Below are 57,671 nucleotides of genomic sequence, written 5' to 3'. Positions count from 1 at the left end.
GAACTCGGCTGGCTGGACACCGTCGGCACCGGACTGCTCGTCACCATCATCGCCACCCTCACCGTGGCCTTTGTGCTCTCCGCGATCTCCGGGGTCGAGAAGGGCATCCAGTGGCTCTCCAACACCAATATGGTGTTGGCGCTGGTGCTGGCCCTCTTTGTCTTCGTCGTGGGACCCACCATCCTCGTACTCGACCTCCTGCCCACCTCGATCGCCTCCTACTTCGGCGAACTACCCCGCCTCGCCGGGCGCACCGAGGCCGGTGGAGGCGAAGGAGTAGCGGGCTGGCTGGGCAACTGGACGGTCTTCTACTGGGCCTGGTGGATCTCCTGGACGCCGTTCGTCGGCATGTTCATCGCCAGGATCAGCCGGGGCCGCACGATCCGTCAGTTCGTCGGCGGCGTCATCCTGGTTCCGAGTTCCGTCAGCCTGGTCTGGTTCGCCGTCTTCGGCGGTACGGCCATGCAACTCCAGAAGGACAAGCAGCTGGGCGATGCGACCACTCCGGAGGGACAACTCTTCGCCGTGCTCCAGCAGTACCCGATCCCCACGGCCATGAGCCTGCTGGTGATGGTGCTGGTCGGCATCTTCTTCGTCTCGGGCGCGGACGCCGCGTCGGTGGTGATGGGCACCCTCTCGCAGAAGGGCACCTTCGAGCCGTCCAAGCTCGTCGTCGTCTTCTGGGGCGTGGTGACCGGGGCCGTGGCCGCGATCATGCTGCTCATCGGCAACGGGAAGGGGGACGCACTGGCCGGGCTGCAGAACCTGACCATCCTGGCGGCGGCGCCGTTCGTCCTCGTCATGCTGGGGATGTGCGTGGCACTGATGCGGGACCTACGGCATGACCCCTTGATCGTGCGCGGGGAAGTGGGGGCCGAGATGGTGGAGTCCGCGGTGATCGCGGGGCACGAGCAGTACGACGGGGACTTCGAGATCCGGATCGGGCCGGGGGGCGGACTGGGGGACGGGACCGAGAATCCTCCGGGGAAGGGCGCGGGTGGCTAAGGGATCGGGCTGGGCGCCCCTGCCCTCCGCTGTCCTCGCCGGAGGCGAGGCCTGGGGCGCCCAGGGCGGAAGCCCAAGCTGCTCCGGGCGCCCGCCCAGGGGCGGAGGGTTCCCGTCCGCAAGCGCCGGACCGGCAGGGGCGGCCCCTTCGGCAGGGGCCTTGTTGTGGCGGGGCCGCCCGCACCCCGGGTTCCGGGTCGATTCGTTTGGATCGTTGAGCGGGTCGAAGCGGAAGCCGCTGACGATGTTGAGTCCGGCCTGGTAGATGGTCGCGGGTCTCGTCGTCACGGGTGGCGCGGCCGCGACCCCGAGGGAGTAGCCGGACACCCCCTCACGAACTTGCCGGCCCCTTCTGGTGAGGTGGCCCAACAGCCCCGGCAGGCGGCCTCCTTCTTCATTTTCCCGCTCCCCACTTCTCTCATGGAGAGTTGGGGGGTGACCGTATGGAAACGACCGTAGGCGTAGCTCTCCGTACCGGATGCGTTGAGAGCCGTGACACGGAATGGCTGACCATTGGCATGCCAGACGTCTTCACCTACAGCCTGACGATCGGTCTCGATACGAGCATCGGCTACCGGCAGGTTGTCGTCGATGGCGGCGACCGGCCGCTGCTGGGCGCCGAGGATGGCGCGGGTATGGGCTATTGGCCGGCAATGTACACATGGACCATGACGCCCAAGCGCACGCTCAGGCAGTGCCAAGAGGAGAGGGACGTCCGCCCCGGCCAGGAGCCGAGGTGTTCCTGAACCCGGGCGCGGGCCGGGTCGCGGTGGCAACGGTCACCGGGCTGGGGCCGCTTCGGGGGCCTCACCGTGCCTGCCCGGTGCCCATGGCCCGGGAACAGGAGAAGGCTCCCGGTCCGAGGTGGACCGGGAGCCTCTGCCCCTGAGCGAGAGCTTGGCCCTCTCGCTCTCACGCCCCCAGGCGTGGCTCTACTTGGCGCTGCCGATGTCGGCGGCCCAAGGGTAGGTGAGCTGGACCGAGGAGATCGGCGCCCCGGTCAGGCCCTTCTTCAGGAAGACGGGGTTGAACGGTGTGTACAGCGGCATCCAGATGCCCTGGTCGACGGCTATCTGCTGGGCCTCGGCGATGAGCTTGGCGCGCTTTGAGGTGTCGGCGGCCGACTTGGCCTCATTGATCAGCCGGTCGAAGGTCCGGTCCGACCACTGGGCGAAGTTGAAGGTGTCGCCCGTCTGGAGGTACTGGTAGAGCGCGGTCGGGTCCGGGTAGTCCGCCTGCCACAGGGAGAAGAGCATGTCGATGCCCTCCCGTGCCTTGGCATCGCTGTAGAGGGCGTTGTAGTTGTCGGCCGGAAGGGTCTTGATGTTGACCTTGAGGCCGACCGACTCACCGGCGCGCTTGACCTCCGTACCGATGATCGGCATCTCGGACTGGGAGCCGGTGACCGCGATGGTGATGGGCTTGCTCGGTGCGCCGGCTTCCTTGACGAGCTTCTTCGCCTCGTCCAGCGAACCGTTGGGGTCGGGCAGCGCGTCGTAGGCGGCCTTCAGTTCCTTCTGGGCGTAGCCCCAGGTCCCCGGGGCGGTGGGTGCCTTGAGGGTTTCCGCCGCCCCGGAGACGGCCGCGGAGATGATGCCCTTGCGGTCGATGGCCATCGAGAGCGCCTTGCGGATCTTGACATCGGCGAGCGGGCCCTTGAGGTCCGTCACCATGCCGACATAGCTTCCCGACGTCCGACCGAAGTAGAGCGAGCCCTTGTCGGAGGTGAGCAGCTTCGCGTAGCCGGAGGCGGGGACGAACCAGGAGCCGTCGAGTTCACCGGAGAGCATCGCGGTGGTGCGTGCCGCGGGGTCGCGGATGAACTCGAACTCCACCGCGGACGCCTTGGCCTTGCGCGCCGTGTCCCAGTACGCGTCGAAGCGGTCGATGGTGATGGACTTACCGGCCGACCAGTCGGCCAGTTTGAACGGACCGGTGCAGTCGACCCCGCCGTCCGGGCGGCCGAGCGTCTTGCCGGCCTTCTGGGACGCCGCCTTGTTCAGGACCCGGCCGGCCGGTGTCGCCATCGCCTGGTTGAACTGGGCGTCCGGCTGCTTCAGCCGTACGGTGATCTCCCTCGTCCCGGTCGCCTTGATCGAGTCGACGTTCTTGTAGACGGCGTCGTGGTACGAGCCGAGGGACTTGTCGAGGTTGCGGCCGAGACTGTAGGCGACGTCCTCCGCGGTCATCTTGGCACCGCTGTGGAAGGTCACCCCGTCGCGCAGCTGGTACACCCAGGTCAGTGGGCTCGGATTGGTCCAGGACGCGGCCAGCGACGGCTGGAAGGAGAAGTCGGGGTTGATCTTCAGCAGGCTCTCGCAGACATTGGCGAGGACCTCCATGGGCGGGAAGTCATTGCTGTAGATCGGGTCCAGGGACGAGGGTTCGGCGTAGAGCGCCCATCTGAGGGCGCCGACATCGCCCTTCGCCGCCGGTAGTGACTCGGTGAGCTTGGGGGTGCTCGGACCCGTCTTGCCGGCGCCCTCCACTCCACCGCAGGCGGAGAGTCCAAGGGCCGTACAGGTGGTCAGCGCGACAAGGACCGTGGTGCGCTTGGTGATGCGGGGCATGGCTTTCCTCCACAAGGCGGGCCGGAGTCACTGGGTGGCGAGGAATTCGCGTCGCGCCTGCGACACTTGAGCGGGATCCCAGCCCAGCCGTGGCACGCTGGACAACAGGAGCCGGGTGTAGGGGTGTTCGGGGCGTTGGAGCACTTCGGCCGTTGGCCCGCTCTCGATGATCGAGCCGCGGAACATCACGACCACGTCGTCCGCGACCCAGCGGACGACCTCCAGATCGTGGCTGACGAAGACCAGCGCCACTCCGGTCTCCCGACGGATCTCGGAGAGCAGATTGAGGATCTGCGCCTGGATGGAGACATCGAGCGCGGCGACCGCCTCGTCCAACACCAGCAGCCGGGGGTTGGCCGCCAGGGCCCGGGCGATGGCGACCCGCTGCCGTTGCCCGCCGGAGAGCTCCCGAGGCAGGGCCGCCGCCTCCCGGACACCGAGTCCGACCTGTTCCAGCAGCTCTGCCCGCCGCTTGGCGAACGCCGAGGTGCTCAACTCGGTGTGCAGTCGCAGCACCTCGTCGATGGCGCCACCGACGGTCTGCCGTGGGTCAAGGCTCTGATAGGGGTCTTGGAAGACGAGCTGTACGGTTCGGGCGCGCTGGCGACGGAGTTTGCGGCTGCTTCCGGTGCCGATCTCCTGGCCGTCGAAGAAGATGCGGCCCGAGTCGGGCTCTTCCAGACCGACGATCAACTTGGCCGTTGTGGTCTTGCCGGAGCCGGACTCACCGACGATCCCGAGCGATCCGCCGACGGGTACCTCGAAGGAGATGTCATTGACGGCGACGACCTTGCCGTGGTCGTACGTCCTGCGCAGCTTCTCGACCCGGGTGACGGGGTGCTGGGCGGTCACGGCCGCTCTCCCTTCGTGAGCGGACCCACCGGTTGGACCGGCGGTTCCGAGGCGAGATGGCAGGCCACCTGGTGGCCGTCGACCAGCCGGGTTTCGGGCGCCGTTTCCTGGCAGAGGTCGATCGCCTTGGGGCACCTCGGAGCGAACGCGCAGCCGCCTTCGACCTCGTAGAGGCCAAGAGGCCGGCCCGACACCGCCTTGAGCTCGGTGCGATCGGGCGAGGGACGGGCGGCGAAGAGGGCCGCCGTGTAGGGGTGCTGGGGTGCCCGGGCCAGTTCGGCGGCGGACGCCACCTCGACGATGGAACCCGCGTACATCACATGGATGCGGTCACAGGCGGAGACCGCGAGGTCGAGGTCGTGGGTCACCAGGACGATGGACAGTCCCCGGTCCCGGCGCAACCGCAGCAGGATCGAGACGATCTCGGCCTGGGTGGTCACATCGAGCGCGGTGGTCGGCTCGTCCGCCAGCAGCAGTTCAGGCTCGCTCGCCAGCGCGGCGGCGATCATCACTCGCTGGAGCATGCCGCCCGAGAGCTCGTGCGGATACTGGCGCATGTGCCGGGCCGGGTCCGGTAGCCCGACCTCGTCCAGCAGTCCTGTCGCCTTGCGGGCGGCTTCCTCTTTGGACATCCGTTGGTGGATGCGCAGTCCCTCGCAGAGGAAGGTGCCGATGCGCTGGAACGGATTGATGTGGGCCCGCGGGTCCTGGAAGATCATCGACGCGGTCCGGGACCGCAGCTTCGACAACTCCTTGCCGGAGGCGCCGAGCACATCCAAGCCCGAGACCTGTACGCGTCCACTGATGTCGGCCTTCGCCGGGGTGAGGCCGACGGCCGTCCGCAGTGTCATGGACTTGCCCGAGCCGGACTCACCGACCAGGCCGACGATCTCGCCCTTGGCACAACTCAGGGAGACCGACGCGAGGATCGGCTTGACGTCCTCGTCGCGGCGGACCGCGAGCGTGAGGTCTTCCACGGCGAGCATCGCGGTGCTCGGCGGTGCGGTGGTCATCGGTCCGCCCTTCTGATGCGGTCGGCGACTCCCTCGCCGATGAGGCTGAAGCCCACAACGGCGCAGACGATGAGGACGCCCGGGGCGAGGGCCGACAGGGGCGCCCCCTGAAGCAGGGCGACCTGCCCCTCGGAGATCATGGCTCCCCAGTCGGCCTGGGGCGGTTGCACACCGAAGCCGAGGAAGGACAGTCCGGCGAGGTCGATCATGGCGTAGCCGAAGCAGAGCGAGGCCTGCGCCAGCACGAGGGGTGCGATGTTGGGAAGCAGGTGCCGCACGATGATGCTCACGGCGGGGAACCCCTGGATCTCCAGGGCTCGGATGTAGGGGCGGTGCCGCTCACTGAGTGCGGCGCTGCGCGTCATCCGGGCCATGTAGGGGGTGTAGGCGATGGCGAGGGCGAGCACGGTGGCCTTCAGACCGGCGCTGAGCACCGAGACCAGCAGGATGGCCAGCAGCACACCGGGGAAGGCGAAGATCAGCTCGATGGCCCGGGAGAGCGCCGTGTCGACCCAGCCGCCGCGCCAGGCGGCGACCACACCGATGGTGACACCGAGCAGCGTCGCACCCACGACCACACCGAGTGGGCCGAGCAGGGAGCTGCGGGCCCCGTAGATCAGTCGGGACAGTACATCGCGTCCGGACTGATCGGTGCCGAGGAGATGGTCGGCGGAGGTCCCCTGGAGGCTGTTGGCGAGTGACACCGCGTTGGGGTCGTGCGGAGCGAGCCAGGGGGCGAACAGGGCGACGAGTACGAAGAGGGTCAGCACCCCGATCGACAGGGTCATCGCCTTGTTCCCACCGAACCTGCGGCCCAGGCCCCGACGGCGGACGAGAGCGGACTCGGTCATGACCGCCATCAGGCACCGACCTTTCCACGCACCCGCGGATCGACCAGCGGGTAGACGAGATCAACCAGCAGATTGGCGAGGGCGAACACTCCGACGATGATCAACACAATGGCCTGGGTGACCGGGAAGTCCTTGGCGTTGACGGACTGCACCAGCAGTGAGCCCATCCCGTTCAGGCCGAACGCGGTCTCCACGAGCGTGGTCGTGACCAGCAGCCCGGAGACCACCAGACCGGCGAGGGTGACCACGGGCACCAGGGCGTTGCGGAAGGCGTGCCGCCAGATGATCCGGCTCTCGGGCAGGCCCCGTACCCGCGCGGTCTCCACGTACTCCTTGCCCATCTCGGCGAGCATCGAGGAGCGGGTGGCCCGTGCCACCAGCGCGGCCGAGGAGAGCGCGAGCGCCACCGCCGGCAGGGTGAGGTGCCAGATCCTGTTGAGGAAGCCCTCACCCGCGCCGAAGGCGGGGAACCAGCCGAGGGTGACAGCGAACAGCGAGGTCAGCCCGATCGCCACCACGAAGGACGGGGTGCCCATGGCGACGGTGGTGCCGATGATCGCCGCGCTGTCGACCTTGCCGCGCTTCACGGCCGCGACCACACCGATCACAATGCCGGAGACGAGGATCAGCGCGAAGGCGTAGACGACCAGGGTCGCGGTGGTGGTGAGCCGGGAGGCGATCAGATCGTCCACCGGCTGCCGGAACTGGAGCGACTGACCGAAGTCGCCGGTCACGATGCCACCCAGCCAGGAGAGGTAGCGCTCGAAGAAGGGATCGTCCAACCGGTACTGATCCCGGATGGCTTGCAGGGTGTCGGCCGTCACCGAGTTGCCCCGGGCCAGGAACGACTCCGGTGAGCCGGGTGCCAGATACATCGCCGAGAAGACGATGAACGAGGTGGCGAGCATCAGAAGGGCCAGCGCCGAGAGCCGTTTGGCGATCATCCTGAGCGCACCGCTCAGTGCGTCGCTCATGAGGAGGCTCCCAGGTGGGCCGCCCACGGGTAGTGCAGCTGGACGTAGGAGGCCGGGGTACCGGTGACCCGCTTGTTGAGGAAGAGCGTGTTGTACGGGGCGTACAGCGGTATCCACACCAACTCGTCGACCACGATCTTCTGGGCGGCGGTCACCAGATCGGCGCGCTGCGCCTGGTCCTGGGTCTTGCCGGCCTTGACGATGAGGTCGTCGTACTTCGGGTTGGAGAAGCCCGAGAAGTTGTAGAAGTGATCGGTCTGGAAGTACTGGTACATCTGCAACGGGTCGGCGAAGTCGGTGCCCCAACCGGTGAGGTAGAGATCGATGCCTTCACGGGCCTTCTTGTCCGTGTACACGCCGTTGTACTGGTCGGCGGGGACGGACTTGATCTGGACGTCGAGGCCGATCTTCTTGGCGGCTGACTGGATCTCCGCACCGATCACCGGGACCTCGGCCTCGGCGCTGGTCGTCGCGACCACGATCGGCTTGCTGGGCGCACCGGCGTCGGCGACCAGCTTCTTCGCCGCTTCGAGGTTCTGCTCGGTGACCTTGAGCCCGTCCCAGGCCTGCTGGTACTTCTCTTCGGCGTAGCCCCATGAGCCGGGGACCGCGGGAGCCTTCTGGGGCTGGCCCGCGCCACTGATGACGGCGTCGATGATGCCCTTGCGGTCGATCGCCATGGACAGGGCCTGCCGGATGCGCACATCGCGCAGCGGCCCCTCGGTGTTCATCACGATGGCGTTGAAGCCCTGGGTGGACTTGCCGTAGTAGACCGAGCCCTTACCGCTGGACGACAGCCGCTTGATCGCGGACGGCGGGAGGAACCAGCTGCCGTCGATCGAGTCGGACAGCAGTCCGTTGACCATGGCGGCGGGGTCGCGGACGAACCGGAAGACGACTTCCTTGGACTTGGCCTTGTGCGCGGGGTCGAAGTAGTTGTCGTCCCGCTTCAGGGTCATCGACTGGCCCTTGTCCCACTTGCTCAGGGAGAACGGGCCAACACAGTTCACACCGCCGTCCGGTGTTCCGTACGCCTTCCCCTTGGCGGTGACCGTTGCCTTGCTCCCGACGATTCCGGCGGGACTGCTCAGATACGAGTTAAAGAGCGCGTCCGGCTGCTTCAGCGCGACGGTGACCTCCAGCGGGCCGCTCACCTTCACTGAAGAAACGTTTTCGTAGGCGCCGGACCAGAACGATCCCGCCTTGGTGTCCAGGTTGCGGTTGAGGCTGAAGGCCACGTCCTCGGCGGTCAGCTCGGTGCCGTCGTGGAAGGTCACCCCCGGGCGCACCTTGTAGACCCAGGTGGTCGGGGTCGGGTTGGTGAAGGACTCGGCCAGCGCGGGCTCGACCGACATGTCGGGGGCCAGGCGCATCAACCCCTCACACACATTGGCCATGATCTGGCCGGTCTCAAAGCTGGCGTTGTAGATCCAGTCGAACGACGAGGGTTCGGCGGTGACGGCCCAGGTGATGCGGTCCAGCGAGCCAGCGGCCTTCGGGGTCAGCTCGGTGACCTTGAGCCCCTTCTGGTCGGTGGACTTCTTGTCCTGACTGACACCGGAGCAGGCCGTGAGGGCCAGTGTCCCGACGACCAGGGTGACGGTGAGACGTCTCGCGCCAGACGGGACGGAATTGGCGTTCAAGTGGAGTACCTCCGCGAGGGATCGGGGTCACGCAGGGCAGGGAACAGCGAAAAACAAGGGGGAGGTGCGGGCAGCGGAGGAGCCATCCCGGCGGGGGTATCACCAACGTCTCGGCTGCGCTGCGGAGCCATCGTGCTCGGGCTTGTTGTGCGGCAGTTAACACCCGTGGATTCACGGGGTCAAGACTCAGAAAGAAACGTTTCTTTCGGAAAAAGAAACGTTTCTTTTCTGTCTGGCATGCGTCATGATGCTGAGCCATGGCGGATGCTCAGTCTTCCGCCTGATGATCTGAGCATTCCATCCATCGGAAGATGTGTGATGACCCTGCCCTGGATTCTGGTGACCGGGAACGGCGCCTTCGGCACCCTGGCCTCCCGGACCGAGCTGCACTACGCCGACAACCCCAGCTCTGCCGTCGCGCTCGCCCTCGACGGCGAGGAGATCGGCGGCCACCGCGTGGTCGGACGCAGCCTCATCTGGGGTGAGCGCCCGGAAGAGGCCCTGCTCCCGCTGCTGCGTGAGCAGGAGCCGCCCGCCGCGGTGATCGCCTGTGGAGTGTTCTCAGGACGGAGCACCGTCACGGTCGAGCGCACCGCCGTCAACGTCGAGGACTTCCAGTTCGCCGAGGACGGGCGGCGCCCCGCCGGCGAACCGCTCTATCCGGACGGGCCGGCCGCCTATCTCTCCACCCTGCCGATCAAGGCGATGGCCACGGCGATGCGTGCGGCCGGTGTGCCCGCGTTGATCTCCAACTCCGCCTCCACCCACGGCTGCAACGCCGTCATGTACACCGCGCTGCATCTGACCGCCCAGGCCGGCTGGCCGACTCGTTGTGGTTTTGTGCATCTCCCCGACACTCCGGAGCACGTGGCGCAGATCGGCCACAACGGCCCGAGCATGTCCCTCGCACTCCAGATCTCGGCCGTGCGGGCGGGCATCGCGGCGGTGGTCGCCCATCCGTCCGACATCCCCGTCCCCGCCAATGAATGGGAGTGGTGACAGCGCCATGCCTTTGGAACTCGACCTATTGATCCGGGACGGCCGTGTCCACGGCCGTGAGGACCTGGTGGACCTGCACATACGGGACGGCAAGGTGATCGCTCTCGTACCCAGCGGCTCGACCACCGCCGAGGCGTCCGAGATCCTCGACGCCGGTGGGGGGCTGGTCTCCCGGTCCTTCACCGAGCCGCACTACCACCCGGACAAGGCGTACAGCCGCAGCCTGGCGCCCAGTGGTGCCAGGGACTCCTTTGAGCGCGCCCGGCTGATCAAGGCCGGTTTCACCGTGGAGGACGTCACCGAGCGCGCGGTGCGCGCCCTGAAGTTGGCATCCGCCAACGGGGTCACCACACTGCGGGCCAATGTCGATGTGGACTCCTACGCGGGGCTCCGCGGACTGCACGGTGTGCTGGCCGCCCGGGAGCGAGTGGCCCATCTGATGGACGTGGAGATCGTGGCCTTCCCGCAGGAAGGTCTCGATCGGGACCCCGAGTCCCGAAGCCTGCTGGTGGAGGCGTTGAAGTCCGGCGCCGACCTCATCGGCGGCTGGCCCAATGTCGAGGACGGCATCGAAGCCCAGCGTGCCAACGTCCGTGAGATCTTCGATCTGGCGGAGCGCTTCGACGTCGGTGTGGACATCCACGCGGACTGCATGATCGACCCCAGCGAGACCATGCTGGAGTACATCGCGCAGGAGACCGTCCGCCGTGGCTACCAGGGCCGGGTCCTGGCCAGCCACTGTTGTGGTCTGGAGGTGTACACCGACACCGACGCGGCCCGGACGATCGCGGCCGTGGTCGAGGCGGACGTACGGATCGTGGTCGTTCCGCTCAATCTGCTGGACGGTGGCCCCCGCGGGCTGTCCCGGCCGCAGGAGCTGATGGCGGCCGGCGCGATCGTCGCCGCGGGCAGCGACAACATGAACGACGGCTGGTACCCGCTCGGCACCCTGGACCCGCTGGACCGGGCCCAAATGGCCTTCTTCGGCGCCGGATTCCACGACGAGGGCGCTGTTGACACCGCCTGGGAGCTGGTCTGCGGCCAGGCGGCGGCCGTGATCGGCGGGCGACCCGGCGACATCGCGGTGGGCGAGGACGCCGATCTGGTGCTGTTCGACGCTCCCGACCGGGCGACCGCGCTCGCCAACATGCCTTCCTCGCGCGTCACACTGCGGCGCGGACAGGTGGTCAGCCGTCGCGACACCGGCAGCCGTACGGTGGAACCGGTGGCCCCGTGACCTCGCACGCTCCCGCCCCGCACGCCCCGGGTGAGCCGGCACCGCAGGTGAACCAGCCGAGCGAGCTCCCCGTGAACCGCAACCGGGGAATCGACGAGTCGGCCGGCCAGCGGGCGCGCCCGTACGCGGCCAGGTCCGTCTCCCGCCCCGAACCGGGGGCAGGCCCCCATGCGCCCGGGCGACGCCCCAAGGCACCGGCCGCCACCGACCATGTCGATCTCGCCGTCACCGGTGCCACCGTGGTGACGCCGGAGGGACCGCGGACCGGTACGCTCCTGGTCGATGACGGCCGGGTGCACGCCATCGTCCCGCCCGCCACCCGGTTCAGCGCCGCCGAGACCATCGACGCCACCGGACTGCATCTGATCGCCGGTGTGATCGATCTCCATGTGCACTTCGATGTCCCCGGCATCTCCCTGGAGGCGGACTTCCACACCGGCACCCGCTCCGCCGCCGCCGGTGGTGTCACCTTCGTGGTCGAGCACCCCTTCTCCGACCCGCCGACCACCACCGCCGACCGCTATCGCGCCAAGGTCGAGCAGGCCGCGGCCGGCGCGGTGGTCGACTTCGGTCTCTGGGGCGCCCTCACCAAGCCGTCGCTGGATGAGATGGCGGGCCAGCACGGGCTCGGCGCTCCCGGCTTCAAGGCGTTCATGCCCGAGAACGACATGGACTTCCCGCCGGCGACCGAGGCCGATCTGCTCACCGGAATGACCACGGCCGCACGGCTCGGCGCCCGCGTGCTCGTGCACGCCGAGGACCGTGACGCGCTCGCCCTCGGTGAAGCCACCCTGCGGGCCGGTGGGCGCACCGACTTCGCCGCGCTGCTGGAGGCCCGCCCCCCGGCGACCGAGATCACCGCGGTGCGCCAGGTGCTGAGGCTGGCCCGGCAGACCGGTTGCGCGGTCCATCTGGTGCATCTCTCCACACCCGAGGCCATCGACCTGGTCACCGAGGCACGCGCGGGCGGACTGGACGCCACCTGTGAGGTCACCGCCCACCATCTCCTGCTGAACGCCGCCGAACTGCCCGAGCTGGGCGGTTTCGGGGTCTGCGCCCCACCGTTGCGCGACGCCCACCATGTGGAGCAGTTGTGGGACCGGGTCCGGGCCGGGCGGGTGCACGCGGTCGTCTCCGACCACTGCCCCTACGGCCGGGCTGAGAAGCTCGCCGCGTCCGACGATGTCTTCGGTTGCCCGTTCGGCATCCAGAGCGTCCAGGAGTATGTGCCGCTGGTGATCAGCGAGGCACTGCGCCGGGGGATGCGGCTCACCGACATCGTGCCCCTGATGACGAGCGGCCCGGCCCGACTCGTGGGCGCGGTCGGCTCCAAGGGGGCGATCAGCGCGGGTATGGACGCGGACTTCGCCCTTCTCGATCTGGACGCCCCCTGGGTGGTCAGCGCGCAGAAGCAGCAGCACGCCGAGGAGCAGTGGTCCCCGTACGACGGACGCACCAGCACGGTGAAGGTCGTCCGGACCGTTGTCCGCGGTCGGACGGTGGCCATCGAGGGCGACATCGTGGCGCCCAAGGGGTCGGGGCGGTTCCTCCCCCTCGCGGGGCCGGCGGCGACCGCCTCCGCAGCACCGGATGAGGAGGCGGCATGCCAGATCTGATCGCCTCCCAACCGGATGTCATCCGTGGTGCCACCGAGTTGATCCGCACCTGTCTGGCGGTCACCGACGCCGACCGGGTGCTGGTACTGACCGACCGGCGCACCCGCCCCCTGGCCGATGTCATCGCGGACCAGGCCCGTACCGTCACCGCCGCGACCGTGGCGGTGATCCCCGATATCGCCGCGGGGTACGAGCTCGCACGGCAGGAGATCGGGCGCGTTCTCGATGCCCGTCGACCGACCGTCACCGTGTTCGCCGCGGCCGACCCCGGCGATCTGCTCGCCTGGGACCCGACGTTCTGGGCACATCTCGAACGGTTCGGCGCCCGCCACGCCCATATGCCCGCGCTTGACGACGCCTGCCTCGGCATCGGCATGGCCGTGGACTACACCGAGGTCGCCCGATTCACCCTGGGGGTACGCGATCTCCTCAGCGATGCCCGCTCGGTACGGGTCACCAGTGCGAGTGGCACCGATCTCCTCCTGAACTGCGGTCCGGGCCGCCCCTGGACCCCCTTCACGGGCCTGTACCAATGCGTTGGCCAGGGCGGGCGACTGCCCCAGGGCGAGGTGTTCTGCACCCCGCTGACCGCCGACGGCATCCTGGCGGTCTCCGTCGTGGGCTACCCGTTCAACGCCGCCTCCGGACTCCTGGCCGAGCCGCTGCTGATCGAGGTCGAGGGCGGTACCGCGGTCGGGTTCGATCACCCCGACCAGGAGCTTCGGTCACAGGTGCGCGACTGGCTCACCAACGCCCCCGGTGGGCTGCGGCTGGGGGAGTTCGCCCTGGGCACCAATCGGGCCCTCCCGGCGATCACCGGAAACCTGCTGTTCGACGAGAACGTGCCCGGGGTGCACATCGCCTTCGGTCACCCCTTCCCCGATTACACCGGCGCCGACTGGGAGTCCCCGGTCCATGTGGACATGGTCGTCGACCGCCCCAGCGTCCACGCCGACGGCCTCACGGTTCTCGCCGATGGCCAGTACTGCATCCCAAGTCGCCTACCAAGGAGTTGACCATGACGAACCCGGCAACCGTCCACCATGTCAGCGCCAACAGGGGGCGCGTCCGTGCCGCGTACACCCTGATGTGCCCGGAGAACCTGGTGGAGAACGCGCTCCCGCACCTGGCGGGTGTCAACGCGATGCCGCTGGCCACCCCGCGCTCGCTCCCGGCGCAGTTCGGCGAGTACCTGCTGGAGTTCGAGGCGGGCGGCAGAAGCACCCGCCCGCTGGGCGCGGGCTTTGAGAACTTCCTCTACGTCCTCGATGGCCAAGCGGTGGTGACCGCCGAGGACAACGGCCACACCCTGGAGCCGGGCGGCTATGTCTTCCTGCCCGAGGGAATCGAGTTCGCCATCGAGACACCGGGCGCGAGTCGGGTCCTGTGGGTGAAGCGTCGCTATGAGCCAGTGGCGGGTATCGCGGGCCCGGACATCGTTGTCGGTCATATCGACGAGGTCACCCACCACGCCGATGACACCATCGGTGGCACCTACGCCCCGCTGCTGCCGCTCGACGAGCGCTACGACATGGCGATGAACTTCATGCGGTTCGAGGTCGGCTCGCGGTTCCAGATGGTGGAGGTGCACCACCAGGAACACGGCCTCTACATGCTCGAAGGCGAAGGCATCTACTACCTCGGCGACGACCATGTCGAGGTCTCCGCCGGCGACTTCATCTACATGGCCCCGTACTGCCCGCAGTCCTTCTACGCGACCGGAAACACCCGCCCGTCGTACCTCCTCTACAAGGACATCAACCGTGACGGCTTCTGAGATCCCCGCAGACCTGACCTCCGCAGACCTGATCATCGAGGGCGCCACGCTGGGCGGCGAGACCGTTGACGTGGTGGTACGCGGGGGGCGCATCGCCGCCGTCGGTCCCGGCGCGGGCGACGGGATCGGCGCACCCGAGCGGATCGCGGCCAACGGCGGTCTGATCAGTCCTCCGTTCACCGAGCCGCACAGCCACCCCGACAAGGCCCTGAGCCGCCGCTCGATCGCCCCCCTGGGACTGCCGACCAGGCTCACCGACCGCCCCGCACTCATGCAGCGGCAGCGCGACCTCAAAGCCACCTTCACCCGGGACGAGGTCGCCGCCCGGGCCGGGACCTTCCTCCGGCTGGCCGCCTCCCAGGGCATCGGTACGGTCGCGGGCCAGGCCGACATCGACACCGTCACCGGACTGACCTCGTTCGAAGGCGTGATGGACGCCCGCGAGAAGCATCTGGACCTGGTGGACCTCAGGGTGACCGCGTTCCCCCAGGAGGGCCTGGTCCAGGACCCCGGCGCCTACGACCTGGTCGCCGCCGCGCTTGCCTCCGGCGCCCATCGAGTCGGTGGCTGGCCCAACAACGAGCGGTCCTTCGAGGACCAACTCAGCCACCTTGACCAGGTCTTCGAGTTGGCCGAACGATTCGGCGTCGGAATCGACATCAACATCGACTACTTCACCGACCCGACCGAGCGCCTGCTGGAACCGCTGGCCGAACGCACCCTCGCACACGGTATGCAGGGCCTGGTCAACGCCAACCACGTGGGCGCCCTGGAGACCTACTCCGACGACGACGCCGCGCGGGTGATCACCAAGGTCGCCGAGGCCGGGATCACCGTCACCGTCTGCCCCTCCAACCTCGGCGGCTCCTACCCGTACCGCGGTGTCTCCCGGGCCAATGAGCTCCTGGCCGCGGGAGTCGTCGTCACGATCGGAACCGGCAACTTCCAGGACAACTGGGAGCCTTTCGGCAACCTCGACCCGCTGGATCTGGCACGGTTGGCCTGGCACGCCTTCCCGCTCAGCGACGAGGACGACAAGGGCATCGAGATGGCCTGGCGCCTGGTGACGGACCATGCGGCGCGCGCCGCCGGGGTGCCGTTCGGTGAACTGCGCACCGGTGGAAGGGCCGACTTCGTCGTCCTCGCCGCGACCACACTCACGGACGCGCTGCGCAATGAGCCGGGACCGCGTTGGCTGGTGCGCGGCGGTAAGGTCGTCGCCGGGCGAGTCGGCGAGATGTGGACCGCCCCCGAGCCCGTCGGAGCACACTGACTGCCGTACGGCGAGGGGCAGGAGAGAGGAAGCCGGCTCAGGGGACCCGCTCACATCGATCCCCCTCTCCCCTCCCTCGTCGTACCGTATGCCTACGCACGGAACCCCGGGGCACAACACATCGTCCGCGTGGGCTCCTAGTGAACCGTCCTTATCCCAAGCAGGGCTACGAGTGAATCTGGTGGTTCCGTGGTGAAGGTGACCAAGGCCGCAGCAGGCAGGGTGACGATCCGCGATGTCGCCGCCGCAGCCGGAGTCTCGGTGACAACCGTCTCCGACGCCCTCAACGGCAAGGGCAAACTCCGTCAGGAGACCCGCGAACGCATCCGGCAGACAGCTGACTCGCTCGGCTACCGACCCAGCCGGGTGGCGCAGGCGTTCCGGCACGGCCGTACCGGCACCATCGCGCTCGTCCTCCCGCACCGGGACGTCAGCGGCAATGAGTACGACATGATCGGCCTCGACTACTACATGACGATCGCCTCCGGTTCGGCGCGCGCCGCGTTCAGCGAGGGATACGCCCTGATGCTGACACCACGGATCACCACCGAGGACGAGTGGCGGCTGATCGGCCCGGACGGTGTGGTCCTGTGCGACCCGGCCGCCAGCGACCCCCGTATCGACATGCTGGAAGGCATGGGCATCCCGGTCGTCTCCATCGAGCGTGACCCGGACCGCCCCGATCGCCCGTTCTATGTCTCCGGCGACAACGAGCAGAACATGCGCGATCTGCTCGACCACCTCCACCAGGGGGGAGCCCGCCGGATCGCGCTGCTCTCGGCGCGTTCCTCCTGGGCATGGACGTTGGAGGGCGAGCACGCCTATCAGTCCTGGTGCGCCGAGCGGGGAGTCCGGCCCTTCGTCGCCCATGTCTCCGTCGACCGCCTGGAAGCCGACTCCTACCGAGCGGCCTGTGCCTTGTTGGACGCGGATGAACCCCCGGACGCGCTGATCGCATCCGCGGAGCAGTACAGCGAGGGCGCGACCCGCGCCTGCCGGGAGCGCGGTGTGCGCATCCCGGAGGACTTGATGCTCGCGATCGGCATAGACAACCGCTTCGCCCAGCAGTCCGATCCGGCCATCACCGCGATCGACCTCCGGCCGTCCGACCAGGCAGGAGCGGCGGTCGACATGCTGCTCAAGCGGCTGAACGGCACGCCGGTCGACAAGCCGTCCGTGGTGCCGAGCCAGTTGCGCGTACGGGCCAGCACCAGCCGATCCTGACCAGCGCAAGCGGAGGTTGGCCACCGCGCGGGCCGCGTCCCGCCTCGGGCGTGAGCTCCGATGTGACCAATGTGCCGGCCTGATCCCGGCTGGTACCAGCCGAAGCCGACCACCGAAGGAGCCAGCCCTTGGTCCATCCGTAGGCCAGAACCGGGCAAGCGCGGGCGGGAGTTGGCCGGTGCCGGGAGACCGATCCCGACCAACGCAAGCGGCTCCTCTGTGTCCAGAGGGCGTTCCGCCGTCAGGACCCTCGCCCTGTCGTCGCGGGAAACCCGGGTGAGGCCTTCCGACCGGGGGACTCGATGAGCACGCGGCCCTCGCCCCGGCGGGAGAGGGCTCAAGCCCGCGCCGAGACCTCCGGGATCAGTCCGACCGCGGCCAGGGCACAGCCCCATCCCACCGTGATCCCCGCCCCACCGTGCCCGTAGTTGTGCACCACCAATCCGCCGCCGGGCCATGGCACCGCCTCGATGCGCACCCCCGCGGTCCGAGCCGGCCGCAACCCGACCCGGGTCCCGAGGATCCGGGCGTCCGCGATCGCCGGGTAGTAGCGCGCGCAGCGGGCGACGATCTCCGCCGTGGTCGCCGGGTCGGGCTCGGTGCCCGCGTTCCCGTCGTCGGCCGTTCCCCCGAGGACCAGCCGACCCGGCTGCGGAAACACATACGTCGGCTGCCCCGAGCCGTCATCGGGCAGGACGAGCCACTCCTCGATGCCCGGGTTCTCCACCAGCACCACCTGGCCGCGCACCGGAGTCAGCTCCCTGTCCCCGGTGAGCTCCCGCGCCCCGATCCCCGTGCAGTTCACCACCACCGGCGCCGCGGCCACGGCCTCCTCAAGGGAGCGCACCGCCCGAAGCTCCACCGCACCGCCCGCCCGCTCCAGCCGCCCCCGCAACCAGCCCAGATGCGTCGGCATGTCAACCAGCGGCAGCCGTGCCCACACCCCCTGCGTGTGTCCGGACGGCAGCTCGTCGACCCGGGCGTGGCGTACTGCCCCCGCCTCGCGGGTCCAACTCTCCAGCTCATCGAGCCGGGTGTCCGCCACGACCCCGGGCCGTAGTCGCACCCCGGTTTCCTCAGGGCGCCTCGACCACTGCCGACAACGCTCCAGGGTCGCCATCGCCCACTGCGCGACCAGTTGCTTCGGCTCGATCCGATACGGCCACCACAGGGCGCCCGCCACCGCGGACGTCGTCGCCGAGGGGGCTTCACGCGTCCACACCCGTACGCGATGTCCACGTTCCGCGAGCAGCATCGCGGTAGTGAGCCCGCTGACCCCGCCTCCCAGCACCACCACATCACCGTTCATGGGACGGACCGTAGCGAATATGTTCCATCGCGCTCTGAACCCCGTTGGTGAGGGGATACTCAGGGCATGTCTGCCGAGTACACCACCTTCGGGTTGGCACCGGCGATGCGAGCCGGGGGAGTTCTCGCAAGTGGCGTCTTCAAGACGCATCGGGACTTCATGGACTTCATCGTCGATGGTCAACCGCTGCTGTTCCAGCTCAGTGACCTCGACGCGGTCTCCCCGCTCGCGTCCGACGTCCCGCCAGCGATCTTCACCGCCGAGGTGCGCACCCTGCTGCTCGAAGCGCCCGCACCCCTGGCCGACGGTCGCTGTGTCATCTACGCCTGCCCCGAATGCGCGGACCTCGGCTGCGGCGCGGTGACCGCGGTCATCGAGCGCGATGGCGCTGACATCGTCTGGCGGGATTTCGCCTGGCAGACCTCGGAGCAGGCCGATCTCGAACGCGAGGGCTACGAAGGGATAGGGCCCTTCCGGTTCCGGGGCGATGTCTACCGGGCCGAGCTGGAACGACTCATCGCCGCCACCACGACCGATGCGACGGCCGGCCCCGCGCGACCCCAACGCGGCAGGGTGCTGCTGATCGGCGCCCGCGCCTCCGTGCTGCGCAAGCTCGCCGCGGCCCTGCGCACCATCGGCGTGGGCGCGGACATCTCCCGGGACGCCGCCCAGGTCCCCGCGGAGGAGCTGCGTACCTATGGCGCGGTCGCCTTCGGCCGCGCGGTCCCCGATGAGGAGCGCGCCGCCGTGCGGGAGGCCTTCACCGCCGCGGGAGCGGACGCCGCCTTCGTCGACGGACTGGCCCCGGTGATTCCCGTGCTGCTGGCCCAGATCGAGGACGCCCTCCACCGCGGCCCGCGGGAACTGCGCCGGCTGGTCGCCCTCACCGCGGCGGACGGCGAGGCCTGGGTGACGGTGACCTCTTCCTGTGAGGTATCGGTGCGGGCGTACCGGCTTGACCGGATCTTCCGTACCCATGAGCGGGAGGTCTTCGCCGGCCTGCTGGAAGCAGGGGAGCATCGCATTCCGCTATCACCGGGGGCGGTCAGGGGCCCCGCCTTCCTGGTGGCGCGCACGGTGGACGGTGTGCTGGTCACCCAGGTGCCCCGCTGACCGACCCTGGATGCCGGGCGGCCCGGTCCCGCCTTAGGATCGCTGTCTGATGACTGCAACTCTCGTCGCCAAGGACCTCGCCGCGGGGCATGGCGCCCGCTCCCTGTTCGCCGGGCTCGACCTCGTCGTCGCCCCCGGTGACGTGATCGGACTCGTCGGTGTGAACGGCGCCGGCAAGTCCACGCTGCTCCGGCTGCTCGCGGGTCTGGACCAACCCGAACAAGGGGAGCTACGACTCTCCCCGCCGACGGCCACCATCGGCCACCTCCCCCAGGAGCCGGAGCGTCGACCCGGTGAGTCGGTAAGGGAGTTCCTCGCCCGCCGTACCGGAGTCGCCGCAGCCGGCGAGAGCATGGACCGGGCGGCCCAGGCGCTCGCGGACGGCACGCCGGGCGCGGACGACGACTACTCCCTCAGCCTTGAGCGCTGGCTGGCGCTCGGCGGTGCCGACCTCGATGAGCGGGCCGAGGGCGTCGCGGCATCACTCGGCCTCACCACCGGCCGCAGCGTTCTCGACCTCCCCATGACCGCGCTCTCCGGCGGCCAGGCGGCCAGGGCCGGGCTCGCCTCACTCCTGCTGTCCCGCTATGACGTCTTCCTCCTCGACGAGCCCACCAACGACCTCGACCTGGACGGCCTGGACCGGCTGGAGAACTTCGTGGGCCAACTACGGGCCGGCACGGTCGTCGTCAGCCATGACCGCGAGTTCCTCACCCGTACCGTCACCAAGGTCCTGGAACTCGATCTCGCGCAGGGCAGCGTCAGTCTGTACGGCGGGGGATACGACTCCTATCTGGAGGAGCGCCAATCCGCCCGGCGGCACGCCCGGGAGGAGTTCGACGAGTACGCGGACAAACGGGCCGCCCTCGAAGGACGGGCCCAGATGCAGCGCTCCTGGATGGACAAGGGAGTGAAGAACGCCCGTCGCAAGGCCACGGACAGCGACAAGCTCGGCCGGAAGTTCCGCAGCGAAGCGAGCGAGAAGCAGGCGGCCAAGGCCCGTCAGACCCAGCGGATGATCGAACGCCTCGACACCGTCGATGAACCCCGCAAGGAATGGGAACTGCGTCTGGAGATCGCGGCCGCCCCACGCTCCGGCTCGGTCGTGGCCACCCTCGACCAGGCCGAGGTCCGACGCGGTGACTTCCACTGCGGACCGCTCACCCTCCAGATCGACTGGGCGGATCGGATCGCGATCACCGGGGCCAACGGTTCCGGTAAGTCCACCCTGCTGGCCGCGCTCCTGGGGCGACTTCCGCTGGACTCCGGACGGGCCTCACTCGGCCCTGGTGTGGTCGTCGGTGAGGTTGACCAGGCCCGGGCGCTCTTCCACGGCCCCGAGACCCTTCTCGACGCCTTCAGCGCGGCCGTCCCCGACACCGCACCCGCCGAAGTACGCACCCTGCTGGCCAAGTTCGGCCTCACCGCCGACCATGTGCTGCGCCCCGCGACCACGCTCTCACCGGGCGAGCGCACCCGTGCCGCCCTCGCCCTGCTCCAGGGCCGCGGGGTCAATCTCCTGGTACTGGACGAGCCGACGAACCATCTCGACCTGGCCGCGATCGAGCAGCTGGAAGCGGCGCTCGACCGCTATGAGGGCACCCTGCTGCTGGTGACCCACGACCGTCGGATGCTGGAAGCGGTGCACACCACCCGCCGTGTCGCGGTGGCCGACGGAAAGATCACCGAAGGCTGACCACGGTGCGGGACAGCTAGGACCACGTACGGCTGACGGTGGAGACCGGTGCGTCCGGTCTCCACCGTCCAGGGGTCAGCGGCGGCGGTCGGGACCGGTCAGACCGGCCCGACGCAGTGCGTCCGCCATCGCGCTGTTCGTCGGAGCGGGCACCTGGCGCTCGCCACCGCGACCGCCCTGTTGACGGCGTGGCTGGCCCCCGCCGCGCTCACCGCGCTCCTTCACCGGCCGCCCGCCCGCAGGCTTCGAGCCCGTACCGCCGTTCTGCGCGCCGCTCTTGGCGGCCTCGTCATCGAGCCGCAGCGTCAGCGCGATCCGCTTCCGGGGAATGTCCACATCAAGGACCTTCACCTTCACCACATCACCCGACTTGACCACGTCCCGGGGGTCCTTGACGAACGTCCGCGACATGGCCGACACATGGACCAGACCGTCCTGGTGGACGCCGATGTCGACGAACGCGCCGAAGGCCGCCACATTGGTGACCACCCCTTCGAGCACCATCCCCGATGTGAGATCGCCGATCTTCTCCACGCCCTCCTTGAAGGAGGCGGTGCGAAACGCCGGCCTCGGGTCACGCCCGGGCTTCTCCAACTCCCGCAGGATGTCGGTCACCGTGGGCAGCCCGAAGGTCTCATCGACGAAGTCATCGGGCCGCAGTGACCGCAGCGCCGCGGTGTTGCCGATCAGCGCCGCCACCTCACCGCCCGCCGTCTTCACCATGCGTCGCACCACCGGATACGCCTCCGGGTGCACACTGGACGCGTCGAGCGGGTCCTCACCGCCTCGGATGCGCAGGAAGCCCGCGCACTGCTCGTACGCCTTGGGGCCCAGTCGAGCCACGTCCTTCAACGCCCTACGGGAGCGGAACGGGCCGTTGGTGTCCCGGTGCGCGACGATGTTCTCCGCGAGGCCGGCACCGATGCCCGAGACGCGTGAGAGCAGTGGGGCGGAGGCCGTGTTGACATCCACACCGACACCGTTCACACAGTCCTCGACCACGGTGTCCAACGAGCGCGAGAGCTTCACCTCGGACAGATCGTGCTGGTACTGGCCCACACCGATCGACTTGGGGTCGATCTTCACCAGCTCCGCCAGCGGGTCCTGGAGCCTACGGGCGATGGAGACCGCACCGCGCAGCGACACATCGAGACTCGGCAGTTCCTGCGAGGCGAACGCCGACGCCGAGTACACCGACGCGCCGGCCTCCGAGACCATCACCTTGGTGAGGTCCAACTCGGGGTGCCTGGCGATGAGTTCACCGGCCAGCTTGTCGGTTTCACGGGACGCCGTGCCATTGCCGATCGCGACCAGATCGACCGAGTGCTCCTTGGCGAGCTGCGCCAACCGGGTCAGCGACTGATCCCACTTGTTGGCCGGCACATGCGGATAGATCGTGTCCGTGGCGACCACCTTGCCCGTCGCATCGACGATGGCCACCTTCACACCCGTACGGAAGCCGGGGTCGAGCCCCAGCGTCGCCCGGGTGCCGGCGGGCGCCGCCAGCAGGAGATCACGCAGATTCGCCGCGAAGACGCGTACCGCCTCGTCCTCCGCCGCGGTGCGCAGCCGCAGCCGCAGATCGATGCCGAGATGCACCAGCACTCGGGTCCGCCAGGCCCACCGCACGGTGTCCGCGAGCCACTTGTCGCCGGGACGCCCCCGGCCGACGACCCCGAAGCGGTGTGCGATGGCGTTCTCGTACGCGGAAGGACCGGGCTCATCCGATGGCGCGTCCGGCTCCAGCGCCAGGTCCAGCACCTCTTCCTTCTCGCCCCGCAACAGGGCGAGCACCCGGTGCGACGGCAGTGCGGTGAACGGCTCGGCGAAGTCGAAGTAGTCGGCGAACTTCGCCCCCGCCTCCTCCTTCCCCGCACGCACCTTCGCGGCCACCCTGCCCCGCGTCCACATCCGCTCCCGCAGCTCACCGATCAGATCGGCGTCCTCGGAGAACCTCTCGGTCAAAATCGCCCTCGCGCCCTCCAAGGCTGCTGCCGCGTCGGTGACCCCCTTCTCCGCGTCCACGAATTCCGCGGCGGCGGTGAGGGGCTCCTTGGACGGGTCCCCGAGCAGTCCGTCAGCCAGCGGCTCCAGGCCGGCCTCACGGGCGATCTGCGCCTTGGTGCGCCGCTTGGGCTTGAACGGAAGATAGATGTCCTCCAGCCGCGCCTTGGTGTCCGCGCCCCGGATCTGCGCCTCCAGCGCTTCGTCCAGTTTGCCCTGTTCACGTACGGACTCAAGGATTGCGGCCCGTCGCTCCTCCAACTCCCGCAGATAACGCAACCGCTCTTCGAGCGTGCGCAGCTGCGCATCGTCGAGCATCTCGGTCGCTTCCTTGCGGTAGCGCGCGATGAACGGCACGGTGGACCCGCCGTCGAGCAGCTCCACGGCCGCCTTGACCTGCCGCTCCCGTACGCCGAGTTCCTCGGCGATCCTGCCTTCGATGGACGTCGTCACGGTTTCCCGACTCGCCTTCCCGTACTGCCAGTGCCTGACAGTGCATTGTGCCGGTCCGCCGGGGGAGATGTCGCGCGGCCGGTGACTCAGGCACGTCGAGTCCGTCGCCCACCGCCGCCCGAGGCGCCGCCGAAGAGCCGGGCGAGGAGCCGGAAGGGCAGGGTGACGACCGACGCGATCGCGGAGCCGACGGTGCGCAGAACATCTGCGATGGCACGGAACATGGGAACCTCCTGAGAACGGTTTTCGGTCAGGAGGTCGGCTTACCCCGCACACGGCTGGCAAACGTCCGGCTCACCCCCGGTCGCAATGCCGGTACGCCGGGACAGATCGGAAGACAGGCCAGCAGCTGGGCATGACCATTCCCAGCGCGTGGTCAGTTCACGCGCACGGCCACCCCCGGCACCCGGTCACTTCCGGCAGGTGGCCGTCTCAGGCACGGGGGAGGTCCTCGGTCCGAGCCGGGAACCGCGGCGCCAAAACCGTCCAGGTGAACCGCGCCGGGCGCCGCTCCGCAAAGGCGGCCACGCCCTCCGCCGAATCGTCCGCCGAGCGCTCCTGCTCCGCCCAGTACCCGTCCCGGTCCACCCTGCCGGTCGCGAACTCCTTGGCTGCCGCCTGAGTGAGCTGTGAGCGCGCGGTGATGACCTCGGTGAACGCCGCCACCCGCGCGCTCAGCCGCTCCGCGGGCACCACCTCGTCGACCAGACCGGTACGCAGTGCCCGATCCGTGTCGATCAGTTCCGCGGAGAACAGCAGGTACTTGGCGGCCGATGGACCCACCAGGGAGACCAGGCGACGGGTGGAGGACGCCGGGTAGACGATCCCCAGCTTCGCCGGTGTCACCCCGAACAGCGCGCCCTCCTCGGCGAACCGCAGATCGCAGGCGGCGGCCAGCTGGCACCCGCCGCCCACGCAGTAGCCGCGTACCGCCGCGAGCGTCGGCTTGGGGAAGGCGGCGAGCGCGTTCTCCGCGCGTACGGCCAAGGACCGGGGGGATTCGCCGGCCCCCTTCAGGGAGGGGATGTCGGCCCCGGCGCAGAAGGTGGACCCGTCGCCGGTGAGTACCAGGGCGCGTACGGCCGGGTCGGTCGCGAGCGGGCCGAGGAGTCCCGTCAGCTCGCGCCACATCGCGTTGGTCATGGCATTGCGCTTGGCGGGATTGCTGATGACCACCGTGGCCACACCGTCCGTCACGGTGCAGCTCACCTGAGGTCGGGGGCTGGGCGGGGCTGGCGACTCCATGCGCCGGATGCTATCCGCCACCAGCGGATCTACGATCAAGAGGGGGCAGCCGGGGGGTACGGCAAGGAGGAAACGATGGCCGCTCCCGCTCAGGCGCCCAGGAGACTGAAGCGCAACTTCAGTCTGCTGGCCGTGCTCGGTGTGATCCTGGTGATCGCCGGTCTGGTCGGCCTGATCTACACCTGGGTAGCCACCCTCACCTCCATGCTGCTGTTCGGCTGGCTGCTGCTCATCGGTGGGTTGATCGGGCTGCTCCACGCCATCCAGTCGCGGGGCAGCGACTACTTCTGGCTTGCCGTGGTGGTCGCCGCGCTCAACATCGCGGCCGGAGTCGTCGTCATCCGGCATCCCGAGGGCTCCGCGGAGGCGCTGACCCTCTTCGCGGCGCTGCTCTTCCTCACCGGCGGACTCTTCCGGTTGGTGGGCTCGCTGGTGGTGCGCGGCCCGCAGTTCGGCTGGACGCTTCTGCAGGGGGTCTTCGGCCTCTTGCTGGGCATCCTGGTCCTCGGGAACTGGCCCGAGAGCAGCCGCTATGTGCTGGGCCTCTTCTTCTCCCTGGCCCTGCTCTTCGACGGCCTCGGACTGCTGGCCATCGGCATCGGCGGCCGGCGGATCGTCCATCTGGTAGCCGAGCCCACCAGCCCCGGTGGTAGGCCCCAGACGGGCTCTCCCGGCACCTCCGCGGGACCTTCGACCGCCCAGGGCCCCGGGGCGCACGGCAACCGGCCAGAAGGGGATCAGGACCAGTCGCACAACTGACCCTGATCTACGCACGTGGTCATAACGCGTCGATTGGTGCTGACTTGTGTTCAAAGCCGCGGCGCGGGGGAGCTCGCTGCCAACACTGTTTACCCGATGGTCAGTGGCAGTCGAGCCGAGGGTGGTACCGGAGTATGGAGAGCCGCGGGAGCATCCCAGGCCGGCCACTGTCGTATGAGGGCGTCTGGCGTTTCACCGCGCCAACGGTCGAGGTGTCGGTGCCGCGCTCCCGGCAGGTCGTACGGGACCTGCTGCACCGCCAGCGGGTCCCGGTGCACGACGAACTCCTCCAGGCGCTCCTGCTGATCGTCTCGGAGTTGGTGACCAACGTGGTGAAGCACGCCGCTGTTCTCACTCCCGAGGTGGCCGTGGAGATCGCCGTCGCCTCGGGGCGGGTACGGGTCTCCGTGGAGGACGACCACCCCTACCGGCCGCAGGCCCTGGAGACGGACTGGCGTCAGACGGGCGGCAGAGGGCTGCACCTCGTACGGGAGATCACGCGCGAGTCGGGTGGCAGCTACGACGTGGCGCACACCGCCGGCGGCGGAAAGGTCATCTGGGCGGAGCTGCCGCTGCCGTCCGTCTGCGGGGTACCCCTGGCGGGCACCCCCCGCAGACGATAGGTCTCACCACCCGCAGGCGCGGCCCGTCATCTCTCTGATCGCCGGACGCGCGGCGTCGAGCACCGTCATGAACCAGGTGGAGAAGGTGTCCTTCTCATGGCGTTCGGCCAGCTCGGCCGCTGTGACATACGCGGTCTCGCCGACCTCCTCCGGGTCAGGCCGAAGCGGAGCCTGCACCAGGCCGACGAAGAGATGGTTGTACTCCTGCTCGACCAGGCCGGACGCCGGGTCCGGGTGGTTGTAGCGGACCGTGCCCGCAGCGCCGAGGAGGGAGGGGGAGAGGCCCAGCTCCTCGTAGGTGCGCCGGGCGGCGGCGGCAAAGGGGGCCTCACCGGGGTACGGGTGCCCACAGCAGGTGTTCGACCACACACCGGGGGAGTGGTACTTGCCAGCGGCGCGCTGCTGGATCAGCAGTCGCCCCTGCTCGTCGAAGAGGAAGACGGAGAAGGCCCGGTGCAGCTGCCCTGGTGCCTGGTGGGCGGCGAGCTTCTCCGCGGTGCCGACGGTGTTGCCCTGCTCGTCGACCAGTTCGAGCAGGATCGTGGGGGGTGCACTGTTCGTGGCGGTGGCTGGTGGGGTCGGCATAACCATCCTTCGCATGTGGTCCTCGCCCTGTGGGGCCTGCCCAGTCTGCCGTACAAAAGCGGCTTGTCGGCACTTCGGCTTGTCCGGGCATGTCCTAGCATGTCCGTTTCGCTAGCCCGGGCCCTGGCGGATATACGGGCCGGGCGCGGCACTCCGAAGGTTTCGGAATCCGGATCGTGCCCTGCGTCATTGCGCGACACACTCCAAAGGCAATGAAACACGAGTTCTTCTCACGTCTTGACACCGGTATGCCTAACGCCGGACCGGCGTCATTTTGTCCTACCCGAGGTCGTTGCTGCGACCCGGGCTTGGTCGGTGCCGGTATGCCCGGCTCTTGGGTGAAGTGCTCGGGTCCCGGGTGAAGTGCCCCCTCACGCCCCGAGGCCGCCGCGACCTCGGTGGTCTCGGCGGCCTCGGGAGGAGCCTTGGCGCTGCGGGTGGTCTCAGTGGCAGACCTTCGCCTCGTGTTCGGCGTGGCCGACGGGTTCCAGTTGGAAGGTGCAGTGCTCCACGTCGAAGTGATCCCCCAGGCATTCCTGCAGATCGTGCAGGATCTTCTCGTGCCCATCGGCCACCAGCGCGTCCTGGCTCACCACCACATGCGCGGAGAGCACCGGCATCCCGGAAGTGATCGTCCAAGCGTGCAGGTCGTGGACGTCCTCCACGCCGGGCAGTGCCTCCATGTGCGCCCGCACATCGGCCATGTCAACGTCCTTGGGGGCGGACTCCAGGAGGACGTTCAGCGTCTCCCGGAGCAGCTTGATCGTGCGCGGCACGATCATCAGGGCGATCACGAGCGAGGCGATCGGGTCGGCGGCCATCCAGCCCGTGGTGATGATGATCGTGGCGGAGATCAGCACCGCCAGCGAGCCGAGCGTGTCCGCCAGCACCTCCAGATAGGCGCCGCGCACATTGAGGCTCTCCTTCTGGCCGCGCATCAGCAGCGAGAGGGAGATCATGTTGGCGACCATGCCGACCAGGGCGAACACGATGGTGAGACCGCCCTGGGTCTCAGCGGGAGTGATAAAACGTTCGATCGCCTCGAACAGGACAAATCCACCGACGCCGAGCAGCAGCAGACAGTTGGCGAGCGCCGCGAGTATCTCGGCGCGGGCGAGGCCGAAGGTGCGGGTCTGGCTGGGGGGCCGATTGGCGAAGTGGATCGCCAAGAGGGCCATCGCGAGTCCCACACCATCGGTCGCCATGTGCGCCGCGTCGGCGACCAGGGCGAGCGAGCCGGTGACAACGCCACCGATGATCTCCAGCACCATCACGCTCAGGGTGATGGTGAGCGCGATGCGCAGCCGCCCTTTGTAAGCCGCGGCGGCAGTGCCCGTCGTGGGTGCATGTGTATGGGAATGCGAGTGTCCGTGATCGTGCCCAGCCCCCATAGGAGACGCCTCCCGGTCATCGAAAAATGATCTGCCGAGACCACAGTGAACTACGGGTAGGGGGTATCCGGCAACACGGCACTGAACACCGTTGTCATAACCTCTGACCTGCGGAAATGATACGCAGGTCAGGGGCTTGGCGGCCAGTTGAGTAGGCCGTCAGGAGGGGTCCAGAGTGCGGACAGCCCTCGATCTCCGCCTGCTCGTCGAGTGGGTTTCCGGGTCGCGGGCGACACTCTCGGGCCTCGCCGGCTGCCTCAGTGGGCGAGAACCCGCCCCGGGGTTGTCAGGGCGACACAGCGAACGGCCCGGACACCTCCGCGGAAGCGGGGTGTCCGGGCCTTGGGGACGAGGTGAACGGGCTCCCGTGCCTACTCCGGGTGCCGTAGCTGCCAGCCCGCCCAGGCGGACTCCACCATCTCGCGCACCCCGCGCGACGCCGTCCACCCCAGCTCATCGCCGATGAGATCGACCGACGCCACCGCCTTGGCCGCATCCCCCGGCCTGCGTGCTTCGATCACGGGTGTCCCCTCGTACCCGGTGACCTCGGCCACCAGATCGGCGAGCTCCCGTACGGAGACCCCGACCCCACGGCCGATGTTGACCGTGAGGTCCCCCCGGTCCTGGCCGCTGGCCAGCCTGCGGGCCACCGTGAGATGGGCGTCCGCGAGATCCGCGACATGGATGTAGTCGCGGATACAGGTGCCGTCCGGCGTCGCGTAGTCATCGCCGAAGATCCGCGGAGCCTCGCCCCGGGTGATCCGGTCGAAGAACATCGGGATGATGTTGAACACCCCGGTATCAGCCAGTTCCGGCGTGGCGGTGCCCGCCACATTGAAGTACCGCAGACAGGCGGTCGATACTCCGTGCGCATGGCCCGTCGCCCGCACCAGCCACTCCCCGGCCAGTTTGGTCTCCCCATAGGGATTGATCGGAACGCAGGGTGCGGACTCCGGGATGAGCCCCAGCTCCGGCACTCCGTACACCGCCGCCGAGGAAGAGAAGAGGAATCTCTTGACGCCGGCCTTGACCACGGCTTCCAACAGCACGGTCAGACCGTGCACATTCTCTTGGTAGTAGTGGAGCGGCTGCTCCACAGACTGTCCTACCTGCTTCTTCGCTGCGAGATGTACAACCCCCGTGACATCGTGAGCCGCGATGGTGTGGTCCACCACTTCCCGGTCCAGCACTGAACCGCGCACAAGCGGAATCTCCCGCGGGAGGCGCTCGACGATCCCGGACGATAGATCGTCCAGGATCACCACCCCCTCGCCCGCCTCATGCATCGCCCGCGCCACATGCGCGCCGATATACCCCGCTCCACCTGTAATCAGCCAACTCATGACCGCCAGCCTAGGCCCGTGAGGCGGCGGTTTGTGGGCCGAGGCGCTGATCGACAATGATGATCTCCGAGCGGACCCCTCATCCCCAGGGTGTCCGCTATGCCGGTCGGAGGCCGACCGGAGCGCAATTGGCCAGTGAACTCCTGGCTGGGCGCATCCGATAGCCTCTGCCGCAGTCTCTGCCGGCGTGCCGCCGTCCCTGTGCCGGGACGGGTCGCCGCGCATCACCACTTTCGGTTCCAAGGAGTGAGTTCGTCTGCCGACCGCCATCCTCACCGGTCCGCCCGTGCCCGGATCGTCACTCGATGGCGATCTGCGGTCCCTGGGCTTCGATGTACAGGTCTCATCGGGAGCCGACCGCACCGCCGAACTCCTCGCCGCGGCGCCCGCCGCCGAGCGAGTCGCCGTGGTGGACCCGCGGTTCGTCGGGCATGTCCACTCCCTGCGCCTGGCACTGACCGACCCCCGGTTCCCGGTGGCCGCCGTGCCCGGTGCGCTCACCGCACAACCCGGCGCCCGCGCCGCCCTCAGCGGCGCGCTCGCCGCCGCGGTGTCCTCCTCGGCCGTGGACACGGGCCCCAGCACCACGGTGCGGGCGGCCCGGACACTGCCCGACGCGCTCGTCGATGTGCTCACCGCTGACGGCACGGCCGTACACCGGCCCGACCTCGGGTCGCTGACGGCGACCGTGCCCCAGGACGCGCAGTCCCGCAACGAGGCGCGCCAGGCGGTCGCCGCCGTGGACGAGGAAGCCGTACGGCTGCGGTCCGCCGTCAAAGCACGCGACGGCTTCTTCACCACCTTCGCGATCAGCCCGTACTCGCGCTATCTCGCCCGCTGGTGCGCCCGTCGGGGATTCACCCCCAACCAGGTCACCACCGCGTCCCTGATCACCGCACTCATCGCCGCGGCAGCCGCCGCCACCGGCACCCGCGGCGGCTTCGTCGCCGCCGGCGCACTGCTGCTGTTCTCCTTCGTGCTGGACTGCGCCGACGGACAACTCGCGCGCTACTCGCTCCAGTACTCCACGATGGGAGCCTGGCTCGACGCCACCTTCGACCGGGCCAAGGAGTACGCCTACTACGCCGGCCTGGCCCTGGGCGCGGCGCAGGGCGGCGACGATGTGTGGGGCCTTGCCCTGGGGGCCATGGTGCTCCAGACCTGCCGGCATGTCGTGGACTTCTCCTTCAACGAGGCGAACCACGACGCCGTCTCCAACACCAGCCCCACCGCGGCACTCTCCGACCGGCTCGACAGCGTCGGCTGGACGGTCTGGGTCCGACGCATGATCGTGCTCCCCATCGGCGAGCGCTGGGCCATGATCGCCGTACTGACGGCCGTGGCCACCCCCCGAATCGTCTTCTACGCCCTGCTCGTCGGCTGCTCCTTCGCCGCCTGCTACACGACCGCGGGCCGGCTGCTGCGCTCGTTGACCCGCAAGGCCACGCGTACCGACCGTGCCGCCGGCGCCCTCGCCGACCTCGCTGACTCGGGGCCGCTCGCGGAGACCACCGCCCGGGCCCTGGGCCGGCTGGTCCGCGGGCTGCCCGCACTCGCCCCGCCGGCCCTCGCCCTCCTCGGGGGCGCCGGGCTGGTCACCGCGGCCGCTCTGAGCGACTACGGTTCGCTGTGGCCCCTGATCGCCGCCGCGGTGTACGTCATCACCTCGGGTATCGCGGTCGCCCGTCCCCTCAAGGGCGCGTTGGACTGGTTGGTGCCGCCGATCTTCCGTGCCGCTGAATACGGCACATTCCTGGCGCTCGCGGCCCGTGCGGAGGTAGACGGGGCCACCGGGGCACTGCCCGCGGCCTTCGGCCTGGTCGCGGCAGTCGCCTACCATCACTACGACACGGTGTATCGCATCCGGGGGGGCACTGGCGCGCCTCCGAACTGGCTGGTGCGAGCGATCGGGGGGCACGAAGGCCGGGTCCTGATCGTTACCCTGCTGGCCACCCTGGTTCCCGACACGGGATTCACCATCGCGCTGACGACCCTCGCCGCGGTCATCGCCCTCGTGGTGCTGGTGGAAAGCACCCGCTTCTGGGTGTCGTCCTCCGCACCCGCCGTACATGACGAAGGAGAAACCGCATGATCGGCCTCGTACTGGCCGCCGGTGCCGGACGGCGACTTCGCCCCTACACCGACACGCTTCCGAAGGCCCTCGTGCCCGTGGCCGGTGAGAAGACCGTCCTCGACCTGACCCTGCGCAACTTCGCCGAGATCGGCCTCACCGAGGTCGCGATCGTCGTCGGCTACCGCAAGGAAGCCATCTATGAGCGGCAGGCCGCTCTAGAGGCCGAGTACGGCCTCGAACTCACCCTGGTCGAGAACGACAAGGCCGAGGAGTGGAACAACGCGTACTCCCTGTGGTGCGCCCGTGAGGTCCTCAAACGCGGTGTCATCCTCGCCAACGGGGACACCGTTCATCCGGTCTCCGTCGAGCGGACCCTGCTGGCCGCCAGAGGCGAGGGACGGAAGATCATCCTCGCCCTTGACACGGTCAAACAGCTCGCCGACGAGGAGATGAAGGTGATCACCTCGGACGCCGGCGGCGTGCGCCGCATCACCAAGCTGATGGACCCGACCACCGCGACCGGTGAGTACATCGGCGTCACCCTGATCGAGCCCGAGGCCGCGAACGACCTCGCGGACGCGCTGAAGACCACCTTCGAGCGCGACCCCGACCTCTACTACGAGGACGGCTACCAAGAGCTCGTCAACCGGGGCTTCACCGTGGACGTGGCCCCCATCGGCGATGTGACCTGGGTGGAGATCGACAACCACGACGACCTCGCGAAGGGCCGTGAGATCGCGTGCCAGTACTGACCCGGCTCATTCCGTCGCCGGTCGTCGTCGACATCAGCAGGGGAGCCCTCGACGATCTGGCCGGCCTGCTGGCCGATCAGCGCATCTCGTCGTCGGGCAAGATTGCGGTGGCCATCAGCGGCGGCTCCGGACGCACCCTGCGCGAGAAGCTCTCGCCGGTGCTCCCCGGCGCGGACTGGTACGAGGTCGCCGACGGCACCCTCGACTCCGCGGTTCTCCTGGCCGACGCCATCAAGGGACAGCGGTACGACGCCGTGGTCGGCTTGGGCGGCGGCAAGATCATCGATGTGACCAAGTACGCGGCGGCCCGGGTCGGGCTGCCCATGGTCTCCGTGGCCACCAATCTCGCGCACGACGGCATCTGCTCGCCGGTCGCCACCCTCGACAACGACAACGGCCGTGGCTCCTACGGTGTCCCCACACCCATCGCCATGGTCATCGACCTCGATGTGGTCCGCGAAGCCCCGGCCCGGTTCATCCGCTCCGGCATCGGCGACACCGTCTCCAACCTCTCCGCCATCGCCGACTGGGAGCTCTCCCACGAGGTCAACGGCGAGCCGGTCGACGGCCTTGCCGCCGCCATGGCCCGCACGGCCGGTGAGGCGGTGCTGCGCCACCCCGGTGACGTCGGCGACGACGAGTTCCTCACGGTGCTGGCCGAAGCCCTCGTCCTCACCGGTATCGCCATGTCGATCAGCGGTGACACCCGGCCGTCCTCCGGCGCCTGCCACGAGATCAGCCACGCCTTTGACCTGCTCCACCCCCAACGCGCCGCGAGCCATGGCGAACAGGTCGGTCTGGGTGCCGCCTTCGCCATGTATCTGCGCGGCGCCCATGAGCAGTCCCGGCTGATCGCGGAAGTACTGCGCAGACACCAACTCCCGGTGCTCCCCACCGAAATGGGGTTCACCGTCGATGAATTCATCCAAGCCGTGGAGTACGCCCCCCAGACCCGCCCCGGGCGCTTCACCATCCTTGAGCACCTCGACCTCAACCCCGACCAGATCAGGGACGCGTACGCCGACTATGCCAAGACCATCCGTAGCTGAACTCCGCCCGGTCGTTCACCCGGAGGGAGTGAAGGACCGGAGAAGCGGCGAACACTGGGCCGGACGCCTCTACATGCGCGAGATCTCGCTGCATGTCGATCCCTATCTGGTGAACACCAGGATCACTCCCAACCAGCTGACCCACCTCATGATCGTGGTGGGGCTGCTCGGTGGCGCGGCCCTGCTGATCCCCGGCCTCACCGGCGCGATCCTCGCAGTCGTGCTGTTCCAGATCTATCTGCTGCTCGACTGTGTCGACGGCGAGGTGGCCCGCTGGCGCGGCCAGACCTCGGTGACGGGTGTCTATCTCGACCGCATCGGCCACTACCTCTGTGAGGCGGCCCTGCTGGTCGGCTTCGGCGTCCGGGGCGCGGATGCCTTCGGCGACGGACGGCCCGAGTGGCTCTGGGCGTTCCTCGGTACGATCGCCGCGCTCGGCGCGATCCTGATCAAGGCCGAGACGGACCTCGTGGACGTCGCCCGTCAGCGCAGTGGACTGGCGGCGGTCAAGGACGAGGCCTCAGTGCCGCGCTCTTCGGGGCTCGCGTTCGCCCGCCGGGCCGCCGCCGCACTGAAGTTCCACCGACTCGTCGGCGGCATCGAGGCCAGCCTCTTCATCCTGGTCGCGGCGATCCTCGACCTGGTGCAGGGAGACCTGTTCTTCACCCGCCTCGGCATCGCGGTGCTGGCCGGCATCGCGGTGGTGCAGACCCTGCTGCACCTGGTGTCGATCCTCGCCTCCAGCAGGCTCAAGTGACGGCGTCACTCAAACTCGGCGCAGTGGTGATCACCATGGGTGATCGCCCGGACGATCTGCGCGCGCTCCTCGACTCGGTGGCCGCGCAGAAGGGCGACCCCATCGCCGTGGTCGTCGTCGGCAACGGCGCCCCGGTCACCGGTGTACCCGAGGGGGTGCGGACGGTGGAACTCCCGGAGAATCTGGGAATCCCCGGCGGCCGCAACGCCGGAATCGAGGCGTTCGGACCCTCCGGTTCCGAGGTGGACGCGCTGCTCTTCCTCGACGACGACGGACTGTTGCCCAATACCAGCACGGCGGAATTGGTGCGCGAGGCCTTCAGCGCCGATCCCAAGTTGGGCATCCTCAGCTTCCGCATCGCGGACCCGGAAACCGGTGTCACCCAGCGCCGCCATGTCCCACGGCTACGCGCGTCCGACCCGATGCGCTCCTCCCGGGTGACCACGTTCCTCGGCGGTGCCAGCGCCGCACGGACAGCGGTGTTCGCCGAGGTCGGTGGGCTGCCGGCGGAGTTCTTCTACGCCCATGAGGAGACCGACCTCGCCTGGCGGGCGCTGGACGCGGGGTGGGGGATCGACTACCGCTCGGACATGCTTCTGCACCACCCCACGACGGCTCCGTCCCGGCACGCGGTCTACCACCGTATGGTGGCCCGCAACCGGGTCTGGCTCGCTCGTCGCAACCTTCCCGCACCCCTGGTGCCGATCTACCTCGGTGTCTGGGTGCTCCTCACGCTCGCCCGGCGGCCCTCGGCGTTCGCGCTGAAGGCATGGCTGGGCGGATTCGCCGAAGGCTGGCGGACTCCATCCGGACCCCGCCGACCCATGAAGTGGCGTACCGTGTGGCGGCTCACCCGACTGGGCCGACCACCGGTGATCTGACAAGCTTGGGCCTTGAGAGCACCGGGCGCACTCCGGGTATCCGGCGACGGCCCGGTGTCGCGCCCCAACTGCCGCGCATCTCGAAGACGAAAGTTTCCACTTGTGAGTGACACTACCCATGACGGAGCGATCACGATGACCGCCCGGCCATCGGCCGACGACGGTCTGTCTCCGGCGCAGCTCGCCGCAAAGCACGGTCTGACGGTCAGCGGCGCCCGGCCGGGGCTGATCGAGTACGTCCGGCAGCTGTGGGGCCGGCGGCACTTCATCCTGGCCTTCTCACAGGCCAAACTCACGGCCCAGTACAGCAAGGCCAAGCTGGGCCAGCTGTGGCAGGTGGTCACACCGCTGCTCAACGCGCTGGTCTACTTCCTGATCTTCGGCCTCATCCTGGAGGCCAACCGGGGCATGTCGACCGATGTCTACATTCCGTTCCTGGTGACGGGGGTGTTCGTCTTCACCTTCACCCAGAGTTCGGTCATGGCCGGCGTGCGGTCCATCTCCGGCAACCTCGGTCTGGTCCGCGCCCTCCACTTCCCCCGAGCGTCCCTACCCGTCTCCTTCGCACTCCAGCAACTCCAGCAGTTGCTGTTCTCCATGGTCGTGCTGCTGATCATCGTGGTCGGGTTCGGCAGCTACCCCCAGCTCTCCTGGCTGCTGGTGCTCCCCGCGCTGGTGCTTCAGTTCGTGTTCAACGCCGGCCTCGCGCTGATCATGGCAAGGCTCGGCAGCAAGACGCCGGACCTCGCCCAGTTGATGCCGTTCATCATGCGGACCTGGATGTACGCGTCCGGGGTGATGTTCTCCATTCCGCTCATGCTTGAGGACAAGCCGGCCTGGATCGCCGATGTGCTCCAGTGGAACCCGGCCGCCATCTACATGGATCTCATCCGCTTCGCGCTGATCGACGGCTACGGTTCGTCGAATCTGCCGGACCATGTCTGGGCGTTTGCGATTGGCTGGGCAGTCCTGTTCGGCATTTGCGGGTTCGTGTACTTCTGGAAGGCCGAAGAACGGTACGGACGTGGCTGACAACAACACTGAGCGGGTCCCCACCGTCATCGCTGACGATGTCCACATCGTCTACCGGGTGCGCGGCGCAGGAGGAGGCAAGGGCAGCGCCACCGCTGCTCTGAGCCGCATCGTGCGCCGCAAGAAGGGCGAGCAGCGAGGTGTGCGCACGGTGCATGCCGTGCGTGGCGTCTCCTTCACCGCGTACCGCGGGGAGGCGATTGGCCTCATCGGCACCAATGGCTCCGGCAAGTCGACCTTGCTACGGGCCATAGCCGGACTGCTCCCCACCGAACGTGGCAAGGTCTATACGGATGGTCAGCCCTCGCTGCTCGGTGTGAACGCCGCGCTCATGGGCGATCTCACCGGCGAGCGCAATGTCATCCTCGGCGGTCTGGCCATGGGCATGTCCCGTGAGCAGATCCGAGACCGCTACGAATCCATCGTCGACTTCTCCGGGATCAACGAGAAGGGCGACTTCATCACCCTGCCCATGCGCACCTACTCCTCGGGGATGGGCGCGCGGCTGCGCTTTTCCATCGCGGCGGCCAAGGACCACGACGTCCTGATGATCGACGAGGCTCTCGCGACGGGCGACCGGAAGTTCCAGATCCGCTCCGAGCAACGCATTCGCGAGCTCCGTAAGCAGGCCGGCACGGTCTTTCTGGTCAGCCATAGCCTCGGATCGATCCGGGACACCTGCGACCGGGTTCTCTGGTTGGAGAAGGGCGAGCTGCTGATGGACGGACCCACCGCCGAGGTCCTCAAGGCGTACGAGAAGGAGACCGGCAAGTAGCCATGTGAAAGCCGTGGGATCGGTTCCGGCAGTCAGCCGGCTCCGACGGGGCCCCCGCCTAGTCATCCTGGCGGGGGCCTTCCCGCGTCCTGGTACCCGAAGACGGCGCTGTCCGCCACGATTCCGGCAGTGTCGGACCGGACCGCCTAAGACGGTCAAGTCCGGTATTCCCATGGAAGGTTGGCTGATAATGCGATGTTCACGCAATGACCGCTACGCCCCGACGCAGCTTCGGGCGTTGTACGACGTAAGCTGTACCAGTGCTGAATCGCGGCAAGTGGGGCGATACGCCCTGGGCGCCCCGTCAGGCGGTCGGAGCCCCCATCGCCGCGATGACCGGCGGCGTGTCCGAAATAGGATGGATTGGATCGGCAGTGTAGAACGGGAGATGTGACGGCAATGATCGGAATTCTCCAGCTCCACGAGGCTTTCGCCGTCCCCGCACCTGGTAGCCACGTATGACCGGTATGAGGCAGCTCCCCACCACAGCCCCGGCGCCCACCGCGCGCGCCACCCTCGACAAGGCCGCGGGGGAGAACTTTCCCGTCGCCCCCTTCTTCCTGCCGCGCGCCTGGCGCACCGACCTCATGGCCGTCTACGGCTATGCGCGGCTCGTCGATGACATCGGCGACGGCGACCTGGCCCCCGGCGGCGCCGATGCCCACTGGCTCGGTGTCGCTCCCGCCGACGCGGATGACCGGCTTCTGATGCTCGACGCACTCGAAGCCGATCTCCGACGCGTCTTCGATGCCGATGCCGATGCCGATGCCGATGCCGATGCCGGTGCCGGTGGGCCGGGCCATCCGCTGCTGCGTAAACTCGGCCCGACGGTACGCGAGAGAGCGCTCACCCCCGGCCCCTTCCTCGATCTGATCGAGGCGAACCGCCAGGACCAGGTGGTCAAGCGCTATGAGACCGCCGGTGAACTCCTCGCCTACTGCGAACTGTCCGCCAACCCTGTGGGACACCTTGTGCTACAGCTCACCGGGACGATGACCCCCGAGCGGCTGCGCCGTTCCGACGCCGTCTGTACCGCGCTCCAGATCATTGAGCACCTTCAGGACGTGGCTGAGGACCTCGCCCGGGACCGGATCTACCTCCCCGCCGAGGACATGCGACGATTCCATGTCACCGAAGCGGATCTGGCAGCGCCGTCGGCCAACGCCTCGGTGCGCGCCCTGATCGCCTTTGAGGCCCAACGAGCCGGCGAACTGCTCGACGAGGGCATGGGGCTGGTGGCGAGTGTGCACGGCCGGCTGAGGTTGCTGCTCGCCGGGTTCACCGCCGGCGGCCGGGCCGCCCTCGGCGCGATCAAGGCCGCGAGATATGACGTACTGACCGGACCACCCACACCTGCGAAGGCGAATCTGGTGCGTGAAGTAGGAGCTGTGTTGCGAAGAGCGCGTAGAGAGGGGTGAGCCGGACCATGGAACAACCGACACAGGCGCCCGCCCCGGTGCAGGCCGCGTACAGCTACTGCGAGGCCGTCACCGGGCAGCAGGCGCGCAACTTCGCCTACGGCATCCGACTGCTGCCGCCCGACAAGCGGCAGGCCATGTCGGCGCTGTACGCGTTCTCACGGCGCGTCGACGACATCGGTGACGGCACCCTCGCACCCCCGGAGAAGCAGAAGCGGCTGGAGGCGACCCGGGAGCTGCTCGGTCGCATCCGCCGCGATGACATCGCCGAGGACGACACCGACCCCGTCGCCGTGGCCCTCGCCGATACCGCCCGCCGCTTTCCGCTGCCGCTCGGTGGACTCGACGAACTCATCGACGGAGTCCTGATGGACGTCCACGGTGAGTCCTACGAGACCTGGGACGACCTCAAGGTCTACTGCCGCTGTGTCGCGGGGGCCATCGGCCGGCTCTCCCTCGCCGTGTTCGGCACCCAGCCCGGTGCGCAGGGCACCGAACGTGCCGCGGAGTACGCGGACACCCTGGGGCTCGCCCTTCAACTCACCAACATCCTGCGGGACATCCGTGAGGACGCGGCCAACGGGCGGACCTATCTGCCCGCCGACGACCTCGCCAAGTTCGGCTGCTCGGAGGGTTTCCACACGGCGACCCCGCCCATCGGCTCGGACTTCGCCGGGCTGATCCACTACGAAGTCCGGCGTGCCCGGGCCCTCTTCGCCGAGGGCTACCGACTGCTGCCCATGCTCGACCGGCGCAGTGGGGCGTGCGTCGCCGCGATGGCCGGCATCTACCGCAGGCTCCTCGACCGCATCGAACGCGACCCCCAGGCGGTGCTCCGCGGCCGGGTCTCGCTCCCGGGCCGGGAGAAGGCCTATGTCGCAGTGCGTGGCCTCTCCGGTCTTGACAGCCGGCACATCAGCCGCCAGAGCCTGCGGGGGCGCTCCTGATGCCCCCGCCAGCACCGACCCCGACGCGGGTGATCCCGTCCGCAGCGGCGGGAGGTCCAACACCTGGCCCGTCGTCCGCGACGCCCTCCGCGCCTGGTCCGTCCGCGCCCGGCGTGGCGGCCGGTCCTCCCCTGCCGTACCGCGGGCGACGGGCCGTGGGCCGCATCCCGCAGGCCCGCCGGAGCAGGATCGTCCACCGCAATAACCATGCACCCGGGCCGTCCTGGCCGGATGCCGGCCGTCGAGAAGGCACAGCGCCCGGCGCAGCGAACTCCACCAGGGTGTTCCGAGAGGAGGCCGGATGACCGGCAGCGGCAGTCACGACCACCAGCGGACGACATCGGAAACCGCCTCAGGCGAGCGGCGCGCGATCGTCATCGGCGGTGGAATCGCGGGCACCACCACCGCCCTCCAACTCGCCGACGCGGGGCTGCGGGTGGCCCTGCTCGAAGGCCGTCCGCGGCTCGGTGGGCTCGCCTTCTCCTTCCAGCGCGGCGACCTCACCGTCGACAACGGCCAGCATGTCTATCTGCGCTGCTGCACCGCCTACCGCTGGTTCCTCGACCGGGTCGAAGGCGCCCATCTCTCCCCCCTCCAGGACCGATTGGACGTTCCGGTACTGGATGTCGGACGATCGCGCCCCCGACTGGGAAGGCTGCGCCGAACCGCGCTACCCGTGCCGCTGCACCTGGCCGCCAGTCTCGCCACCTACCCCCATCTCTCGCTGGCCGAGCGGGCGAGTGTGGGGCGCGCCGCACTCGCGCTGCGCGGGCTCGACCCGGCCGACCCCGCGCTGGACGGCATCGACTTCGCCACCTGGCTCGGTCGCCACGGACAGTCCCGGCGCACCATCGAGGCGCTCTGGGACCTGGTCGGAGTGGCCACCCTGAACGCCACCGCCGCGAACGCGTCCATGGCGCTCGCGGCGATGGTCTTCAAGACCGGGCTGCTCTCCGACCCGGGCGCCGCCGACATCGGCTGGGCCCAGGTACCCCTCGGTGACCTGCATGACACCCTCGCCCGCAAAGCGCTGGAAGCCGCGGGGGTGAGGGTCGAGACCGGGGCCCGCGCACGCACCCTCACCGCCGACGCGGACGGACGCTGGCAGGTCGAGATCGACGGCGAACGCCTCGACGCCGACGCCGTAGTCCTAGCCGTCGCCCAACGTGAGGCCCACGCCCTGCTGCCTGAAGGCGCCATGGCGGACCCGGACCGACTGCTCGACATCGGCACGGCACCCATCCTCAACATCCATGTCCGCTACGACCGCAAGGTGCTGCGCCGCCCCTTCTTCGCCGCGCTCGGCTCCCCGGTGCAATGGGTCTTCGACCGCACCGAGGCATCCGGGCTGAAGGAGGGCCAGTACCTCGCGATCTCCCAGTCCGCCGCCCAGGACGAGATCGACGCGTCCGTCGCCGAGCTACGAGCCCGCTACCTGCCCGAGTTGGAGCGACTGCTGCCGCCCGCACGGGACGCCCGGGTACGGGACTTCTTCGTCACCCGGGAACGCACCGCCACCTTTGACCCGGCTCCCGGCGTCGGCAGGCTGCGGCCGGGCGCCACCACTCGTGCGCCTGGCCTGTACCTGGCGGGTGCGTGGACCGCCACTGGCTGGCCCGCGACCATGGAGGGCGCGGTGCGCAGCGGAATCACCGCTGCGGCCGCCGCTCTTCGTGCCCTCGGCCGCCCCCATGAACATCCGCTCAAGGAGGCGGCGTGAGCCTGTTTTCCGGAACAAGAGGAGAGACCGTGCCGACTGTGCCTTCGGCGAATCCGGCTGATGACACCGCAGCGGGCGTGGAGATCGCCGCGCTCTTGGAGCGCGGACGTGACCTGTCGACACCGGTGCTGCGTGCTGCTGTGAACCGGCTGGCGGCGCCCATGGACACCGTGGCCTCCTACCACTTCGGTTGGATCGACGCCGCTGGGCAGCCATCCGTCGGCGAGGGCGGCAAGGCCGTGCGCCCCGCGCTCGCACTGCTCTCGGCGGAGGTCGCAGGTGCCAGGCCCGAGGTGGGCATCCCGGGTGCTGTCGCCGTGGAGCTGGTCCACAACTTCTCGCTGCTGCACGACGACCTGATGGACGGCGACGAGCAGCGCCGCCACCGTGACACCGTATGGAAGGTGCACGGTCCGGCCCAGGCCATCCTGGTCGGCGACGCACTGTTCGCCCTCGCCAACGAGGTCCTGCTGGAGCTCGGCACGGCGGAAGCCGGTAGGGCCACCCGCCGGCTGACCGTCGCCAGCCGCAAGCTCATCGACGGCCAGGCCCAGGACATCTCCTATGAACACCGCGAGCGGGTCACCGTCGAAGAGTGCCTGGAGATGGAGGGCAACAAGACCGGCGCCCTGCTCGCCTGCGCCGCCTCGATCGGTGCGGTGCTCGGTGGGGCCGATGACCGCACGGCCGACACCCTGGAGGCCTACGGCTACCACCTCGGTCTCGCCTTCCAGGCCATCGACGATCTGCTGGGCATCTGGGGCGACCCGGTCACCACCGGCAAGCAGACCTGGAGCGATCTGCGCCAGCGCAAGAAGTCCCTGCCCGTGGTCGCGGCGCTCGCCGAGGGCGGCCCGGCCTCCCGAGAGCTCGGTGAACTGCTCGCCGCCGACGCCAAGAGCAATGACTTCGACAGCTTCTCCGAGGAGGAGTTCGCCACCAGGGCGGCCTTGATCGAAGAGGCCGGCGGACGCGAGTGGACCTCCCAGGAGGCCCGCCGGCAGCACGCTGTCGCCATTGAGGCACTTGCCGGCGTCGATATGCCCACCCACGTCAGGGCGCAGTTGGCGGCGCTCGCCGACTTCGTCGTCGTACGGAAGCGATAGTCCACCAGGACACGGAAGAAATGATCCCCACCCAGCCCCCCATATCCATCGCAGTCGCCGACCAGTGAGCGGACCGTAAACCGCCCGCCGGCCGACGGAGACCCCAGCACCGCAGAGCACAGCGCATCACTGCACCGAAGGGGAAGCCATGACAGCGACGACCGACGGAAGCGGTGGGCCCGTAAGGGCCCACGCGGCTACGGCCGGCGAACTGACCGATATCCACGCCCCCGCGCGCCCTGGCGGCAGCGATGCGCTGGGGAACGCGCGACGGGCCGTGGCACTGTCCGTTGAGCATCTGCTGAGCAGACAGGACGCCCAAGGCTGGTGGAAGGGCGACCTGGAAACCAATGTGACCATGGACGCCGAGGACCTGTTGTTGCGGCAGTTCCTCGGCGTCGGGGACGCACACACCACCGACGCCGCCGCCCGCCACATTCGGGGGGAGCAGCGTGCGGATGGTGCCTGGACCACCTTCTACCGTGGCCCAGCCGATCTCTCCGCGACCATTGAGGCCTATGTGGCGCTCAGGCTCGCCGGCGATCTGCCCGATGACCCCCATATGGTGCTGGCGTCCGCTTGGGTCAGACGGCACGGCGGAATCGCCCGAGCCAGGGTCTTCACCAGGATCTGGCTGGCGCTGTTCGGCTGGTGGAGTTGGGAGGACCTGCCCGAACTGCCCCCGGAGCTGATCTTCCTCCCCAACTGGTTCCCGCTGAACATCTATGACTTCGGCTGCTGGGCACGGCAGACCATCGTGCCGCTCACGGTGGTTTCCGCGAAGCGGCCGGTGCGGCCGGCGCCCTTCACCCTGGACGAACTACACACCGACGTCCGCCAGCCCAATCCTTCCAGGACCCTCGCTCCGGCCCTGAGTTGGGACGGGTTCTTCCAACGTGCCGACAAAGCTCTGCACCTCTACCACAAGGTCGCGCCCCGACGGTTGCGGAAGGCCGCCATGGACGCCGCCGCACGGTGGATCATCGAGCGCCAGGAGAACGACGGGTGCTGGGGCGGAATCCAACCTCCCGCCGTCTACTCCCTGATCGCCCTGCATCTCCTCGGCTATGACATCGACCACCCGGTGATGAAGGCCGGTCTTGAGTCGCTCGATCGCTTCGCGGTGTGGAGAGCGGACCACTCCACCGACGCCGCCGGCCCCCTCCGTATGGTCGAGGCCTGTCAGTCGCCCGTCTGGGACACCTGCCTGGCCGCCATCGCACTCGCCGACGCGGGACTGCCGGCCGACCATCCCGCGCTGGTCCGGGCCGCCGACTGGATGCTGGACGAGGAAGTGGTGCGGACCGGGGACTGGGCGGTCCGCCGACCCCGACTACCCCCCGGTGGCTGGGCCTTTGAGTTCCACAACGACAACTATCCGGACATCGACGACACCGCGGAGGTCATCCTCGCGCTGCGCCGGGTTCGCCACCCCGACCCGGCCCGGGTGGAGGCGGCCATCGCCCGGGCGACCCGCTGGACCCTCGGCATGCAGTCCAAGAACGGCGCCTGGGGAGCCTTCGACGCGGACAACACCAGCCCGCTGCCCAACCGGCTGCCGTTCTGCGACTTCGGCGAGGTGATCGACCCACCGTCAGCGGATGTCACCGCGCATGTCATCGAGATGCTCGCCTACGAAGGCGGCTCCGACCACCCGCGAACCCGACGCGGAATTGACTGGCTCCTCGCCGAGCAGGACGTCGGCGGCGGCTGGTTCGGTCGGTGGGGTGTCAACTACATCTACGGTACGGGATCGGTCGTGCCGGCCCTGGCGGCTGCGGGAATCCCCGGCTCGCACCCAGCGATCCGTCGTGCGGTCAGCTGGCTCGAATCCGTCCAGAACGATGACGGCGGCTGGGGCGAGGACCTGCGCTCGTACGACGAGGAGGAGTGGATCGGCAAGGGCGCCTCCACCGCATCGCAGACCGCATGGGCCCTGCTCGCCCTGCTCGCGGCGGGGGAACGGGAGAACAAGGCCGTCGAGCGGGGTGTCGCCTGGCTCACCGGCACCCAGCGGATGGACGGCTCCTGGGACGAGCCGTACTTCACCGGCACCGGTTTCCCCTGGGACTTCTCCATCAACTACCACCTCTACCGGCAGGTCTTCCCGCTCACCGCGCTGGGACGCTATGTGTACGGGGAGCCCGTACTGGCCGGCCTCTCCCAGCGGGGCTCGGATGGCTGACTCCGGGGGTCCCATCGGATCGGCAGGACCGTCACCATCGGCCGGTCCCGCCGAAGCCATGGGATCGCGGGAGGTCGTGCAGGCCACCGGACAGGTCGGCACCCACTCCACACCCGCCCAGGGCCCCTGCTCCGAACGGCCCCTACTGATCGTCTGCGCGCTCAGCATCGAGAAGCTGGCCCTGCGCGGCAGGGCCAACGGTCGAGCGGACGTGCTGCGCACGGGAATGGGCCCCGCCAACGCACGTCGCGCCGTCCACGACGCGCTGAGCGCACCGGCACTGCGCGACACAGCCGTCATCGCCTCGGGTTTCTGTGCCGGGCTCGCCCCGGGGATGCTGCCCGGAGACCTCGTCGTCGCCACCGCGACCCGTACCGGAGCCGACAGCGGTGACAGTGCCACGATCTGCACCGAGGTTCGAAGCCTCGCCGACGCGGTCGGCCGGGCGGTGCCCGGTCGGGCGGTGCACACCGGAGTGCTGATCGGCTCCGACCACGTCGTACGCGGCCCCGAGCGCGCGGCGCTGCACACCGGCGGAGCGATCGCCGTGGACATGGAGTCGGCGGTCACCCTGCGCACCGCACTCACCATCGGCACCCGCCCGGTTGCGGCCGTCCGGGTGGTCGTGGACGCTCCAGAGCATGAGCTGGTCCGTCTTGGCACGGTTCGCGGTGGAATATCGGCTTTCCGTGTACTCCGTGCCGTACTTCCCGCATTTCACGAATGGCACCGTTCTCTGCTGCTCCCCTGGAGGTGAGCTAGATGGCCATGCCGCTCCGTCAGACCATCCGCGTCGGGACCTACCTTTTTGAACAGAAGCTCCGCAAGCGGGAGAAGTTTCCGCTCATCGTCGAACTGGAGCCGCTCTTCGCCTGCAACCTCGCATGCGAAGGCTGTGGAAAGATCCAGCACCCCGCCGGGGTGCTGAAGCAGCGGATGCCGGTCGCACAGGCAGTCGGGGCGGTGCTGGAATCAGGCGCACCCATGGTCTCCATCGCAGGCGGCGAGCCACTGATGCACCCTCAGATCGATGAGATCGTGCGCCAGTTGGTGCAGAGGAAGAAATACGTCTTCCTCTGCACCAACGCCATGCTGCTGCGCAAGAAGATCGAGAAGTTCACCCCCTCCCGCTACTTCGCCTTCGCCGTCCATATCGATGGACTGCGGGAGCGGCACGATGAATCGGTCGCCAAGGAGGGTGTGTTCGATGAGGCGGTGGCGGCGATCAAGGAGGCCAAGAAGCGCGGCTTCCGGGTCACCACCAACTCGACCTTCTTCAACACCGACACCCCGCAGACCATCATCGAGGTACTGGACTACCTCAATGACGACCTCCAGGTCGACGAGATGATGATCTCGCCCGCCTACGCCTATGAGAAGGCGCCCGACCAGGAACACTTCCTCGGTGTGGAGCAGACTCGCGAGCTGTTCAAGAAGTCCTTCGCCGGCGGCAACCGACGGCGCTGGCGGCTCAACCACTCGCCGCTCTTCCTCGACTTCCTCGAAGGCAAGGTCGACTTCTCCTGCACGGCCTGGGCCATTCCCAACTACTCGCTCTTCGGCTGGCAGCGGCCCTGCTATCTGATGAGCGACGGGTACGTCCCCACCTATCGCCAACTCATCGAGGAAACGGACTGGAACAAGTACGGCCGCGGAAAGGACCCCCGCTGCGCCAACTGCATGGCCCACTGCGGCTATGAACCCACCGCGGTCCTCGCCACCATGGGCTCCCTCAAGGAATCCCTCCGGGCGGCCCGCGAAACGATGTCGGGAAGCCGCGGATAGCCGCATGACCGAGGTGAGCAGCGACAGCACGAACTACCCGGTGCCGCTGCTCACCCCTGCGGTGCGGGGCTGTCCCCATCCCCTCCTCCGCCCGTCTCGACAGGGGGCAGCCCGGCCGGCGACGACGGGCCCTGGCGCTTGTGTGGGGGCCTCCCGAACTGGCAAGCCCCGACTCGTGAGCTCAGGGAGAGCCGAGCAATGACCGATCAGCTGTCCGGGACAACCGGGCCCCGCCCCGTCGGGGGCTTCGATCTCACCGCCCTGCTCGCCGAACGAGCGGCCGAGCGCTATGAACTGCACTCCCGCAACCTCAACCACCAACTGCCGCGGATGCTCCGGACCATCGGCTTCGACAAGGTCTATGAGCGGGCCGAAGGCGCCTACTTCTGGGATGCCGAAGGCCAGGACTACCTCGATATGCTCGCGGGCTTCGGCGTGATGGGAGTCGGCCGCCACCATCGGGTCGTCCGCAAGGCGTTGCACGACGTTCTCGACGCGTCGCTGGCCGACCTCACCCGTTTTGACTGCCAGCCACTGCCCGGACTGCTCGCCGAAAAGCTCCTGAGCCACAGTCCCCATCTGGACCGGGTGTTCTTCGGCAACAGCGGTACGGAAGCGGTCGAGACCGCGTTGAAGTTCGCCCGCTACGCCACCGGGCGCCCCAGGGTCCTCTACTGCGACCACGCCTTCCACGGGCTCACCACGGGCTCCCTCTCGGTCAATGGCGAATCCGGCTTCCGTAAGGGATTCGCGCCGCTGCTGCCGGACACCGCCATCGCCCTCGGCGACCTCGACGCGCTGGAGCGCGAGCTGCGGAGGGGCGATGTGGCCGCCCTGGTGGTGGAGCCGATCCAGGGCAAGGGGGTGCACGAGGCTCCGCCCGGGTTTCTGCGCGCCGCACAGCAACTGCTGCACCGGCACAGGGCCCTGCTGATCGCCGATGAGGTGCAGACCGGTCTGGGGCGAACGGGGGACTTCTACGCCTACGACCACGAAGAAGGGGTGGAGCCCGATCTGGTGTGTGTGGCGAAGGCGCTCTCCGGCGGCTATGTGCCCGTCGGGGCGACCATCGGCAAGGACTGGATCTTCAAGAAGGTCTACTCGTCCATGGACCGGGTCCTGGTGCACTCGGCGAGCTTCGGCTCCAACGCCCAGGCCATGGCTGCCGGACTCGCGGTCCTCTCGGTGATCGAGGACGAACAACTCGTCGCCAATGCCCGGGTCACCGGCGATCTGCTGCGCACCCGGCTGGCCGCGCTCGTCGACCGCTATGAGTTCCTCCGCGAGGTGCGGGGGCGTGGACTGATGATCGGGATCGAGTTCGGGCGGCCGGAATCGCTGGGTCTGCGCAGTCGCTGGGCCATGCTCCAGGCCGCCCGAAAGGGCCTCTTCGCCCAGATGGTCGTGGTGCCGCTGCTGGAGCGGCACCGGATTCTCACCCAGGTCTCGGGGGACCGGCTGGAAGTGATCAAGCTGATTCCGCCACTGACCATCGGTGAAAGGGAGGTGGACCGATTCCTCACGGCCTTTACCTCGGTCATGGACGACGCCCATGCCAGCGGCGGCCTGATGTGGGACTTCGGTAGGACCCTCGTCAAACAGGCCCTGGCCAACCGCTGACCTGTACCCGCCCCGAGCTGCAATTTTGCCTCTGAGGCAAGAAACTTGCCTCAGAGGCACTTTCCTGGCGCAATAGATCTATGCAGAGTCCTCCCGGGGGCCACCCCCCGGACCTCAGAACTCCGGTCGGAGAGTCGACGGTCGAGCTACCGGATGTCGCCCCCCGGCTGCGTGACCTGCGCCGTAGGCGCGGGCTCACCCTGGAGGCCGCCGCCCAGCGCGCTGGCCTGTCACCCGCGCACCTCTCCCGACTGGAGACCGGCCGTCGACAGCCGTCGCTGCCGATGCTGCTCTCCCTCGCACGCATCTACGGTACGACAATCGGTGAGCTGCTCGGCGAGCTCTCGCCCGAGCGCGATCCCATCATCCGGTCCGGCAGCCGTGAGCCCTCGGTCGCCGACGGGTGGACCTACCACCAGGTCGGTACGCCGGGGCGCGCGATGCAGCCGCTGCGGCTGGTCGTCCCCTACGGGGCGCAGGGCGAGCTGGTCCGGGTGCATCCCGGTGAGGAGTGGCTCTACGTCCTCGACGGTCGGCTGAGGCTCACCCTGGGGGAGGCCCTGCACGAGTTGGGGCCCGGGGACAGCGCGCACTATGAGTCGCTGACCCCCCACCGCATCGCCGCGGCCACCCGGGAGGGCGCCGAAATGCTCTTTGTGCACACCCTGCTCCAGAGCCCCGACCTCTATCCGCACGTCTGATCCCTCCGAGCGCGCACTCGCCCGTAGGCAAGACCGGCACCAGGCCGGGACCAGAGAGGACCGCAATGTCTGAGAACCCCGTCGCACCCGAGAACGCCGTCGTCCCGGAGAGCCCCGCCGCGTCCGACTCCAAGGGCAAGCGGGAGGGCAAGGAGAACGGAAAGTTCCCCCGGGGCATCTGGGTCCGCCTGTTCGCCTATCTGATCGCGGGCCATGTGTTCGCGGGATTCCTCTATCTGCTGTTCGAGATGGGCGCCAAGTAACCGCTGGGCGTCCGTGGGGGAACGGCGCCCGGCCTCCGACGCGGTTCGGGCGGCTTGGGCGGTTCGGATAGACCTGCCCGGGGCGGGCTCGATCCCTCCGCCCGGGACCTGAGACCTGCCCTGCTCCATCCCTGCTCCCGCCCTGTGGGCGCCGCCACGGGCCCGTAACCGTGCGACCCGCCGCCTGCCCCGCACTCGTGGGTCACACAGATCTGCTTCTTGGCCGCCGAGACGCGCTCGGTCGGCTGCCCGGTCACAACGCCGGACCGTGCTGCCCCGGTCGGTGGAACTGCCTCCAAGCCGGTGCGGGCGTCCCGGCCTCGCCTCCCGGCCGCTCTGGTCTCCCGGGCCGGGTGGAGGAGTCCCGGCCCTGGTCTTCCGAGGCCCCGGGACCGCTCCCCACCCTTCAGGCGATTTCGGCCCTCGTCCGGCCCTCGTCCGGCGCCCGTGCGCCGGACGCGAACCCGCGCGTTCCCTCAGGACTCGTCGAGTAGCTGAGAGCGCAGGCGCTCACGGGTCTCCGGGCCGAGCTTCAGCCCTTCCGTCAAGTAGCGCTCCGTGGTTCCCCAGGTGCGCTCGATCGCATCGAAGGCGGAGTGGAGATACTCCAGACGCGCGTCGAAGAGCGGGCTGAGCAGCTCCATCACCTCGGGGGACATACCGGCCGGAGACTCATCGCTGCGTCGCACCAGATAGCGGCGGTGTGGATCGTTCGACTTGAGGTAGTCCGCCTCGATGGCCTCCTGCTCCACACCGATCGCCAGCAGCGACACGGCTATGGAGAGCCCCGCCCGGTCCTTGCCGGCCGCACAGTGCATCAGCGCGGGGACGCTGTCCTCAGCGAGCGCGTGGAGCACCCTGCTGTGCTCGACGGTGCGCCCGGTGATGATCATCCGATAGGTCTCCGACATCTGTGCCACGGCTTTGCCGTCGGCCAGGATGCCCCGCAACTGCTCGATGCTGCCGCCACGGACCATCTCCCAGAACTCGACCCCGTCCGCGGCGTCGCTGAGCGGCAGATTGAGGTTCCGTACCCCTGGCAACGGGATGTCGGGGCCGTCCAGCATCGTGTCCGTCGTATTGCGGAAGTCAAAGATCGTGTGCAGGCCGAGCGAGGAGAGGAACGCGGCATCGCTTTCCGTCGCGTGGGCCAGATGACCGCTGCGGTAGAGCCGCCCGTGCCGCACCCGGCGTCCGTCCACGGTCGGCAGACCGCCCACATCCCGGAAGTTTCGCACCCCGGCCAGCTCGGGCTCGATCGACGGGACCTGCGGCAGCTGCTGCGTCACGGAGGCTCCTGAGGGTCACTGCCGTCGGCGCCGCTCGCCGACGATGGCGTGTTCTCGACGATACGACATCGATTCGTCAGACGATCATCTTGTGCGCACTCTCCATGGAGCCATTTATTCCGCCGCATAGTCGCCATTAAGTGAATTGAGGGCTTCTGTCCGAATTGGACGATTGGTTGCCCCCTGTCCTGTCTGTTGCTCGACCGGGCGGCGACCCGTGAGCGGGATCATATTCGTGACCGTGTGTGCCGGTTATACGGGAACCGATTCTCCGGCGGGAAGGGGAGTTGGGCGATGGCCTTCCACGGAGGGTGACGGGAAATTCCCCGGAGAATCATTTTCTTCATTGATCAGAAATAGGTGCGGCTTGTTCCCGTGATGAGGCCTCGATTAACGTCACGGCACTCCGGACGGATCGCCTAATCCTGCCGCCGACCGGAATTCACCTACATCCACGCGTGGCAGGAGCGGGGGACCCAGGTAGTACGCCGATCCAGAGTTCTGGACGGCTCGGGGTGAAGTCGTGCAGTTCCGCGACCGGGCATCTCCAGTCCGAACCCGACAGCTCACCTCGTAGGCGCCGGAGAGGAAATGCGTCATGCCCGCACAGGGTAAGCACCGTCGTACCAAGACCCGCACGATCACCCGCGGCTTTATCGCCGCCGGCACCGGTGGTGTCGCCATCGCCCTTCCGCTCATAGGCGCTACGGGTGCCTTCGCCGCCGAGCAGGCCGCTCCCGCGTCGGCCACCGTCGCCGCCTCGGTGAAGGCCAGTGCCGCGCCGACCGCGGTATCGGCCCAGCAGACGGCCACTTCCACCACCTACCGGGTCGTCGCCGGCGACTATCTGTCCAAGATCGCCGAGGAGCACCGGGTCAACGGTGGCTGGGAGCAGCTCTACGCCGACAACCGCGAGGCCGTCGGCGAGAACCCGTCACTGATCCACCCGGGTCTGAAGCTCACCATCGGCACCAAGTCCGATGCGGCCCAGCCGAAGGCCGCTGAGCCCAAGGCCGCCGAGAGCAAGCCCGCAGCTCAGGCGGAGCCCAAGGCCAAGGCGGAGCCCAAGGCCAAGGCGGAGCCCAAGGCCGAGTCCAAGCCGAAGCAGGAGGAGCGCCGGGAGACCCAGCAGACCGGCTCGCCCGCCGCTGCCCCCGCTGCCGCCGCGCAGACCTCCACCGAAGCCACCGGTTCCGGCTGGAGCAGCCCGCTCTCCGCGGTCGGTGTCAGCACCTCCTACCGGGTCTCCGGTGCCATGTGGTCCAGCGGTTACCACACCGGAATCGACTTCGCCGCTGCCACCGGCACATCCGTCCGCGCGGTCGGACCCGGCACCGTTGTCTCCGCCGGTTGGAGTGGCGCGTACGGGAACGAGGTCGTCATCCAGCACGCTGACGGCAGGTACTCGCAGTACGCCCATATGTCCTCCCTCTCCGTCTCCGCAGGTCAGAGCGTGACCGGTGGACAGCAGATCGGACAGGTCGGCTCCACGGGCAACTCCAGTGGTCCCCACCTCCACTTCGAGATCCGTACCAGCCCCAGCTATGGCTCGGACGTCGACCCGGTGTCCTACCTGCGTCAGCACGGGGTCTCGCTCTGATGCGGTGCCTCGTTCGATCGCCGCGCGCCCGCTGACGCGCCACTGATCGATACGGAAATCCCCTCGGGCCGCTGCCGCGGCGCGGGGGGATTTCCTGTATTCCCCTATGTCCCGCTCTCGCTGGTGGCATAGATCACCCGCCGTCAATTCCTCCTTGCGGTCGCGTAGGTCACATCCGTAGGGACAGGATGAGTTTTCGTGGCAGACGGTTCGGGAAATTCGGGAACAGGGAACATGGCGGGTTACGGGTCCTACGCGGCGATCGGCGACAGCTTCACCGAGGGTGTGGGGGACCCGGGGCCGGGTGGGGCTTTCATCGGTTGGGCTGACCGCTTTGCGGTGTTGCTCGCCGACCGGGCGTCGGGGCCCTCCTTTCGATACGCCAATCTCGCCGTACGCGGCAGGCTCCTTGACCAGATCGTGGCGGAACAAGTGCCTCGGGCCAAGGAACTCGCACCGGATCTGGTCACGTTCTGTGCTGGCGGCAACGACATCATCCGGCCGGGTAGCGACCCTGACGATGTGGCCGAGCGCCTGGAGCGTGCGGTTGCCGATCTCACCACCGCCGTTGGCACGGTGATGCTGACCACCGGATTCGACACCCGGGCGATGCCGGTTCTGCGCCATCTGCGGGGCAAGGTGGCCATGTACACCGCGCATGTCCGGGCGATCGCGGACCGCTATGACTGTCCGGTGCTCGATCTGTGGTCGCTGAAGTCGGTTCAGGACCGGCGTGCTTGGGACAACGACCGGCTGCATCTCTCGCCCGAGGGCCACGCCAGGGTGGCGTTGCGCGCCGCCCAGGTGCTGGGGCTTGAGGTGTCCAGTGGTTCGGACCAGCCCTGGCCGCCGCTGCCGCCGCGCAGGGCGCTGGACGTGAGGCGCGATGACATCCACTGGGCACGTGAGCATCTGGCGCCCTGGATCGGTCGCCGTCTGCGCGGGGAGAGCTCGGGCGACCGCATCGAGGCGAAGCGGCCGGATCTGCTGCCCCTCTAGCCGATGCCCGTATCGGGCGTGGGACGCTCTGGCGACGGCCGCCGCAGCGTGAGCGCCAGTGGCTGCCGTACCCCTGTGGGTGCGGCCGGGATGCGCTCCAGCACACCGCCGGCGAAGACGTCGTAGAGCGGCAGCGACTCCAGGTGCACATAGCCGATATGGCAGTCGCACACGGCCCGTGGGCAGCCGCGGGGGCCCAGCGCCCGCCGGTAGGAGCCGTCATAGAGATTGCCCAACTCCTCGCGGACGAAATGACAGCGGCGCACCGTGCCCTCGCCATCGACGGAGATGACCGACTCACCGGTACGGCAGGGCAGTCCAGCCGATGAGTGGGGGCGCCGACTGTAGGGGAAGAGCGGATCGAGGTCCGTCCACTGTGCTGCTTCGGCGTCCTGGTAGGTGTGTCCGTCCGCCGCGTTGACCCAGAGGTATATCTGCTGGGGAAGCGCGGCACGCAGTTGGCGAGCATGGTCCAGATGCTCGGGAAGCCCGACGATCCCCACACTGAAGCGGACACCGAGCCGCGCGAGTTCCCGGCACTTGCTGAGGAATCGCTCGTAGGGGGTCTGTCCCGGGTGGTAGGTGCACCAGAGGGCGAGCGTGTCGAGGTCCGCTTCCTTGAGCCAGTCGGTTCGGCAGCTGAGGTTGGTTTGGATCGCGACCCGGTGCACCTGGGGCAGTTGGGAGAGCTCGCTGAGCGCCCTGCGGTACCAGGAGCGCACCAGAGCCTCCCCCCAAGGAGTGAACAGCACCGACAGCCGGTCGCCGCGCTGCTGTGCGACCCAGTCGGTGAAGCGCTCCAGCGCAGCCCGGTCCAAGCGGAGCTGCTCGGGACTGTCGCGCCGCTTGGCGAAGGGGCAGTAAGGGCAGTCGAAGTCGCAGGAGGCCAACGGGCCGCGGTAGAGAAGAGTGAGATCCATGGGGCCGTTCATTTCGACTCGTACTCCGCCATTCGGGTCCTCACCGTGGGGGAGAACAACTCCGGCCCCAGCGCGTCGGAGTACGCCAGTCCCTCAGCGCTCAGCTTCAGCCGTGCCGGCGCCGCCGATCCGTCCAACCAGCCGAGTGCGGTGAAGCGGTCCAACTCGGCCGAGAAGTCATCGACCGGGTCGCAGCCGAACCGCTCACGGTAGTCGGCGAGCTCCATGCCCTGTGCCTGGAGCAGTGACTGGAGCAGATGACGGCGGCGGGCCTCGACCTCGTCGACGCGGTACCCGATCGCGGCACGGTCGAAGTCCTCCGTCTGGACGTACTCGTCGATGATGGCGCGCACCTCACCGGGGCGTACCGCGTAGTCGAAGGAGTAGTGCAGACGCGAGGTGTAGGAACGGGCGCCGCAGCCGAGTCCGATCATCCCGTCGGTCTGGCAGGCGTAGTCCTCAGCGCCGTGTACGGGGGTGCCGAGACGACGGAACATCCGCATCGACACCTGCTCGTAGCCCTGGGCCAGGAGGTGGTCGCGGCCCAGTCGATAGAGCTCCAGCCGTTGGGTGTCCCAGTGGGCATCCCGGGCCGGGCTCGTTGTCGCCTCGGGCGTGCCCGCACCGAGACGGTGGGGGCCGCGTCGATCGAGGCCCGTCAGGGGTCGCACATAGAGCGGATAGAGATACAGCTCCTCGGGTTCCCAGGCGAGTGCCGCATCAAGGGAGTGACGCCAACTCTTGGGTGTCTGACCGTCGATGCCGTAGATCAGGTCGATGTTGAGCACCGGGATGCCGACGTCTCGGACACGTCCGAGCGCGGCCTCGACATCGGACCGGCGCTGTGGGCGGACCGCTGCTCGTGCCTCGTCGTCGGCGAAGCTCTGCACGCCGAGACTCAACCTGGTGGTGCCGCGGTTGGCGAGCACGGCAAGCCGGTCCGCGGTCGCGGTCGACGGGGAAGCCTCCACGGAGAGGGGGATGGAGGTCAGTTCGGCGCCCATGCGCTTCTCGGCGATGTCGCAGAGCCGATCCAGCTCGGCTGCGGTCAGAAAGGTAGGTGTACCGCCACCGAAGGCCGCGGCGGCGAACCGGATGGGGGCGCTGTCGCCCAGGGCGTCCCGCACAGCCGTCGCCTGCCGGTCGAGTGCGTCGAGATAGCGGGTGGTCAGCTCGTCGGGAGCACCGATCCGGGTGAAGAGATTGCAGAAGCCGCAGCGGACCTCGCAGAACGGTATGTGGAGATAGAGCGAGAGCGCGTCGGTGGGTTCCGCCGCCCACTCCTCGCGCAAGGTGGGGCGGTGGCTGAGCTCGCGGTACGCGGTCTTGTGGGGATAGGCGTACACATAGCTCTGGTAGGGGCGGGGGTGGAGCGGTGATGTGCTCATTCAGCGGCCTCGGATGCCTCAAGGAAGAACTGGGCGTACGGCACGGTCCACACGGCGTCATGGCCGAGTCGGTGGCCGGTGTACCCGTCATCGCCGTAGGTGGTGCCGTGGTCGGAACAGACGACCGCGAAGCAGCGACGACGGCTGCGGGCGGCGGTGAACAGTCGCCCGATGTGCCGGTCCACGTACTCCAGGGCGGCTGCGTGACTCTCGCGGGAGTCACCCGCCTCGCTGGTCGCTCCCGGCAGATGGAACCAGTTGGGCTGGTGCAACGAGGCCACATTGACGAAGAGGAACAGCCGCTGATCCTGCGGAAGCCCGGCTATGACCTGCTCGGCCCGGTCGATCTGCTTCTCGAAGGACACGGCTGACGTGACACCGAACTCCGGCTCCCAGTGGCTCTCCTGGAACATCCCCGGCAGCACGGAGCCGAGGGGACCCTGTTCGTTGAAGAAGCCAACGCCGCCGATGCACACCGTGCGGTACCCGGCCGCTGCGAGTCCGGAAACAAGATCAGGGGTGTCGAAGACATAGGTGCGTCCCTTGGTCGTCTCACTGCCCGCGAACCGCGCGGCGAAGAGCCGGGGGTGCGGCCCGGGTTCGGCCGGGGTCGGCAGGAAACCGGCGAACATCGCCTGGTGGGAGGCGTAGGTGAAGTTCCCGGGTGCGTGCCGGCGCTGCCAGGCGCCGTGCGGGAGACAGCGGGTGAGATTCGGTGTCCGCCCGGCCGCGGCGAGTTCCTCCGCCACGTCGTAGCGGAGGGTGTCCAGGGTGATGAGGAGGAGGTCGTCCTGCCCGATGACCTCGTTCATATCCGGGTCACCCAAGGCGGACGCGTCCTGGCCGGCTAGGAGGGGACCCGGCGGTGCGGTGGGGGTGAGGGGGTTACCAGCGTGCACGGTGGTGGTTCCTTGTTCTCGTCGGAGCGGGCGAGCCTGGCGTCGAGGACTCTCTCCACGCGGGCTGTCGCTCGCTCGCTTCCTTGATGGGCGCGGGTGGCGCGGTGGCCTCCAAGGCACCTGGCGCGGCTCGCGCTTCCCTGGTGAGGGTGGCGCATCGGGACCGTACGGCGCTGATTTGGGCCGCATAGGTTTCCTGGGTTTCGGCACCGCTGCCGGGCAGCCCGGTCAGGCCCGGCAGCAGGTCCCCAAAGCCATTGACCTCGCCGATGGAGAAGCCCCGCCAATCGGGGGAGGGCAGCAGATCGACACCGACCCGCAGCGAGCCGGGGAAGCGCTCCGCGGCTGCCTCGCACAGTCGCAGGGCCCCCGCCCAGTCGCCGCCCGCGATCTCGATGGAGGTACGGGCCGCGGCGAGGTCGCCCCGGGCACCTCCCAGATGGAGATTGGTCATGGGCGAACGGCTCGTCCGCACGACCGCGTGGGTGGCGCGGCCCGCGATGACCACGACCCGAAGGTCGGCGGTACGGCCCCCTTGAGAGGCCTTCGGCAGCCAGCGCTCGATGTGCAGACCGTCCGGGGCGAGGGCGTCCACCAGCGCGCCCACCTCCCGCTCGGTTGAGTAGCGGCGCACCCGCAGGGAGTTGAAGAGCCGACCGCGGCCATCCCGCTCGACCGAGGTGGTCGCCTGCACCCGCCCCCCGCTCGCCGTTTCCACGGCGAGCACCCCGGACGCCGACGAGCCATGGGCGAGCTTGATGAACACGCGCCGCAGCCCCGTCCCCTCCTGGAGTGCGCGGACGTCCGCCCAGCCCCGCACGAGTGGGGCGTCGGGACCGGAGGTGGGGGACTGGGGCACCGCGATCCCGGCCTCTCGCAACACACCGTGGCAGAGCCGCTTGTCGAACAGCACCGCCAGATCCTGCGGATCGTCGAGCAGCGTGCCACCGGCCGCGGCCACGGCGCTCGCCACATCGCGGACCGCTGCGGTGAACCGCTCATACCAACGCGCCGTGCCCTCGACCCGGGTGGGGTCGTCCACACCGCGGAGTTCCCTCTCCACCTCGGCGTCCTCGCCCGGCGAATCCAGTCGGACCAGCTCTCCGGCGTGGAACCGAGCCTGCCCCCGGAGCACTGCGAGCCAGGGCACCACCCGCACATCGGGCAGTCGGGCCGCGCGCGCGGCCTGCTGGAAAAGGGCGACACGTCGGTTGGTGGGATTGCCGATGACCACCAACAGGGGGGCGGACGGGGCACGGGTGCCGGTCACCGGGTCACTCCGCCACTGAGGTGTAGCGGTGTTCGTCGTCCTCGTCGTCCTCGCTGCCCAGTTCCGCCTCGGAGAGATCGATCGACACCCCCGCTGCCTCAAAGGTGGTTCTCAATCGCTCCACCAGGGGCGCACTGATGAAGTGGTGATGGAGATCGAGCCGCCGCAGATGGGTCAGCGGCTGTCCGTTCAACAGGGCCTCGGCGCCCTCGTCGCCGAGCGTGCCCATCGAGAGATCCAGGGTGTGCAGCCGGGCCACCACGGGTGCTCCGGCGCACGCCACGGCGATCTGGTCCTGGATATCGCTGTTGCGCAGCGCCAGACAGCCGAGCTTGGGCAGCAGGGTGCCCGCGAGGAACGGCTCCAGATCCGCCACCTGGGTGTCCGCGCCGTACCACGACGAGCCAAGCCAGATGTCGAGGTTGGCCAGGGCGGGCAGCTCACTGGCCGCGATCCCGCGAACGACTTCGACGCCCAGCCCGCCCGATTCCACCACCAGGGATTCGAGCTTCTCATGGCGCACCGCCGGGAACTCCAGCCCGGTGCCACCGCGCACACCGAACTCCAGCAGCTCGGGGAAGGCATCGAGGACGGGGGTGACCAGACCCTGGTTGATCCAGGAGATTTCGCACTCGTCGTAGGTGATGTCCCCGAAGAAGATCGCCCGCAGCGCCGGGAACCTGTCG

51 protein-coding genes and 1 riboswitch (2 of these 52 cut by a window edge) are annotated in these 57,671 nt (G+C 68.7%); of the genes, 32 read left to right on the top strand and 19 right to left on the bottom strand.

Features of this window, described 5'->3' with window-relative positions; genetic code table 11:
• Both NBG84_RS00520 and NBG84_RS00515 read left to right on the top strand, forming a co-directional pair.
• Positions 1-1,005 carry the 3' portion of a BCCT family transporter gene (locus NBG84_RS00520; RefSeq protein WP_250917309.1) on the top strand. It extends 630 nt beyond the left edge of the window, so 1,005 of the gene's 1,635 nt are visible here — the last part of the coding sequence; its start codon lies beyond the left edge, outside the window; it ends in the stop codon at positions 1,003-1,005.
• A 443-nt stretch (positions 1,006-1,448) separates the two neighbouring features.
• The gene (locus tag NBG84_RS00515; protein WP_250917173.1) at positions 1,449-1,751 is read left to right on the top strand and encodes a hypothetical protein; all 303 of its coding nucleotides are present in this window, start codon (positions 1,449-1,451) and stop codon (positions 1,749-1,751) included.
• A gap of 186 nt (positions 1,752-1,937) precedes the next feature.
• Here the strand turns inward: NBG84_RS00515 and NBG84_RS00510 are convergent, their stop codons facing one another.
• The 6 genes from NBG84_RS00510 to NBG84_RS00485 are packed head-to-tail and all read right to left on the bottom strand — an operon-like array spanning position 1,938 to position 8,908.
• Positions 1,938-3,575, bottom strand: coding sequence for an ABC transporter substrate-binding protein (locus NBG84_RS00510; protein ID WP_250917172.1), 1,638 nt, complete (start codon positions 3,573-3,575; stop codon positions 1,938-1,940).
• Between the two features lie 27 nt (positions 3,576-3,602).
• A complete protein-coding gene (locus tag NBG84_RS00505) occupies positions 3,603-4,427 on the bottom strand; it encodes an ATP-binding cassette domain-containing protein (RefSeq protein ID WP_250917171.1) in 825 nt (274 codons plus the stop codon).
• On the bottom strand, positions 4,424-5,440 hold the full coding sequence (locus NBG84_RS00500) for an ABC transporter ATP-binding protein (protein ID WP_250917170.1): 1,017 nt from the start codon (positions 5,438-5,440) through the stop codon (positions 4,424-4,426). The genes NBG84_RS00505 and NBG84_RS00500 overlap by 4 nt, the downstream gene beginning before the upstream one ends.
• Positions 5,437-6,291, bottom strand: a complete 855-nt coding sequence (locus NBG84_RS00495; RefSeq protein ID WP_250917169.1) for an ABC transporter permease — start codon at positions 6,289-6,291, stop codon at positions 5,437-5,439. The genes NBG84_RS00500 and NBG84_RS00495 overlap by 4 nt, the downstream gene beginning before the upstream one ends.
• A gap of 8 nt (positions 6,292-6,299) precedes the next feature.
• On the bottom strand, positions 6,300-7,265 hold the full coding sequence (locus NBG84_RS00490) for an ABC transporter permease (RefSeq protein ID WP_250917168.1): 966 nt from the start codon (positions 7,263-7,265) through the stop codon (positions 6,300-6,302).
• The gene (locus tag NBG84_RS00485) at positions 7,262-8,908 is read right to left on the bottom strand and encodes an ABC transporter substrate-binding protein (protein ID WP_250917167.1); all 1,647 of its coding nucleotides are present in this window, start codon (positions 8,906-8,908) and stop codon (positions 7,262-7,264) included. Before NBG84_RS00485 ends, NBG84_RS00490 begins: the two co-directional genes overlap by 4 nt.
• Before the next feature lie 318 nt (positions 8,909-9,226).
• Between NBG84_RS00485 and NBG84_RS00480 the strand changes: the two genes are divergently transcribed.
• From NBG84_RS00480 to NBG84_RS00450, 7 genes are all read left to right on the top strand, one after another.
• Complete coding sequence (locus tag NBG84_RS00480; RefSeq protein ID WP_250917166.1) at positions 9,227-9,907, top strand: pyroglutamyl-peptidase I; 681 nt, start codon at positions 9,227-9,229, stop codon at positions 9,905-9,907.
• A gap of 7 nt (positions 9,908-9,914) precedes the next feature.
• The gene (locus NBG84_RS00475; RefSeq protein ID WP_250917165.1) at positions 9,915-11,144 is read left to right on the top strand and encodes an amidohydrolase family protein; all 1,230 of its coding nucleotides are present in this window, start codon (positions 9,915-9,917) and stop codon (positions 11,142-11,144) included.
• Positions 11,145-11,215: 71 nt separating this feature from the next.
• Complete coding sequence (gene allB / locus NBG84_RS00470) at positions 11,216-12,760, top strand: allantoinase AllB (RefSeq protein ID WP_250917164.1); 1,545 nt, start codon at positions 11,216-11,218, stop codon at positions 12,758-12,760.
• The gene (locus NBG84_RS00465) at positions 12,748-13,776 is read left to right on the top strand and encodes an aminopeptidase (protein WP_250917163.1); all 1,029 of its coding nucleotides are present in this window, start codon (positions 12,748-12,750) and stop codon (positions 13,774-13,776) included. The genes allB and NBG84_RS00465 overlap by 13 nt, the downstream gene beginning before the upstream one ends.
• A 2-nt stretch (positions 13,777-13,778) precedes the next feature.
• The gene (gene allE, locus NBG84_RS00460) at positions 13,779-14,537 is read left to right on the top strand and encodes a (S)-ureidoglycine aminohydrolase (RefSeq protein ID WP_250917162.1); all 759 of its coding nucleotides are present in this window, start codon (positions 13,779-13,781) and stop codon (positions 14,535-14,537) included.
• Positions 14,524-15,810 carry an amidohydrolase family protein gene (locus tag NBG84_RS00455; protein WP_250917161.1) on the top strand — a complete coding sequence of 429 codons (1,287 nt, stop codon included), beginning with the start codon at positions 14,524-14,526 and terminating at the stop codon, positions 15,808-15,810. The genes allE and NBG84_RS00455 overlap by 14 nt, the downstream gene beginning before the upstream one ends.
• A gap of 198 nt (positions 15,811-16,008) precedes the next feature.
• The gene (locus tag NBG84_RS00450; RefSeq protein ID WP_250917160.1) at positions 16,009-17,034 is read left to right on the top strand and encodes a LacI family DNA-binding transcriptional regulator; all 1,026 of its coding nucleotides are present in this window, start codon (positions 16,009-16,011) and stop codon (positions 17,032-17,034) included.
• A 337-nt stretch (positions 17,035-17,371) separates the two neighbouring features.
• Here the strand turns inward: NBG84_RS00450 and NBG84_RS00445 are convergent, their stop codons facing one another.
• Positions 17,372-18,343, bottom strand: a complete 972-nt coding sequence (locus NBG84_RS00445) for an FAD-dependent oxidoreductase (protein ID WP_250917159.1) — start codon at positions 18,341-18,343, stop codon at positions 17,372-17,374.
• Positions 18,344-18,409: 66 nt separating this feature from the next.
• Between NBG84_RS00445 and NBG84_RS00440 the strand changes: the two genes are divergently transcribed.
• Both NBG84_RS00440 and NBG84_RS00435 read left to right on the top strand, forming a co-directional pair.
• On the top strand, positions 18,410-19,456 hold the full coding sequence (locus NBG84_RS00440; RefSeq protein WP_250917158.1) for an oxidoreductase: 1,047 nt from the start codon (positions 18,410-18,412) through the stop codon (positions 19,454-19,456).
• 49 nt (positions 19,457-19,505) lie between these two features.
• Positions 19,506-21,152: an ABC-F family ATP-binding cassette domain-containing protein gene (locus tag NBG84_RS00435; protein ID WP_250917157.1), complete on the top strand. Its 1,647-nt coding sequence runs from the start codon at positions 19,506-19,508 to the stop codon at positions 21,150-21,152.
• A gap of 75 nt (positions 21,153-21,227) precedes the next feature.
• Here the strand turns inward: NBG84_RS00435 and NBG84_RS00430 are convergent, their stop codons facing one another.
• From NBG84_RS00430 to NBG84_RS00420, 3 genes are all read right to left on the bottom strand, one after another.
• Positions 21,228-23,609 (bottom strand): Tex family protein, encoded by a 2,382-nt coding sequence (locus NBG84_RS00430; RefSeq protein ID WP_250917156.1) that lies wholly within the window; start codon positions 23,607-23,609, stop codon positions 21,228-21,230.
• Positions 23,610-23,695: 86 nt separating this feature from the next.
• The gene (locus NBG84_RS00425) at positions 23,696-23,833 is read right to left on the bottom strand and encodes an LPFR motif small protein (RefSeq protein ID WP_250917155.1); all 138 of its coding nucleotides are present in this window, start codon (positions 23,831-23,833) and stop codon (positions 23,696-23,698) included.
• A gap of 208 nt (positions 23,834-24,041) precedes the next feature.
• On the bottom strand, positions 24,042-24,854 hold the full coding sequence (locus tag NBG84_RS00420) for an enoyl-CoA hydratase/isomerase family protein (RefSeq protein ID WP_250917154.1): 813 nt from the start codon (positions 24,852-24,854) through the stop codon (positions 24,042-24,044).
• A gap of 75 nt (positions 24,855-24,929) precedes the next feature.
• Between NBG84_RS00420 and NBG84_RS00415 the strand changes: the two genes are divergently transcribed.
• Both NBG84_RS00415 and NBG84_RS00410 read left to right on the top strand, forming a co-directional pair.
• Positions 24,930-25,613: an HdeD family acid-resistance protein gene (locus NBG84_RS00415; RefSeq protein ID WP_250917153.1), complete on the top strand. Its 684-nt coding sequence runs from the start codon at positions 24,930-24,932 to the stop codon at positions 25,611-25,613.
• Positions 25,614-25,747: 134 nt separating this feature from the next.
• Positions 25,748-26,236 (top strand): ATP-binding protein, encoded by a 489-nt coding sequence (locus NBG84_RS00410; RefSeq protein ID WP_250917152.1) that lies wholly within the window; start codon positions 25,748-25,750, stop codon positions 26,234-26,236.
• A 3-nt stretch (positions 26,237-26,239) separates the two neighbouring features.
• On the opposite strand, the gene idi is transcribed toward NBG84_RS00410, so the two are convergent.
• The 3 genes from idi to galE form a co-directional block, all read right to left on the bottom strand.
• Positions 26,240-26,821 (bottom strand): isopentenyl-diphosphate Delta-isomerase, encoded by a 582-nt coding sequence (gene idi, locus NBG84_RS00405; protein WP_250917151.1) that lies wholly within the window; start codon positions 26,819-26,821, stop codon positions 26,240-26,242.
• Between the two features lie 443 nt (positions 26,822-27,264).
• Complete coding sequence (locus NBG84_RS00400; RefSeq protein WP_250917150.1) at positions 27,265-28,212, bottom strand: cation diffusion facilitator family transporter; 948 nt, start codon at positions 28,210-28,212, stop codon at positions 27,265-27,267.
• A gap of 371 nt (positions 28,213-28,583) precedes the next feature.
• On the bottom strand, positions 28,584-29,555 hold the full coding sequence (gene galE, locus NBG84_RS00395) for a UDP-glucose 4-epimerase GalE (protein ID WP_250917149.1): 972 nt from the start codon (positions 29,553-29,555) through the stop codon (positions 28,584-28,586).
• 256 nt (positions 29,556-29,811) lie between these two features.
• Between galE and NBG84_RS00390 the strand changes: the two genes are divergently transcribed.
• From NBG84_RS00390 to NBG84_RS00310, 17 genes are all read left to right on the top strand, one after another.
• Entirely contained in the window at positions 29,812-31,647 is a 1,836-nt protein-coding gene (locus tag NBG84_RS00390; protein WP_250917308.1) for a DUF5941 domain-containing protein, read from the top strand.
• Positions 31,644-32,381: a phosphocholine cytidylyltransferase family protein gene (locus NBG84_RS00385; RefSeq protein ID WP_250917148.1), complete on the top strand. Its 738-nt coding sequence runs from the start codon at positions 31,644-31,646 to the stop codon at positions 32,379-32,381. Before NBG84_RS00390 ends, NBG84_RS00385 begins: the two co-directional genes overlap by 4 nt.
• Positions 32,369-33,430, top strand: coding sequence for an iron-containing alcohol dehydrogenase family protein (locus NBG84_RS00380; RefSeq protein ID WP_250917147.1), 1,062 nt, complete (start codon positions 32,369-32,371; stop codon positions 33,428-33,430). The genes NBG84_RS00385 and NBG84_RS00380 overlap by 13 nt, the downstream gene beginning before the upstream one ends.
• Entirely contained in the window at positions 33,408-34,187 is a 780-nt protein-coding gene (locus tag NBG84_RS00375) for a CDP-alcohol phosphatidyltransferase family protein (protein WP_250917146.1), read from the top strand. The genes NBG84_RS00380 and NBG84_RS00375 overlap by 23 nt, the downstream gene beginning before the upstream one ends.
• Before the next feature lie 35 nt (positions 34,188-34,222).
• Positions 34,223-35,068, top strand: coding sequence for a glycosyltransferase family 2 protein (locus NBG84_RS00370; protein ID WP_250917307.1), 846 nt, complete (start codon positions 34,223-34,225; stop codon positions 35,066-35,068).
• Positions 35,069-35,170: 102 nt separating this feature from the next.
• Positions 35,171-36,100 carry an ABC transporter permease gene (locus tag NBG84_RS00365; RefSeq protein ID WP_250917145.1) on the top strand — a complete coding sequence of 310 codons (930 nt, stop codon included), beginning with the start codon at positions 35,171-35,173 and terminating at the stop codon, positions 36,098-36,100.
• The gene (locus tag NBG84_RS00360; protein WP_250917144.1) at positions 36,093-36,875 is read left to right on the top strand and encodes an ABC transporter ATP-binding protein; all 783 of its coding nucleotides are present in this window, start codon (positions 36,093-36,095) and stop codon (positions 36,873-36,875) included. The genes NBG84_RS00365 and NBG84_RS00360 overlap by 8 nt, the downstream gene beginning before the upstream one ends.
• A 458-nt stretch (positions 36,876-37,333) precedes the next feature.
• On the top strand, positions 37,334-38,293 hold the full coding sequence (gene hpnC / locus NBG84_RS00355; protein WP_250917143.1) for a squalene synthase HpnC: 960 nt from the start codon (positions 37,334-37,336) through the stop codon (positions 38,291-38,293).
• Between the two features lie 8 nt (positions 38,294-38,301).
• Complete coding sequence (hpnD, locus tag NBG84_RS00350) at positions 38,302-39,240, top strand: presqualene diphosphate synthase HpnD (RefSeq protein WP_250917142.1); 939 nt, start codon at positions 38,302-38,304, stop codon at positions 39,238-39,240.
• A 301-nt stretch (positions 39,241-39,541) separates the two neighbouring features.
• On the top strand, positions 39,542-40,960 hold the full coding sequence (gene hpnE, locus NBG84_RS00345) for a hydroxysqualene dehydroxylase HpnE (protein WP_250917141.1): 1,419 nt from the start codon (positions 39,542-39,544) through the stop codon (positions 40,958-40,960).
• Between the two features lie 38 nt (positions 40,961-40,998).
• Positions 40,999-42,066, top strand: a complete 1,068-nt coding sequence (locus tag NBG84_RS00340; RefSeq protein ID WP_250917306.1) for a polyprenyl synthetase family protein — start codon at positions 40,999-41,001, stop codon at positions 42,064-42,066.
• Positions 42,067-42,214: 148 nt separating this feature from the next.
• Entirely contained in the window at positions 42,215-44,251 is a 2,037-nt protein-coding gene (shc, locus tag NBG84_RS00335) for a squalene--hopene cyclase (protein ID WP_250917140.1), read from the top strand.
• A gap of 58 nt (positions 44,252-44,309) precedes the next feature.
• Positions 44,310-45,008 carry a phosphorylase family protein gene (locus NBG84_RS00330; protein WP_250917139.1) on the top strand — a complete coding sequence of 233 codons (699 nt, stop codon included), beginning with the start codon at positions 44,310-44,312 and terminating at the stop codon, positions 45,006-45,008.
• Between the two features lie 5 nt (positions 45,009-45,013).
• Positions 45,014-46,036 carry an adenosyl-hopene transferase HpnH gene (gene hpnH, locus NBG84_RS00325; protein WP_250917138.1) on the top strand — a complete coding sequence of 341 codons (1,023 nt, stop codon included), beginning with the start codon at positions 45,014-45,016 and terminating at the stop codon, positions 46,034-46,036.
• A gap of 198 nt (positions 46,037-46,234) precedes the next feature.
• Positions 46,235-47,656 carry an aspartate aminotransferase family protein gene (locus NBG84_RS00320; protein ID WP_250917137.1) on the top strand — a complete coding sequence of 474 codons (1,422 nt, stop codon included), beginning with the start codon at positions 46,235-46,237 and terminating at the stop codon, positions 47,654-47,656.
• An 80-nt stretch (positions 47,657-47,736) separates the two neighbouring features.
• Positions 47,737-48,357 (top strand): helix-turn-helix domain-containing protein, encoded by a 621-nt coding sequence (locus NBG84_RS00315; RefSeq protein ID WP_250917136.1) that lies wholly within the window; start codon positions 47,737-47,739, stop codon positions 48,355-48,357.
• A gap of 65 nt (positions 48,358-48,422) precedes the next feature.
• On the top strand, positions 48,423-48,620 hold the full coding sequence (locus tag NBG84_RS00310; RefSeq protein ID WP_250917135.1) for a DUF6126 family protein: 198 nt from the start codon (positions 48,423-48,425) through the stop codon (positions 48,618-48,620).
• Positions 48,621-49,096: 476 nt separating this feature from the next.
• Here the strand turns inward: NBG84_RS00310 and NBG84_RS00305 are convergent, their stop codons facing one another.
• The gene (locus NBG84_RS00305) at positions 49,097-49,909 is read right to left on the bottom strand and encodes a tyrosine-protein phosphatase (RefSeq protein WP_250917134.1); all 813 of its coding nucleotides are present in this window, start codon (positions 49,907-49,909) and stop codon (positions 49,097-49,099) included.
• A gap of 433 nt (positions 49,910-50,342) precedes the next feature.
• Positions 50,343-50,504, top strand: a riboswitch (cyclic di-AMP (ydaO/yuaA leader).
• A gap of 3 nt (positions 50,505-50,507) precedes the next feature.
• Here NBG84_RS00305 and NBG84_RS00300 point away from each other — a divergent pair.
• Both NBG84_RS00300 and NBG84_RS00295 read left to right on the top strand, forming a co-directional pair.
• A complete protein-coding gene (locus NBG84_RS00300) occupies positions 50,508-51,509 on the top strand; it encodes a M23 family metallopeptidase (RefSeq protein ID WP_250917133.1) in 1,002 nt (333 codons plus the stop codon).
• 234 nt (positions 51,510-51,743) lie between these two features.
• The gene (locus NBG84_RS00295) at positions 51,744-52,508 is read left to right on the top strand and encodes an SGNH/GDSL hydrolase family protein (protein WP_250917132.1); all 765 of its coding nucleotides are present in this window, start codon (positions 51,744-51,746) and stop codon (positions 52,506-52,508) included.
• On the opposite strand, the gene NBG84_RS00290 is transcribed toward NBG84_RS00295, so the two are convergent.
• From NBG84_RS00290 to NBG84_RS00270, 5 genes are all read right to left on the bottom strand, one after another.
• Positions 52,505-53,428, bottom strand: a complete 924-nt coding sequence (locus NBG84_RS00290; protein ID WP_250917131.1) for an STM4011 family radical SAM protein — start codon at positions 53,426-53,428, stop codon at positions 52,505-52,507. The two genes, NBG84_RS00295 and NBG84_RS00290, sit on opposite strands and share 4 nt — an antisense overlap.
• A gap of 8 nt (positions 53,429-53,436) precedes the next feature.
• Entirely contained in the window at positions 53,437-54,816 is a 1,380-nt protein-coding gene (locus tag NBG84_RS00285) for an STM4012 family radical SAM protein (RefSeq protein ID WP_250917130.1), read from the bottom strand.
• On the bottom strand, positions 54,813-55,628 hold the full coding sequence (locus NBG84_RS00280; protein WP_250917305.1) for an STM4013/SEN3800 family hydrolase: 816 nt from the start codon (positions 55,626-55,628) through the stop codon (positions 54,813-54,815). Before NBG84_RS00280 ends, NBG84_RS00285 begins: the two co-directional genes overlap by 4 nt.
• Before the next feature lie 73 nt (positions 55,629-55,701).
• Positions 55,702-56,985, bottom strand: a complete 1,284-nt coding sequence (locus tag NBG84_RS00275) for an STM4014 family protein (RefSeq protein ID WP_250917129.1) — start codon at positions 56,983-56,985, stop codon at positions 55,702-55,704.
• A gap of 4 nt (positions 56,986-56,989) precedes the next feature.
• Positions 56,990-57,671: the 3' portion of an STM4015 family protein gene (locus NBG84_RS00270; RefSeq protein ID WP_250917128.1), read on the bottom strand. Its footprint extends 272 nt past the window's final position; only the last 682 of its 954 coding nucleotides appear in the window; the start codon falls outside the window, past its right edge; its stop codon occupies positions 56,990-56,992.

The organism is Streptomyces albipurpureus (assembly GCF_023701525.1).
GTDB lineage: Bacteria > Actinomycetota > Actinomycetes > Streptomycetales > Streptomycetaceae > Streptomyces > Streptomyces albipurpureus.
This window is presented reverse-complemented; position numbering and strand designations above follow the sequence as displayed.

Excerpts from the sequence above, each read along its gene's own strand:
- allE (WP_250917162.1), top strand. The coding sequence starts at position 13,779 with ATGACGAACCCGGCAACCGTCCACCATGTCAGCGCCAACAGGGGGCGC.
- NBG84_RS00475 (WP_250917165.1), top strand. The coding sequence starts at position 9,915 with ATGCCTTTGGAACTCGACCTATTGATCCGGGACGGCCGTGTCCACGGC.
- shc (WP_250917140.1), top strand. The coding sequence starts at position 42,215 with ATGACAGCGACGACCGACGGAAGCGGTGGGCCCGTAAGGGCCCACGCG.
- NBG84_RS00465 (WP_250917163.1), top strand. The coding sequence starts at position 12,748 with ATGCCAGATCTGATCGCCTCCCAACCGGATGTCATCCGTGGTGCCACC.
- NBG84_RS00290 (WP_250917131.1), bottom strand. The coding sequence starts at position 53,428 with ATGGATCTCACTCTTCTCTACCGCGGCCCGTTGGCCTCCTGCGACTTC.
- NBG84_RS00490 (WP_250917168.1), bottom strand. The coding sequence starts at position 7,265 with ATGAGCGACGCACTGAGCGGTGCGCTCAGGATGATCGCCAAACGGCTC.
- hpnC (WP_250917143.1), top strand. The coding sequence starts at position 37,334 with ATGACCGGTATGAGGCAGCTCCCCACCACAGCCCCGGCGCCCACCGCG.
- idi (WP_250917151.1), bottom strand. The coding sequence starts at position 26,821 with ATGCCGACCCCACCAGCCACCGCCACGAACAGTGCACCCCCCACGATC.
- NBG84_RS00295 (WP_250917132.1), top strand. The coding sequence starts at position 51,744 with ATGGCGGGTTACGGGTCCTACGCGGCGATCGGCGACAGCTTCACCGAG.
- NBG84_RS00500 (WP_250917170.1), bottom strand. The coding sequence starts at position 5,440 with ATGACCACCGCACCGCCGAGCACCGCGATGCTCGCCGTGGAAGACCTC.
- hpnH (WP_250917138.1), top strand. The coding sequence starts at position 45,014 with ATGGCCATGCCGCTCCGTCAGACCATCCGCGTCGGGACCTACCTTTTT.
- NBG84_RS00510 (WP_250917172.1), bottom strand. The coding sequence starts at position 3,575 with ATGCCCCGCATCACCAAGCGCACCACGGTCCTTGTCGCGCTGACCACC.
- NBG84_RS00400 (WP_250917150.1), bottom strand. The coding sequence starts at position 28,212 with ATGGGGGCTGGGCACGATCACGGACACTCGCATTCCCATACACATGCA.
- NBG84_RS00435 (WP_250917157.1), top strand. The coding sequence starts at position 19,506 with ATGACTGCAACTCTCGTCGCCAAGGACCTCGCCGCGGGGCATGGCGCC.
- NBG84_RS00330 (WP_250917139.1), top strand. The coding sequence starts at position 44,310 with ATGGGATCGCGGGAGGTCGTGCAGGCCACCGGACAGGTCGGCACCCAC.
- NBG84_RS00370 (WP_250917307.1), top strand. The coding sequence starts at position 34,223 with ATGGGTGATCGCCCGGACGATCTGCGCGCGCTCCTCGACTCGGTGGCC.
- NBG84_RS00420 (WP_250917154.1), bottom strand. The coding sequence starts at position 24,854 with ATGGAGTCGCCAGCCCCGCCCAGCCCCCGACCTCAGGTGAGCTGCACC.
- NBG84_RS00415 (WP_250917153.1), top strand. The coding sequence starts at position 24,930 with ATGGCCGCTCCCGCTCAGGCGCCCAGGAGACTGAAGCGCAACTTCAGT.
- NBG84_RS00375 (WP_250917146.1), top strand. The coding sequence starts at position 33,408 with ATGCCAAGACCATCCGTAGCTGAACTCCGCCCGGTCGTTCACCCGGAG.
- NBG84_RS00495 (WP_250917169.1), bottom strand. The coding sequence starts at position 6,291 with ATGACCGAGTCCGCTCTCGTCCGCCGTCGGGGCCTGGGCCGCAGGTTC.
- galE (WP_250917149.1), bottom strand. The coding sequence starts at position 29,555 with ATGAGTTGGCTGATTACAGGTGGAGCGGGGTATATCGGCGCGCATGTG.
- NBG84_RS00315 (WP_250917136.1), top strand. The coding sequence starts at position 47,737 with ATGCAGAGTCCTCCCGGGGGCCACCCCCCGGACCTCAGAACTCCGGTC.
- NBG84_RS00445 (WP_250917159.1), bottom strand. The coding sequence starts at position 18,343 with ATGAACGGTGATGTGGTGGTGCTGGGAGGCGGGGTCAGCGGGCTCACT.
- NBG84_RS00515 (WP_250917173.1), top strand. The coding sequence starts at position 1,449 with ATGGAAACGACCGTAGGCGTAGCTCTCCGTACCGGATGCGTTGAGAGC.
- NBG84_RS00310 (WP_250917135.1), top strand. The coding sequence starts at position 48,423 with ATGTCTGAGAACCCCGTCGCACCCGAGAACGCCGTCGTCCCGGAGAGC.
- NBG84_RS00425 (WP_250917155.1), bottom strand. The coding sequence starts at position 23,833 with ATGTTCCGTGCCATCGCAGATGTTCTGCGCACCGTCGGCTCCGCGATC.
- NBG84_RS00300 (WP_250917133.1), top strand. The coding sequence starts at position 50,508 with ATGCCCGCACAGGGTAAGCACCGTCGTACCAAGACCCGCACGATCACC.
- NBG84_RS00480 (WP_250917166.1), top strand. The coding sequence starts at position 9,227 with ATGACCCTGCCCTGGATTCTGGTGACCGGGAACGGCGCCTTCGGCACC.
- NBG84_RS00320 (WP_250917137.1), top strand. The coding sequence starts at position 46,235 with ATGACCGATCAGCTGTCCGGGACAACCGGGCCCCGCCCCGTCGGGGGC.
- NBG84_RS00280 (WP_250917305.1), bottom strand. The coding sequence starts at position 55,628 with ATGAACGAGGTCATCGGGCAGGACGACCTCCTCCTCATCACCCTGGAC.
- NBG84_RS00385 (WP_250917148.1), top strand. The coding sequence starts at position 31,644 with ATGATCGGCCTCGTACTGGCCGCCGGTGCCGGACGGCGACTTCGCCCC.
- hpnD (WP_250917142.1), top strand. The coding sequence starts at position 38,302 with ATGGAACAACCGACACAGGCGCCCGCCCCGGTGCAGGCCGCGTACAGC.
- NBG84_RS00410 (WP_250917152.1), top strand. The coding sequence starts at position 25,748 with ATGGAGAGCCGCGGGAGCATCCCAGGCCGGCCACTGTCGTATGAGGGC.
- hpnE (WP_250917141.1), top strand. The coding sequence starts at position 39,542 with ATGACCGGCAGCGGCAGTCACGACCACCAGCGGACGACATCGGAAACC.
- NBG84_RS00440 (WP_250917158.1), top strand. The coding sequence starts at position 18,410 with ATGTCTGCCGAGTACACCACCTTCGGGTTGGCACCGGCGATGCGAGCC.
- NBG84_RS00285 (WP_250917130.1), bottom strand. The coding sequence starts at position 54,816 with ATGAGCACATCACCGCTCCACCCCCGCCCCTACCAGAGCTATGTGTAC.